This window comes from Streptomyces sp. NPDC054757 (assembly GCF_053612185.1).
Genome location: NZ_JBSHBW010000008.1, coordinates 172,255 through 229,538, shown reverse-complemented (window position 1 = coordinate 229,538; position 57,284 = coordinate 172,255). Strand labels below are relative to the sequence as shown.

47 protein-coding genes and 3 pseudogenes (2 of these 50 only partly in view) are annotated in these 57,284 nt (G+C 71.2%); 24 read left to right on the top strand and 26 right to left on the bottom strand.

What is annotated here, in order from left to right; genetic code table 11:
• From ACWGKJ_RS13535 to pssA, 6 genes are all read left to right on the top strand, one after another.
• Positions 1-1,204, top strand: partial view of a protein meaA gene (locus ACWGKJ_RS13535; RefSeq protein WP_385033099.1) — the 3' portion only. Its footprint begins 809 nt before the window's first position; only the last 1,204 of its 2,013 coding nucleotides appear in the window; its start codon lies beyond the left edge, outside the window; its stop codon occupies positions 1,202-1,204.
• Complete coding sequence (locus ACWGKJ_RS13530; RefSeq protein WP_385033102.1) at positions 1,201-2,175, top strand: HpcH/HpaI aldolase/citrate lyase family protein; 975 nt, start codon at positions 1,201-1,203, stop codon at positions 2,173-2,175. The genes ACWGKJ_RS13535 and ACWGKJ_RS13530 overlap by 4 nt, the downstream gene beginning before the upstream one ends.
• Positions 2,176-2,178: 3 nt before the next feature.
• A complete protein-coding gene (locus ACWGKJ_RS13525) occupies positions 2,179-2,682 on the top strand; it encodes a MaoC family dehydratase (RefSeq protein WP_385033105.1) in 504 nt (167 codons plus the stop codon).
• Between the two features lie 58 nt (positions 2,683-2,740).
• Complete coding sequence (locus ACWGKJ_RS13520) at positions 2,741-3,946, top strand: acyl-CoA dehydrogenase family protein (protein WP_385033108.1); 1,206 nt, start codon at positions 2,741-2,743, stop codon at positions 3,944-3,946.
• A gap of 169 nt (positions 3,947-4,115) precedes the next feature.
• Positions 4,116-4,763 (top strand): phosphatidylserine decarboxylase, encoded by a 648-nt coding sequence (locus ACWGKJ_RS13515; RefSeq protein WP_385033111.1) that lies wholly within the window; start codon positions 4,116-4,118, stop codon positions 4,761-4,763.
• Positions 4,750-5,604 carry a CDP-diacylglycerol--serine O-phosphatidyltransferase gene (gene pssA / locus ACWGKJ_RS13510; RefSeq protein WP_385033114.1) on the top strand — a complete coding sequence of 285 codons (855 nt, stop codon included), beginning with the start codon at positions 4,750-4,752 and terminating at the stop codon, positions 5,602-5,604. The genes ACWGKJ_RS13515 and pssA overlap by 14 nt, the downstream gene beginning before the upstream one ends.
• Positions 5,605-5,701: 97 nt before the next feature.
• Here pssA and ACWGKJ_RS13505 read toward each other — a convergent pair whose 3' ends face one another.
• From ACWGKJ_RS13505 to ACWGKJ_RS13485, 5 genes are all read right to left on the bottom strand, one after another.
• Positions 5,702-6,169 carry a MarR family winged helix-turn-helix transcriptional regulator gene (locus ACWGKJ_RS13505; protein WP_453315733.1) on the bottom strand — a complete coding sequence of 156 codons (468 nt, stop codon included), beginning with the start codon at positions 6,167-6,169 and terminating at the stop codon, positions 5,702-5,704.
• A gap of 158 nt (positions 6,170-6,327) precedes the next feature.
• Positions 6,328-7,488 carry a glycerate kinase gene (locus ACWGKJ_RS13500; protein ID WP_385030615.1) on the bottom strand — a complete coding sequence of 387 codons (1,161 nt, stop codon included), beginning with the start codon at positions 7,486-7,488 and terminating at the stop codon, positions 6,328-6,330.
• A gap of 83 nt (positions 7,489-7,571) precedes the next feature.
• Positions 7,572-8,120 (bottom strand): methylated-DNA--[protein]-cysteine S-methyltransferase, encoded by a 549-nt coding sequence (locus ACWGKJ_RS13495; protein ID WP_385030618.1) that lies wholly within the window; start codon positions 8,118-8,120, stop codon positions 7,572-7,574.
• A gap of 30 nt (positions 8,121-8,150) precedes the next feature.
• On the bottom strand, positions 8,151-9,620 hold the full coding sequence (locus ACWGKJ_RS13490; RefSeq protein ID WP_385030621.1) for an AlkA N-terminal domain-containing protein: 1,470 nt from the start codon (positions 9,618-9,620) through the stop codon (positions 8,151-8,153).
• Positions 9,621-9,860: 240 nt separating this feature from the next.
• A complete protein-coding gene (locus tag ACWGKJ_RS13485) occupies positions 9,861-11,276 on the bottom strand; it encodes a phytoene desaturase family protein (RefSeq protein ID WP_385030624.1) in 1,416 nt (471 codons plus the stop codon).
• Between the two features lie 96 nt (positions 11,277-11,372).
• On the opposite strand from ACWGKJ_RS13485, the gene ACWGKJ_RS13480 reads away from it, so the two are divergent.
• On the top strand, positions 11,373-12,176 hold the full coding sequence (locus ACWGKJ_RS13480; protein ID WP_385030686.1) for a nucleotidyltransferase domain-containing protein: 804 nt from the start codon (positions 11,373-11,375) through the stop codon (positions 12,174-12,176).
• Between the two features lie 157 nt (positions 12,177-12,333).
• On the opposite strand, the gene ACWGKJ_RS13475 is transcribed toward ACWGKJ_RS13480, so the two are convergent.
• From ACWGKJ_RS13475 to ACWGKJ_RS13465, 3 genes and pseudogenes are all read right to left on the bottom strand, one after another.
• The gene (locus tag ACWGKJ_RS13475; RefSeq protein WP_385030627.1) at positions 12,334-13,161 is read right to left on the bottom strand and encodes an inositol monophosphatase family protein; all 828 of its coding nucleotides are present in this window, start codon (positions 13,159-13,161) and stop codon (positions 12,334-12,336) included.
• A 41-nt stretch (positions 13,162-13,202) separates the two neighbouring features.
• Positions 13,203-15,014 carry a gamma-glutamyltransferase family protein gene (locus ACWGKJ_RS13470; RefSeq protein ID WP_385030629.1) on the bottom strand — a complete coding sequence of 604 codons (1,812 nt, stop codon included), beginning with the start codon at positions 15,012-15,014 and terminating at the stop codon, positions 13,203-13,205.
• A 571-nt stretch (positions 15,015-15,585) separates the two neighbouring features.
• Positions 15,586-15,849, bottom strand: a pseudogene (locus ACWGKJ_RS13465) (LysR family transcriptional regulator); the annotation flags it as partial.
• A gap of 93 nt (positions 15,850-15,942) precedes the next feature.
• On the opposite strand from ACWGKJ_RS13465, the gene ACWGKJ_RS13460 reads away from it, so the two are divergent.
• The 4 genes and pseudogenes from ACWGKJ_RS13460 to ACWGKJ_RS13445 form a co-directional block, all read left to right on the top strand.
• On the top strand, positions 15,943-16,260 hold the full coding sequence (locus tag ACWGKJ_RS13460) for a hypothetical protein (protein ID WP_385030632.1): 318 nt from the start codon (positions 15,943-15,945) through the stop codon (positions 16,258-16,260).
• On the top strand, positions 16,257-17,015 hold the full coding sequence (locus ACWGKJ_RS13455; protein ID WP_385030635.1) for an SDR family NAD(P)-dependent oxidoreductase: 759 nt from the start codon (positions 16,257-16,259) through the stop codon (positions 17,013-17,015). Before ACWGKJ_RS13460 ends, ACWGKJ_RS13455 begins: the two co-directional genes overlap by 4 nt.
• A gap of 92 nt (positions 17,016-17,107) precedes the next feature.
• A complete protein-coding gene (locus ACWGKJ_RS13450) occupies positions 17,108-18,112 on the top strand; it encodes an amidohydrolase family protein (protein WP_385030638.1) in 1,005 nt (334 codons plus the stop codon).
• A gap of 194 nt (positions 18,113-18,306) precedes the next feature.
• Positions 18,307-18,464, top strand: a pseudogene (locus ACWGKJ_RS13445) (IS5/IS1182 family transposase); the annotation flags it as partial.
• Positions 18,465-18,500: 36 nt separating this feature from the next.
• On the opposite strand, the gene ACWGKJ_RS13440 reads toward ACWGKJ_RS13445, so the two are convergent.
• Positions 18,501-18,962, bottom strand: coding sequence for a hypothetical protein (locus ACWGKJ_RS13440; protein WP_385030689.1), 462 nt, complete (start codon positions 18,960-18,962; stop codon positions 18,501-18,503).
• Between the two features lie 207 nt (positions 18,963-19,169).
• On the opposite strand from ACWGKJ_RS13440, the gene ACWGKJ_RS13435 reads away from it, so the two are divergent.
• The 4 genes from ACWGKJ_RS13435 (at position 19,170) to ACWGKJ_RS13420 (ending at position 22,448) form a co-directional block, all read left to right on the top strand.
• On the top strand, positions 19,170-19,829 hold the full coding sequence (locus tag ACWGKJ_RS13435; protein WP_385030641.1) for a DedA family protein: 660 nt from the start codon (positions 19,170-19,172) through the stop codon (positions 19,827-19,829).
• On the top strand, positions 19,826-20,431 hold the full coding sequence (locus ACWGKJ_RS13430) for a phosphatase PAP2 family protein (RefSeq protein ID WP_385030646.1): 606 nt from the start codon (positions 19,826-19,828) through the stop codon (positions 20,429-20,431). Before ACWGKJ_RS13435 ends, ACWGKJ_RS13430 begins: the two co-directional genes overlap by 4 nt.
• Positions 20,428-21,264 (top strand): phosphatase PAP2 family protein, encoded by an 837-nt coding sequence (locus ACWGKJ_RS13425; protein ID WP_385030649.1) that lies wholly within the window; start codon positions 20,428-20,430, stop codon positions 21,262-21,264. The genes ACWGKJ_RS13430 and ACWGKJ_RS13425 overlap by 4 nt, the downstream gene beginning before the upstream one ends.
• Positions 21,265-21,398: 134 nt before the next feature.
• Positions 21,399-22,448, top strand: a complete 1,050-nt coding sequence (locus ACWGKJ_RS13420; RefSeq protein ID WP_385030652.1) for a lipoyl protein ligase domain-containing protein — start codon at positions 21,399-21,401, stop codon at positions 22,446-22,448.
• Positions 22,449-22,526: 78 nt separating this feature from the next.
• Here ACWGKJ_RS13420 and ACWGKJ_RS13415 read toward each other — a convergent pair whose 3' ends face one another.
• On the bottom strand, positions 22,527-23,525 hold the full coding sequence (locus ACWGKJ_RS13415) for a TIGR03842 family LLM class F420-dependent oxidoreductase (RefSeq protein ID WP_385030655.1): 999 nt from the start codon (positions 23,523-23,525) through the stop codon (positions 22,527-22,529).
• A 311-nt stretch (positions 23,526-23,836) separates the two neighbouring features.
• Here ACWGKJ_RS13415 and ACWGKJ_RS13410 point away from each other — a divergent pair, with 311 nt between their 5' ends.
• Positions 23,837-24,421: a nuclear transport factor 2 family protein gene (locus tag ACWGKJ_RS13410; protein ID WP_385030659.1), complete on the top strand. Its 585-nt coding sequence runs from the start codon at positions 23,837-23,839 to the stop codon at positions 24,419-24,421.
• A gap of 9 nt (positions 24,422-24,430) precedes the next feature.
• On the opposite strand, the gene hydA is transcribed toward ACWGKJ_RS13410, so the two are convergent.
• The 6 genes from hydA to ggt form a co-directional block, all read right to left on the bottom strand.
• Positions 24,431-25,834, bottom strand: coding sequence for a dihydropyrimidinase (gene hydA, locus ACWGKJ_RS13405; protein ID WP_385030662.1), 1,404 nt, complete (start codon positions 25,832-25,834; stop codon positions 24,431-24,433).
• Positions 25,835-25,886: 52 nt separating this feature from the next.
• A complete protein-coding gene (locus ACWGKJ_RS13400; RefSeq protein WP_385030665.1) occupies positions 25,887-27,167 on the bottom strand; it encodes an aspartate aminotransferase family protein in 1,281 nt (426 codons plus the stop codon).
• The gene (locus ACWGKJ_RS13395; RefSeq protein ID WP_453315732.1) at positions 27,164-28,006 is read right to left on the bottom strand and encodes a nitrilase-related carbon-nitrogen hydrolase; all 843 of its coding nucleotides are present in this window, start codon (positions 28,004-28,006) and stop codon (positions 27,164-27,166) included. The genes ACWGKJ_RS13400 and ACWGKJ_RS13395 overlap by 4 nt, the downstream gene beginning before the upstream one ends.
• Before the next feature lie 246 nt (positions 28,007-28,252).
• Entirely contained in the window at positions 28,253-28,651 is a 399-nt protein-coding gene (locus tag ACWGKJ_RS13390; RefSeq protein ID WP_385030668.1) for a PPOX class F420-dependent oxidoreductase, read from the bottom strand.
• 30 nt (positions 28,652-28,681) lie between these two features.
• Positions 28,682-28,933 (bottom strand): helix-turn-helix domain-containing protein, encoded by a 252-nt coding sequence (locus tag ACWGKJ_RS13385; RefSeq protein WP_385030671.1) that lies wholly within the window; start codon positions 28,931-28,933, stop codon positions 28,682-28,684.
• A 66-nt stretch (positions 28,934-28,999) separates the two neighbouring features.
• Positions 29,000-30,826, bottom strand: a complete 1,827-nt coding sequence (ggt, locus tag ACWGKJ_RS13380) for a gamma-glutamyltransferase (RefSeq protein WP_385030674.1) — start codon at positions 30,824-30,826, stop codon at positions 29,000-29,002.
• A gap of 257 nt (positions 30,827-31,083) precedes the next feature.
• Here ggt and ACWGKJ_RS13375 point away from each other — a divergent pair, with 257 nt between their 5' ends.
• Entirely contained in the window at positions 31,084-33,387 is a 2,304-nt protein-coding gene (locus tag ACWGKJ_RS13375) for a beta-L-arabinofuranosidase domain-containing protein (RefSeq protein ID WP_385030677.1), read from the top strand.
• A gap of 66 nt (positions 33,388-33,453) precedes the next feature.
• On the opposite strand, the gene ACWGKJ_RS13370 is transcribed toward ACWGKJ_RS13375, so the two are convergent.
• Positions 33,454-34,077: a hypothetical protein gene (locus tag ACWGKJ_RS13370; protein ID WP_385030680.1), complete on the bottom strand. Its 624-nt coding sequence runs from the start codon at positions 34,075-34,077 to the stop codon at positions 33,454-33,456.
• A 141-nt stretch (positions 34,078-34,218) separates the two neighbouring features.
• Here ACWGKJ_RS13370 and ACWGKJ_RS13365 point away from each other — a divergent pair.
• Positions 34,219-34,492 (top strand): annotated as a pseudogene (locus ACWGKJ_RS13365) (acyl esterase); the annotation flags it as partial.
• A gap of 217 nt (positions 34,493-34,709) precedes the next feature.
• Here ACWGKJ_RS13365 and ACWGKJ_RS13360 read toward each other — a convergent pair.
• The 4 genes from ACWGKJ_RS13360 to pcaDC all read right to left on the bottom strand — a co-directional run bounded on the left by ACWGKJ_RS13360 (position 34,710) and on the right by pcaDC (position 37,976).
• The gene (locus ACWGKJ_RS13360) at positions 34,710-35,150 is read right to left on the bottom strand and encodes a DUF6278 family protein (RefSeq protein WP_385025980.1); all 441 of its coding nucleotides are present in this window, start codon (positions 35,148-35,150) and stop codon (positions 34,710-34,712) included.
• 62 nt (positions 35,151-35,212) lie between these two features.
• The gene (locus ACWGKJ_RS13355; protein ID WP_385025983.1) at positions 35,213-35,992 is read right to left on the bottom strand and encodes an exodeoxyribonuclease III; all 780 of its coding nucleotides are present in this window, start codon (positions 35,990-35,992) and stop codon (positions 35,213-35,215) included.
• 30 nt (positions 35,993-36,022) lie between these two features.
• Entirely contained in the window at positions 36,023-36,670 is a 648-nt protein-coding gene (locus ACWGKJ_RS13350) for an MBL fold metallo-hydrolase (RefSeq protein WP_385025986.1), read from the bottom strand.
• Between the two features lie 4 nt (positions 36,671-36,674).
• Entirely contained in the window at positions 36,675-37,976 is a 1,302-nt protein-coding gene (gene pcaDC / locus ACWGKJ_RS13345; RefSeq protein WP_385025989.1) for a bifunctional 3-oxoadipate enol-lactonase/4-carboxymuconolactone decarboxylase PcaDC, read from the bottom strand.
• A 441-nt stretch (positions 37,977-38,417) separates the two neighbouring features.
• Here pcaDC and ACWGKJ_RS13340 point away from each other — a divergent pair, with 441 nt between their 5' ends.
• Positions 38,418-39,323, top strand: a complete 906-nt coding sequence (locus tag ACWGKJ_RS13340) for an ABC transporter ATP-binding protein (protein ID WP_385025992.1) — start codon at positions 38,418-38,420, stop codon at positions 39,321-39,323.
• Between the two features lie 244 nt (positions 39,324-39,567).
• Here ACWGKJ_RS13340 and ACWGKJ_RS13335 read toward each other — a convergent pair whose 3' ends face one another.
• Positions 39,568-40,485, bottom strand: coding sequence for a transcriptional regulator (locus tag ACWGKJ_RS13335; RefSeq protein WP_385025995.1), 918 nt, complete (start codon positions 40,483-40,485; stop codon positions 39,568-39,570).
• Between the two features lie 1,008 nt (positions 40,486-41,493).
• Positions 41,494-41,817 carry a hypothetical protein gene (locus ACWGKJ_RS13330; protein WP_385026002.1) on the bottom strand — a complete coding sequence of 108 codons (324 nt, stop codon included), beginning with the start codon at positions 41,815-41,817 and terminating at the stop codon, positions 41,494-41,496.
• Positions 41,818-42,081: 264 nt separating this feature from the next.
• Here ACWGKJ_RS13330 and ACWGKJ_RS13325 point away from each other — a divergent pair, with 264 nt between their 5' ends.
• A complete protein-coding gene (locus tag ACWGKJ_RS13325; RefSeq protein ID WP_385026005.1) occupies positions 42,082-42,849 on the top strand; it encodes a thioesterase II family protein in 768 nt (255 codons plus the stop codon).
• 271 nt (positions 42,850-43,120) lie between these two features.
• Here ACWGKJ_RS13325 and ACWGKJ_RS13320 read toward each other — a convergent pair whose 3' ends face one another.
• A complete protein-coding gene (locus tag ACWGKJ_RS13320) occupies positions 43,121-43,588 on the bottom strand; it encodes a hypothetical protein (RefSeq protein ID WP_385026008.1) in 468 nt (155 codons plus the stop codon).
• A 199-nt stretch (positions 43,589-43,787) separates the two neighbouring features.
• Here ACWGKJ_RS13320 and ACWGKJ_RS13315 point away from each other — a divergent pair, with 199 nt between their 5' ends.
• The 4 genes from ACWGKJ_RS13315 (at position 43,788) to ACWGKJ_RS13300 (ending at position 47,506) form a co-directional block, all read left to right on the top strand.
• Positions 43,788-44,654 carry a metallophosphoesterase family protein gene (locus ACWGKJ_RS13315; RefSeq protein ID WP_385026011.1) on the top strand — a complete coding sequence of 289 codons (867 nt, stop codon included), beginning with the start codon at positions 43,788-43,790 and terminating at the stop codon, positions 44,652-44,654.
• Positions 44,647-45,327, top strand: a complete 681-nt coding sequence (locus ACWGKJ_RS13310) for a 4'-phosphopantetheinyl transferase family protein (protein ID WP_385026014.1) — start codon at positions 44,647-44,649, stop codon at positions 45,325-45,327. The genes ACWGKJ_RS13315 and ACWGKJ_RS13310 overlap by 8 nt, the downstream gene beginning before the upstream one ends.
• A gap of 206 nt (positions 45,328-45,533) precedes the next feature.
• The gene (locus ACWGKJ_RS13305) at positions 45,534-46,859 is read left to right on the top strand and encodes a sensor histidine kinase (RefSeq protein ID WP_385026017.1); all 1,326 of its coding nucleotides are present in this window, start codon (positions 45,534-45,536) and stop codon (positions 46,857-46,859) included.
• Positions 46,844-47,506, top strand: a complete 663-nt coding sequence (locus ACWGKJ_RS13300; RefSeq protein WP_385026020.1) for a response regulator transcription factor — start codon at positions 46,844-46,846, stop codon at positions 47,504-47,506. Before ACWGKJ_RS13305 ends, ACWGKJ_RS13300 begins: the two co-directional genes overlap by 16 nt.
• Before the next feature lie 80 nt (positions 47,507-47,586).
• On the opposite strand, the gene ACWGKJ_RS13295 is transcribed toward ACWGKJ_RS13300, so the two are convergent.
• Positions 47,587-51,003: a non-ribosomal peptide synthetase gene (locus ACWGKJ_RS13295; RefSeq protein WP_385026022.1), complete on the bottom strand. Its 3,417-nt coding sequence runs from the start codon at positions 51,001-51,003 to the stop codon at positions 47,587-47,589.
• Positions 51,000-57,284 carry the 3' portion of a type I polyketide synthase gene (locus tag ACWGKJ_RS13290; protein WP_453315731.1) on the bottom strand. The gene runs 4,824 nt beyond the window's last position, so 6,285 of the gene's 11,109 nt are visible here — the last part of the coding sequence; the start codon falls outside the window, past its right edge; it ends in the stop codon at positions 51,000-51,002. The genes ACWGKJ_RS13295 and ACWGKJ_RS13290 overlap by 4 nt, the downstream gene beginning before the upstream one ends.

Below are 57,284 nucleotides of genomic sequence, written 5' to 3'. Positions count from 1 at the left end.
GCAGCCGGAGAACAACGTCCAGCGCATCGTGCTGGAGATGCTGGCGGTCACCCTGTCCAAGGACGCACGGGCCCGCGCGGTGCAGCTGCCCGCCTGGAACGAGGCGCTGGGGCTGCCCAGGCCCTGGGACCAGCAGTGGTCGCTGCGGATCCAGCAGGTGCTCGCCCAGGAGAGCGATCTGCTGGAGTACGAGGACATCTTCGAGGGCTCGCACGTCATCGAGGCCAAGGTCGGCGAACTGGTCGAGGAGTCACTGGCGGAGATCGAGCGTATCCAGCAGATGGGCGGCGCGATGGCGGCCGTCGAGTCGGGCTACCTCAAGTCGGAGCTGGTCTCCTCGCACGCCGAGCGCCGCGCCAGGATCGAGGGCGGCGCGGAGAAGATCGTCGGCGTCAACTGCTACGAGTCGACCGAGCCCAACCCGCTCACCGCCGACCTGGACACGGCGATCATGACGGTCGACCCGGAGAACGAGGCGAGGGTCGTCGCCGCCCTGCACACCTGGCGCGACAACCGCGACGAGAGCGCCGCACAGGAGTCGCTCGCGGTCCTCAAGGCGACCGCCGCCGGGGACGGCAACCTCTTCGAGGCGACCGTCGGGTGCGCCCGTGCGGGCGTCACCACGGGCGAGTGGGCGTGGGCCCTGCGCGATGTGTTCGGCGAGTTCCGGGCCCCCACCGGAGTGGGCGGCGCGCCGGTCGCGGTGACGGCGGAAGAGGGCACCCCGCTCGCCGCCGTGCGGGCGGCCGTAACCCGTACGGCCCAGGACCTCGGCTCCGGGCGGCTGCGTCTGCTGGTCGGCAAACCGGGGCTCGACGGGCACTCCAACGGCGCCGAGCAGATCGCCGTGCGGGCCCGTGACGCCGGGTTCGAGGTGGTCTACCAGGGCATCAGACTGACCCCCGAGCAGATCGTCTCGGCGGCTCTGGCCGAGGACGTGCACTGCGTGGGCCTGTCGATCCTGTCGGGCTCGCACGCCGAGCTGGTGCCCGACGTGCTCGAACGGCTGCGCGAGGCGGGCGCCTCCGACATCCCCGTGATCGTCGGCGGGATCATCCCGAACGCCGACGGCACGGCCCTCAAGGAGGCCGGTGTGGCCGCCGTCTTCACCCCGAAGGACTTCGGGATCACGGAGATCATCGGACGTATCGTCGAAGTGATCCGGAAAGCGAACAAGCTCGACCCTCTGGAGGTCCCCGCATGACCGAGTCAACCGGCCCCGTGAACCGCCTGCGCCCAAGGCGTTCGTGTCTCGCCGTCCCCGGATCGAACCCGCGCTTCCTGGAGAAGGCCCAGGGCCTCCCGGCCGACCAGGTCTTCCTGGACCTGGAGGACGCCTGCGCGCCGCTGGCCAAGGAGGGCGCCCGGCACACCATCGTGGAGGCGCTCAACAAGGGCGACTGGACGGGCAAGACCCGGGTCGTACGGGTCAACGACTGGACCACCCACTGGACGTACCGCGACGTCGTGACCGTGGTCGAGGGCGCGGGCCACAACCTCGACTGCATCATGCTCCCCAAGGTGCAGGACGCCCAGCAGATCGCCGCCCTCGATCTGCTGCTGACCCAGATCGAGAAGACCATGGGGTTCGAAGTCGGCAAGATCGGCATCGAGGCGCAGATCGAGAACGCCAAGGGCCTGGTCAACGTCAACGAGATCGCGGCCGCCTCGCCCCGCAACGAGGCGATCATTTTCGGCCCCGCCGACTTCATGGCGTCGATCAACATGAAGACCCTGGTCGTCGGTGAGCAGCCGCCCGGCTACGGCGCGGACGCCTACCACTACATCCTGATGAAGATCCTGATGGCCGCCCGGACCTACGACCTCCAGGCGATCGACGGCCCGTACCTCCAGATCCGCAACGTGGACGGCTACCGCGAGGTCGCCAGGCGCGCGGCGGCCCTCGGCTTCGACGGCAAGTGGGTCCTGCACCCCGGCCAGGTCGAGGCGTCGAACGAGATCTTCTCGCCGTCCCAGGAGGACTACGACCACGCCGAGATGATCCTCGACGCCTACGAGTGGTGCACATCGGAGGCCGGCGGCAAGAAGGGCTCGGCGATGCTCGGCGACGAGATGATCGACGAGGCCAGCCGCAAGATGGCCCTGGTCATCTCCGGCAAGGGCCGCGCCGCCGGAATGCGCCGCACCACCGCCTTCGAAGCCCCGGAGGCCTGAACCATGCAGTTCGGACGCACCTACGAGGAGTTCGAGGTCGGCGCCGTCTACAAGCACTGGCCCGGCAAGACCGTCACCGAGTACGACGACCACCTCTTCTGTCTGCTCACCATGAACCACCACCCGCTCCACCTGGACAGCAACTACGCCGAGCAGACCACCGACTTCGGCAGGAACGTCGTCGTCGGCAACTACATCTACTCGCTGCTGCTCGGCATGTCGGTCCCCGACGTCTCCGGCAAGGCCATCGCCAATCTGGAGGTCGAGTCGCTCAAGCACATCGCCCCGACCTTCCACGGCGACACGCTCTACGGAGAGACGACGGTCCTGGACAAGACCCCGTCCAAGTCCAAGACCGACCGCGGAATCGTGTACGTCGAGACCAGGGGCTACAAGCAGGACTCCACCGTCGTCTGCGTCTTCCGCCGCAAGGTCATGGTTCCCACCGCGGCCTACATCGAGGAGCGCGGCGGAGAGCAGCCCGGCCGCCCGGTGCCTTCCTCCTAGCCGGACTCCCCACCAGGCGAACTCCCACCACCAGCGTGACGTCACAGGAGAAGCAGTCATGAGCCGACTCGCCCAGACCGCCGGTCTGACCGATGTGCAGCAGGAAATCCTGGCCACCGTCAGGGACTTCGTCGACAAGGAGATCCTGCCGGTCGCGACCGGACTCGAACATCGCGACGAGTACCCGTCGCAGATCGTCGAAGGGCTCAAGGAACTCGGCCTGTTCGGCCTGATGATCCCCGAGGAGTACGGCGGCCTGGGCGAGTCGCTGCTGACCTACGCGCTGTGTGTCGAGGAAATAGCGCGTGGCTGGATGAGCGTGTCGGGCATCATCAACACGCACTTCATCGTGGCGTACATGCTCAAGCAGCACGGCACCCAGGAGCAGAAGGAGACCTTCCTGCCGCGGATGGCGGCGGGCGAGGTCCGTGGCGCGTTCTCGATGTCCGAACCCGGTCTGGGCTCGGACGTGTCGGCGATCACGTCGAAGGGGATCAGGGACGGCGAGGAGTACGTCCTGGACGGCCAGAAGATGTGGCTGACCAACGGCGGCACGTCCTCGCTCGTCGCGGTCCTGTGCCGCAGTGACGAGGGTCACCCGGAGGGGACCGCCCCGCACCGGTCGATGACGACCTTCCTGGTCGAGAAGGAGCCGGGCTTCGGCGAGGTCCGGCCGGGACTGACCATCCCCGGCAAGATCGACAAGATGGGTTACAAGGGGGTCGACACCACCGAGCTGATCATGGATGGCCTACGAATTCCGGCCAATCGCGTACTTGGTGGCGTTACGGGCCGAGGGTTTTACCAAATGATGGACGGAGTCGAAGTCGGGCGGGTGAATGTCGCAGCGCGTGGCTGCGGCGTAGCACAGCGCGCCTTTGAACTGGGCATCGGCTATGCACAGCAACGTCACACATTCGGCAAACAGATCGCCCAGCATCAGGCGATTCAGTTCAAGCTGGCCGAAATGGCTACCAAGGTGGAAGCCGCCCATGCGATGATGGTGAATGCGGCACGCAAAAAGGACTCCGGGGAACGAAACGACCTCGAAGCGGGGATGGCCAAGTATCTGGCCTCCGAGTACTGCAAGGAGGTCGTGGAGGACGCCTTCCGTATTCACGGTGGATACGGGTTCTCCAAGGAGTACGAGATCGAGCGGCTCTACCGCGAGGCCCCCATGCTGCTGATCGGTGAAGGCACCGCCGAGATCCAGAAAATGATCATCGGTCGACGCCTCCTCGAAGAGTACCGATTCCAGGGCTGATTGTCCCTTTCGTGGCGATATATCAGCGAAGAAGATCACAGCCAGTCATCGTCTTCCGGCCGCCGACTCGGCTTCCTGGCTTGCCCAGTTGTGGTCCACAACCGATAGCATCGCCCGAAAGCCGCCGTCCCCCGTTCCCGCGCGGCATCATCCGCTACGAAGGTCATTCATGCCCCACAGCCAAACCTCTGCACCACGCGGTCGCGTCCGTCTTGCGCGCGGAGCATCGCCGTGGCTCCTGCCGACTGTCGCGACCGCGGCGCTCAGCCTGACCCGGGCCCGCCGGTCCGGCCGCTGGGCCGCCGTCGCCGTGCCCACCACCGCCCTCGCGGCGGGCATGCTGTGGTTCTTCCGCGACCCCGAGCGGGAGATCACACAGGGCCGGGTCATCTCGCCGGCCGACGGCGTAGTGCAGAGCATCATGCCGTGGAAGGACGGACGCACCCGCGTCGCCATCTTCATGAGCCCGCTGAACGTCCACGTGAACCGCGCACCGCTGGCGGGCACCGTGACGTCGGTCGAGCACATCCCCGGCGGCTTCGTTCCCGCGTTCAACAAGGAGAGCGAGAACAACGAGCGCGTTGTCTGGCACTTCGACACCGAGCTCGGCGACATCGAGATGGTGCAGATCGCCGGCGCCGTCGCCCGCCGGATCGTGCCGTATCTCCCCAAGGGCACGAAGGTGGAGCAGGGCGAGCGGATCGGCCTGATCCGTTTCGGTTCGCGCGTCGACATCTACCTTCCGGAAGGTATCGATGTCGCGGTCGAGGTCGGCCAGACCACCACCGCGGGGGTGACTCGAATTGACCGTGATTGATCCGGAGACACAGACCGGCTGGGTTCCCGAGGCAGAGGCCGAGGACGACGCCGAGGACATGCCGCTCTCCATGCGGCTGTCGATAGCGGACACGCTGACACTCGGCAACGCGACCTGCGGCTTCATGGCGGTGTACTTCACCACCACCGGAATCCTCATCCCGCACCTCCAGGGCAGCCAGGAGACCGGCATGGGGCGGCACTCCGCCGCGACCGCCGTGATCCTGATGCTGCTCGCCGCGATCTTCGACCTCTGCGACGGGCTCGTGGCGCGCAAGCTGCGCAGCTCGCCGATGGGCGCGGAGCTGGACAACCTCTCCGACCTGATCAGCTTCGGGCTCGCCCCGGCCTACTTCGTGCTCGTGTACGGGATGGTCGCGGACGACGCCCACCAGCGGGTCGCCGCGGTGGCGGCGATCGTGGTGCTGCTGGCGGTGGTGCTGAGACTCGCGCGGTTCTCCTGTGTGGCCCTGAAGGACGGCACCTTCCAGGGCATGCCGTCGCCCTTCGGGGCGCTGACGGTGGTCTCCATCGTGCTCCTGGAGCTGCCCTTCGTACCGACGCTGCTCGCGGTCATCGGGGTCGCCTGGCTGATGGTGAGCCGGGTCGAGTACCCCAAGCCGCGGGGTGTACTCGCGGTGGGAATGCTCAGCTGGATCGTGGGAGCCATGGGGCTGCTCGCCGCATGGGCGTTCGACGCCCCGGGCGGCCAGCTGCTCCTGCAGACCGGCTGCGCGCTCCAGGTGGTGCTGGGGGCGGTCATTCCGCTCTTCGCCACCGCGCGCCGGGTGAACACCTTCCGCGGCAACCGCCGAGAGGCGCGTACGGCGCAGCTGCCGTAGCTCCTGGACAACGCCGACAAAGCCGAAGGGCCCGAGTGCACATCGCACTCGGGCCCTTCGGCGTTCCTGTCCCGGCCCCCGACGTCAGGGCCGTCGGTCAGGTGGGTCCGGCCCCCGCCGGGGCCGTGAAGACCCGCTCCAGCAGGTCGGTGAGGGTGGCCCGGTCGGCCTCGGGCAGCGCTTCGAGAGCGGCGAGCGTCGTGTGCATCCCGGCCCGGATCGCGTCGACGGTGCGCTCGCCCTCCGGGGTCAGCAGGACGTTCTTGACCCGACGGTCGGTCGGGCTCGGCTCCCGGCGTACGAGTGCGCGCTTCTCCAGCCGGTCGATGATCCCGGTCATATTGGAGGCGTCGCAGGCCAGCGTGGTCGCCAGGCCGCGCATCGCGGACGGGCCCCGGCGCAGCACGCCGAGCGTCCTGCCCTGGCTGGCGGTGAGCCCCTCGGCGGCGGCCGCGGCCGTGAAGTCGCCGTAGTAGGCACCGAGCGAGACCGAGAGCAGCTCCATGAGCCGGCCGGTGCCGGGCCCTGGGGATACGCCGGGTCCGGGCCCGGGAGTTTCTGGCATGGGCGGATGCTACGCCAGAAAAGTTGACCATCTCAAATACTTCGACGGCGGCGTATGGCCGCATACAGCGGCGGGCGCCACCGTATGCGGCAGGCAGAACGGGCCGGGACGGATGGCGCCCCGCCCGGCCCGGTTTCACGCCCCGGAAGGATCTGCTGTCACCCGTGCACCAGGAAGTCCCGGGCGATGTTCTCGGCGGCCTGCTCAAGGAGCGGGCCCGCCTCGGCGATACAGCGCTCCACGTCCGGCTCCAGCTCCGTGAGGGCGTACGCACGGCGGATGCCCGCCCTGCCGAGGACCTCGGCCGGGAGTGTGAGGCGCCCGCAGACCGCGACGACCTCCTTGCCCGCCGCCCTCGCCGCCGCGGCGACACCGGCCGGTGCCTTGCCGTGCAGGGTCTGCTCGTCGAGCGAGCCCTCGCCGGTGACGACCAGCGTCGCCCTGGCCAGCGCGGGAGCGAAACCCAGTACGTCGAGCATCACGTCGATACCCGCGCGGAAGCTCGCCCCCAGGCCGACCAGCGCCCCGAAGCCGATTCCGCCGGCCGCGCCGGCCCCGGGCGCCAGAGCGGCCTCCGCGGCCTCGGGACCGATGGACTTCTCCAGTACGGAGGCGAAGTGCGCCAGCGCCGAGTCCAGCGTCGCGACCTGCTCGGGGGACGCGCCCTTCTGCGGCCCGTACACCGCGGGTGCGCCCTTGGGCCCGGTCAGCGGATTGTCCACGTCACTGGCGAGCACGATCTCCGTACCCGCGAGACGGGGGTCCAGACCGGACAGATCGGCGGTGACCAGTTCGCTCAGTCCCCCGCCGCCCGGCCCCACGGGCTGTCCCTCGGCGTCCAGGAAGCGGGCTCCGAGCGCGGCCAGCATGCCGGCACCGCCGTCGGTCGTGGCGCTGCCGCCCACCCCGAAGACGAGGGAGGCGGCCCCGGCGTCGAGCGCCGCGCGCAGCAGCTCCCCCGAGCCGTATGTCGTGGCGGTGAGCGGCGCGAACACGCCGGCGGGGAGGTGCTGGAGGCCGGATGCCTCGGCCATCTCCACCACGGCCACCCCGTCGCGCAGCGCGAACGCCGCGGTCACCGGCCCGCCGAGTGGCCCGGTGACCCGTACCTCGTGCCGTTCGAACCCGGCCGCGAGCGCGGCAGCGACGGTGCCGTCCCCGCCGTCGGCGACGGGCAGCGTCTCGACCTCCACACCGGGAACGATCCGCCGCAGACCGGCCGTCACCCGCTCGGCGACCTCCACGGCCGTGAGGGACCCCTTGAATTTGTCGGCCGCCACGAGCACCCGTGCGGCTTCAGTTACTGCTCCGTCCGTCACCTTGTTTATCCCTTGCTTTCGAACAGGCAGTCGCGCCGCTCCGACCCTATCCGCACCACCCGCCCGCTGCCCATGGGGACCGGTCAGAAGAGGGTGCACTCGCGCGGCTCGCCCGGCTCGGTGCCGCCGGTACTCCTGCCGGTGCCGCCGGACTCGAAGGCCAGCAGCCGCTGCTTGCGGCCGAGTCCGCCGCCGTACCCGGTGAGGCTGCCGGTCGAGCCGATGACCCGATGGCACGGGACGATGATCCCGACCGGGTTCTTGCCGTTCGCCAGACCCACGGCCCGTGAGGCGCCGGGGCTGCCGAGCCGGTCGGCGAGGTCCCCGTACGAGCGCGTCTCGCCGTACGGGATCTGCCGCAGCTGCTCCCAGACACCGCGCTGGAAGGGCGTGCCCGCCAGGTGCAGCTCCACCGTGAACTCGGTCAGCGCGCCGTCGAAGTACGCGGCCAGTTCCTCCCTCACCTGTCCGAAGGGGCGGGGGTCGGGCTCGCCGAAGGTCTCTTCGGGCGGCCGGTGGCGCTGCTCGGTCATGTACAGGCCGCTCAGCACGCCGTCGGTCGCCACGAGCGTGAGCGGGCCGTACGGGCTGTCGACCACGGTGTGCCGTTTCACGGCCGGGTTCGCTGACATGGGGTGCTCCTCTCGCCGGAACTTCCGGGTTCAGACGGGCAGTTGGTTGATGGGGTGGGAGTCGGTCGCCCACAGGTACTGCACGGCGTACGCCCGCCAGGGCCGCCAGGCCGCGGCCCTCGCGGTGAGCGCCGCCGGGGTCGAAGGCAGTCCCAGTCCTCCGGCCGCCCGCCGGACGCCGAGGTCGGTGGGGAGGAAGGCGTCCGGGTCGCCGAGGGCGCGCATCGCGATGACCTCGACCGTCCAGGGCCCGAAGCCGGGCAGGCCGAGGAGGCGGCCGCGGGTCTCGTCCCAGTCGGTGTCCACCCCGAGCGTCAGCGACCCGTCCGCGAGTGCGCCGACCAGGGTGGTCAGTGTGGTGCGCCTGCTGCGGGGAAGCGCGAGGGACTCCGGGTCGAGAGCGGCCAGGGCCTGCGGTGACGGGAAGAGATGGGTGAGACCGCCCCTGGCGTCCTCGACGGGCTCCCCGTGTGCGCGGACCAGCCGGGCGGCGTGGGTGCGGGCCGCCGCCGTCGAGACCTGCTGGCCGAGCACAGCCCGTACGGCGAACTCCACCGCGTCGACGGTACGGGGCACCCGCCGGCCGGGGGCCTTGTCGACCAGCGGCGCCAGCAGCGGGTCGTTGCGCAGCTCGCCGTCGACGGCGACCGGGTCGGCGTCGAGGTCGAGCAGCCAGCGGCAGCGGCTGATGGCATGGGTGAGGTCGCGCAGATCGGTGAGGGAGAGCAGACAGCCGATGTGGTCGGGGTGCGGGGTGAGTTCGGCGATGCCGTGCCCGTACGGGAGGGAGAGCGTCCTGCGGTACGCGCCGTCCCGCCACTCCTCGACGCCGGGAACCCCGGTCGCCGCGAGATGGCCGAAGAGGTTGTCGGGGTTGAGGGGCGCGCGGAACGGGAGCCGGAGCGGGATGGTGCCCGGGGCGTGCGGCTGCGCGCCGCGGGCGGCGCGGGTGCGCAGTTCGCCGGGGGCGAGCGCGAAGACCTCGCGGACCGTGTCGTTGAAGGTGCGGACGGAGGAGAACTCGGCGGCGAACGCCACGTCCGCCATGGGCAGTCCGGTGGTCTCGATGAGGATGCGCGCCGTCTGGGCGCGCTGTGCGCGGGCGAGGGCCAGCGGTCCGGCTCCCAGCTCGGCGAGGAGCTGGCGCTCGATCTGCCGGGTCGAGTATCCGAGCCGGCCGGCGAGACCGGGCACGCCTTCCCGGTCGACGACGCCGTCCCGGATGAGGCGCATCGCGCGGGCCACGGCGTCGGCTCGGGCGTTCCACTCCGGGGAGCCGGGGCTGGTGTCGGGGCGGCACCGTTTGCAGGCGCGGAAGCCGGCCTGCTGGCAGGCGGCGGCGCTCGGGTAGAAGGTCATGTTCTCGACCTTGGGCGGCACGACCGGACAGCTGGGGCGGCAGTAGATCCTGGTGGTCAGCACGGCCGTGAAGAACCAGCCGTCGAAGCGGGCGTCCTTCGACTGGACGGCCCTGACGCAGCGCTCGGTGTCGGTGTGCATGGCTCCAGCATCGGCCACCCGGCCTCCGGCGGCTGGCGAGAATCCGACATCTGCCTCCGCCGGGTGGCTGCCCCCGGGCCGCTGGCGGATCCCGGCCGGGCCTCGGCCGTCCGGCGCCCTGCCGCGCCGCTCAGGGGCGCAGCCCGTCCGGCCCGTCCGGCGCAGCCGCCCGGCCACGCCCATCGGGTACGGCCGAGCTCAACCGTCCGGCCGCCCGGCTCAGGTCCGGCGCCGCCCGGCTCAGCTCCGGCGCAGCCGCCGCCATACGGCCTTCGCCGCGTTGTGCCCCGACATGCCGTGGACGCCGGGGCCTGGCGGGGTCGCCGCCGAGCAGAGGTACACCGCGGGGTGCGAGGTCGTGTACGGGAAGAGGGAGAGCTTGGGCCGCAGGAGCAGTTGCAGCCCGGAGGCGGCGCCGCAGGCGATGTCGCCGCCCACATAGTTCGCGTTGCGCGCGAAGAGCTCGGGGGGTCCCGCGGTGGCGCGGGCGAGCACCCGGTCGCTGAATCCCGGGGCGAAGCGCTCGATCTGCCGCTCGACGGCCTCGGTGAGGTCGCCTTCCCAGCCGTGCGGCACATGTCCGTACGCCCAGAAGACCTGTTTGCCCTCGGGCGCCCTGGACGGGTCGACCAGGCTGGGCTGGGCGCTGATCAGGAAGGGGGTCTCGGGGGCGTGGCCGCCGGCCGCCTGGCGCAGCGCCGTGCCGATCTCCCGGCTGCTGGGGCCGATCTGCACGGTCCCGGCGGTGCGGGGGGCCTCCGCCGTCCAGGGCACCGGGCCGTCCAGCGCGTAATCGATCTTGAAGACGCTCGCCCCGTACCGGTATCCGTCGTAGGCCCGGCCGAGACCGGCGATGCGCGCGGCGGCGGTCGGTGAGGTGTCGAAGACGTACGCGCGGGCCGGCGGCAGGTCGTCGAGCCGCTTCACCTCGAAGCCGGTGTGCACGACGCCGCCCAGATCGCGCAGATATCCGGTCAGCGCGTCGGAGATGGACTGCGACCCGCCGCGCGGCAGCGGCCAGCCGCCCTCGTGCGCGGCGAGTGCGAACATCAGCCCGACCGCGCCGGTGGCCAGGCCGTCGAGCGGGGCGATGACATGGGCCACCAGACCGGCGAACAGCGCACGCGCGCGGTCGTCGCGGAAGCGCTTCATCAGCCAGGTGGACGGCGGGAGCCCGGTCAGCCCGAAGCGGGCGAGGGTCACCGGATCGCGCGGCAGCGCGGTGAGCGGCAGGGACATGAAGTCCCTGGCCAGCGTGGGCCAGCGGCCGAGGAAGGGAGCGACGAGCCTGCGGTACGCGCCCGCGTCACGCGGTCCGAAGGACGCGGCGGTCTCGGCGACCGAGCGGGACAGCACGGCGGCGGTGCCGTCGTCGAAGGGGTGCGCCATGGGCAGTTCGGGGTGCAGCCACTCCAGGCCGTACCGGTCGAGGGGCATGGTCTTGAAGACCGGTGAGCCGACACCCAGCGGGTGGACGGCGGAGCAGGGGTCGTGGCGGAAGCCGGGGAGGGTGAGCTCCTCGGTGCGCGCGCCCCCGCCGACGGTGCCCCGGGCCTCGAAGACCTCGACCGCGAATCCGCGGCGGGCCAGCTCCACGGCGGCGGTCAGCCCGTTGGGCCCCGCCCCCACGACGACAGCATCGAGCATCGACGGCACCTTCGGACTCCTTCGTCAGCCGACGGCCAGAGGGCCCAAGGATATTCCCGCGCACCGACAGCGCAGCCGGGGGTAGCGTCATGGCCGATGAATCCGATGAATCCGGTGATCGAGACCATGGCGGACCGGCTGCGGGGCGTTCGCGGCATCAGCGCGGTGGCCCTCGGCGGAAGCCGCGCGCGAGGCACCGAACGCCCCGGCTCCGACTGGGATCTCGGCCTCTACTACCGCGGCACCCCGGACACGGCGGCGCTCGCCGCGCTCGCCTCCGAGCTGGCGGACCGGCCCGTCGACGTGGCGGGCCCCGGCGGCTGGGGCCCCTGGGTCGACGGCGGTGCCTGGCTCACCGTCGGCGGTGTGGCGGTCGACTGGATCCTGCGCGACCTCGACCGGGTGGAGCGGGTCTGGTCGCAGTGCCGCGTAGGCCGCTACGAGGTGGGGGTGCAGCCGGGACATCCGCTCGGGTTCTGGTCCCCCGCCTACCCCGGCGAGGTGGCGCTCTGCCGCGTACTCGCCGATCCCTCGGGGGAGTTGACGGCGCTGCGCGAGGAGACGCGCCGCTATCCGGAGCCGCTCCGTGCGGCCCTGGCGGAGGCGGCCTGGGAGGCGGAGTTCTCGGTGGCCGCCGCCCGTAAGTCCGCGGGTGGCGGCGACACCTTGCATGTCTCGCTCTGCCTCTCCCGTGCCTTCGGCGTCCTGGCCCAGTCCCTGCACGCCCACCACCGTGTGTGGTGCGTCAACGAGAAGGGCGCGCTGGCGGCGGCCGCCGCGCTGCCGCGGGCGCCGGCCCGCTTCGCCGAGCGGGTGGCGTCGGCGCTGCGCGCACTCGACCCGGCGGCCGTGGAGGCGGCGTCCGCCCTGGTCGCGGAGGTACGCGCGGTGCTCGGCACCGGCGGCTGACAGTCCGGGCGGCGCGACGGAGGCCGGACCGGGCGCGGCGCGGCTCGCGGCTCGCGGCTCGCGGCTCGCGGCTCGCCGACGGTCCGGGCGGCGCGGCGACGGCGAACCCGACGTATTGCGTCAGCTCTCCCCCTCCGGGATGGGCGGCGGCCGGGTCTCAGGTCCCGGCCGCCAGCAGCTGCCGCACCCGGTGGGCGGTCGCGGCGTCACGGGCGGCCGTGAACGGGAGCGCGTTGCCGCCCGTCACCCGGAACGGCTCGCCCATGAGCGTCAGATGGGCACCGCCCGCCTCCTCCACGAGAAGCAGTCCTGCCGCGTGGTCCCAGGCCAGTTCCCAGCTGAACGCCACGGCGTCGAGCGCGCCCCTGGCGATGGCCAGGTACTCCAGGCCCGCCGAGCCGCACGGCCTGGTCCTGATGCCCTCGGTGCGAAGGGCGAGCAGCGCGTTCTTCTGCTCGGGTGTGGTGAAGTCCGGGTGCGATGTGGCCACCCGGAGCTCCGCGCCGGGCGCGGGCGAACCGGCCTTCAGCGGCTCCCCGTTGAGGCGGGCGCCACCGCCCCGTACGGCGACGGCCATCTCGTCCAGCGCCGCCGCGTACGTCCAGGAGGCGAGCACCTCGCCGTGGTGGGCGAGCGCCACCAGGGTGCAGAAGCCCGGCTCGCCGCGCACGAACTGGCGGGTGCCGTCGACCGGGTCGACGATCCAGACGGGCGCGTCGCCGCGTATCGCCGCGTACGAGGACGGGTCCGCGGCGACGGCCTCCTCACCGACCACCACCGAGCCGGGCAGCAGTGCGGTGAGGGCGGCCGTGAGGTGTTCCTCGGCGCCGCGGTCGGCCACCGTCACCAGGTCGTGCGGACCGCTCTTCTCCGCGATCTCGTGCGCGGCGAGCTGCCGGAAGCGCGGCAGGATCTCAGCGGCGGCCGCCTCGCGAACCACCGTGTCGACCTCGGTCAAATCCCTGGTCAGTAGCTGTTCGGTCATGCCCCCATCTCAGCACACGCCGGTGAAGGCACCGCACCGGTTCAGCGTCCGACCGCGTAACCCTGCATGCCGCGCGGGTTCGCCGCCGCGCTCAGCACCCCGGTCAGCGGGTCACGGGCGACCGCGCACAGCCTGCCCTCGGACCAGGCGCCGCCGACCGTGACGTCATGGCCGCGGCGGCGCAGCTCCGCGATGGTCTCCTCGCCGATCCGGGACTCGACGGTGACGCTGCCGGGCCGCATGGCGCGCGGGAAGAAGGAGCCGGGGAAGGAGTTGTTGTGCCAGTTCGGGGCGTCGATCGCGCCCTGGAGATCCAGACCGCCGCGGACCGGGGCGGTCAGCGCGACCGCCAGGAAGAAGTGCAGCTGCCACTGGTCCTGCTGGTCGCCGCCCGGCGTCCCGAAGGCGAGCACCGGCACTCCGTCGCGCAGGGCGAGCGAGGGGGTGAGGGTGGTGCGCGGACGGCGGCCAGGAGTGAGCGAGTTCGGCAGACCCTCGTCCAGCCAGGTCATCTGGAGCCGGGTACCGAGCGGGAAGCCCAACTCGGGCACCACCGGGTTGGACTGGAGCCAGCCGCCGCTCGGGGTCGCCGAGATCATGTTGCCCCAGCGGTCCACGATGTCGAGGTGGCAGGTGTCGCCGCGGGTGGCGCCGTCCCCGGCGACGGTCGGCTCGCCCGCTCCGGCCGCCGGGATGGCCAGGGCGTCGAACCCGGGCTCGCCCGCCGCCACTGCGGTGGCGTGCCCGCTGAGCCGGGGCGTGCGCCCTCCGGGGCTGCCGGGGCGCAGTTCGTGCGAGGCAGCGCCGGTGATCAGGGCGCGGCGCTCCGCGTTGTACGGAGCGGAGAGGAGCGTGTCGAGCGGCACCTCGTCGGCGTCCCCGTACCAGGCCTCCCGGTCGGCCATCGCCAGTTTGCAGCCCTCGATGAGCAGATGGACGTAGTCGGCGGAGCCGTACGGGGGCAGTTCCCCCGGCTGGTCGGGGAGGAGGGCGAGCTGCTGGAGGAAGGCCGGGCCCTGGCTCCAGCCCCCGGCCTTGCAGAGGGTCCAGCCGTTCCAGTCGTACGTGGCGGGCGCCTCGTACGACGCCGACCAGCCGGCCAGGTCGGCCGCGGTGAGGGTGCCGGTGTGCCGGGCGCCGCTGGTGTCCATGGTGGGGCGCTGCGACTGGCGCACCAGCGCCTCGGCGATGAAGCCCTCGCGCCAGACCGCGCGGGCGGCGTCGATCTGGCCGATCCGGTCCCGCGTCCCGGAGGTGGCCTCGGCTATCAGCCTGCGCCAGGTCGCGGCGAGCGCGGGGTTGCGGAACAGCTCGCCGGGTGCGGGTGACCTGCCGTCCGGGAGGTACACATCGGCGGACGTGGGCCACTCGGTCTCGAAGAGTTCCCGTACGGTCTCGACGGTCTGGCCGACGCGTTCGACGGGGGCGTGGCCGTCCTCGGCGTAACCGATGGCGTAGGTGAGTACGTCGGTGAGGGACTTGGTGCCGTGGTCGCGGAGGAGCAGCATCCAGGCGTCGAAGGCGCCGGGCACCGCGGCGGCCAGCGGCCCGGTGCCCGGGACCAGGTCGAGGCCGAGCGAACGGTAGTGCGCGACGGTCGCGCCCGCGGGGGCCGGGCCCTGACCGCAGAGCACCCGCACGTCGCCGCCGGCCGGGGCGATGACCGCGGGCACCTCCCCGGCCGGCCCGTTGAGGTGCGGCTCGACTACGTGCAGGACGAAAGCGGCGGCGACGGCGGCGTCGTAGGCGTTCCCCCCGTCCTCCAGCACGGCCATCGCGGACTGGGAGGCGAGCCAGTGGGTGGATGACACCATGCCGAAGGTGCCCTGGAGGGTGGGGCGGGTGGTGAACATACGGGCTCTCACCTCACTGTTTACGCGCGTCAGACGGTCGAATCTGCACTCAGGACCGGGCCTGGAGAGAATCCGGGGAGTGTGGATCGGCACTCTCCTCCGCCCGCTCCCCCAGCAGGCTATCGATCGCCCTGCGCCCCTTCTTCCCCGCCTCCGGCATGAAGTGCGCGTAGTGATCGAGCGTGATGGTCGGCGATGAATGCCCCAACCACTTGGCGAGGGTGACGACTGACTCGGGTCCGCTGCACGAACGGGTGACATCTGAACTGGCTTGCCCTGTGGGGCAGGTGGGAAGGATGTCGTTGTGCCCAAGCCTTATCCGGAGGAGTTCCGCCAGGACGTCGTGCGGATCGCGAGAACCGCGACCCGGGTGTGACGGTCGAGCAGGTGGCCTCCGACTTCGGAGTCCATCCAATGACGTGGTGGAAATGGATGCGCCGCGCGGACGTCGACGAGGGCGCCAAGCCCGGGGTGAGCAGTCAGGAAGGTGCGGAGCTGCGCCAGGCGCGTCGGCACGGCCGATCGGACGGCGTGGCGGATCTGCCGGGACAACCGCTGGTGGAGCGTGCTCGGCCCGGCGGGCCTTCTCGGCGGCCGCGTCGACCGCGTTGAGCGCGTGCCGGCCGTGGTGCAGGAGGGCTTCACCGGCGGGGGTGAGACGGACGCTCCGGCTGGATCGCTCCAGCGGTTTCACGCCGAGGCGGGCCTCCAGGCGCCGCACCGCTTTGGACAGGGCCGGCTGCGCGATGGCCAGGCGGGCGGCCGCGTGGCCGAAGTGCGGTTCTTCGGCGACGGCGACGAAGTACTCCAGCTCGCGCGTTTCCAGATCGGGCATACCCCCAAGCCTGTCTCGACTCATTCCTCCGAGGCATCAATCGAGAACGAGCAGGTCTTGGACGTTCCCGGAAAGTGCCTGTTCACTGGTGTCATGATTCACCACACGATGATCGTTTCGTTCGACAACCCGATTCCCTCCAGTGAGCTGGGCCAGTACCTGAAGGAGTTCGAGGAGCTCGTGATGGGCTCCGGTCTGGTCGAATCGGTCGCGGCCCGGCACCACATCCGCGTCCCGGGTGACGACCATGCTCCGGTGGCGGTGGCCTCCGCGATCGTGCAGCTGCGCCTGGCCGACCTCGACGCCCTGAACGCCACCTTCACGATGCCCGGGGCCCTCGACCTCATCAAGCGCTGGCAGGCCCGTCACCCGTACAAGGCGATCTGGGTCAACCACGAGCCGCTGGCATGAGCAGCTACACGGGCACAGCCGGTCTGGTGACCGGCGCCGGCAGCGGAATCGGGCGCGCCGCCGCGCTCGATTTCGCCCGGCGTGGTGCCGCGGTCGCCGTCCTGGACCTGGACGAGGACCGTGCCCGCGAGACCGTGGAGCTGATCGCCCAGGAGGGCGGCCGGGCCGAGGCCGTCGCCGTCGACATCGGCGACGAGGCGTCCGTCCGGCAGGCGGTGGCCCGGGTCGTGGACGCGTTCGGCGGGCTCGACTTCGCGGTCAACAGCGCCGGAGTCCCCTCGCACAACCGGGTCCTGACCGACATGACGCTCCAGGAGTGGGAGCACGTGCTGCGGGTCAACGTGATCGGCACCTGGCTGTGCATGAAGTACGAACTGCCCGCCTTGCAGCAACGCGGCGGCGGGGCAATCGTCAACGTCGCCTCCAACGGCGGCCTGTACGCCATCCCGGCGGCGCCGGCGTACGTGGCCGGCAAGCACGGTGTGGTCGGCCTGTCCAAGGTGGCCGCCGTCGACTACGGCCCGGACAACATCCGGGTCAACGCACTGTGCCCCGCACTGACGAAGACGGCCATGTTCGACGACGTCGTCGCACGGGTCGGCACGCAGATGGTCGCTCAGCAGGAGGCCGTCACCCCGCTGCGCAGGCTGGCGGAGTCCGAGGAAGTCGCCGCCGCCGCGGTGTGGCTGTGCTCACCGGAGGCCACCTACGTCACCGGCACCGCCCTGTCGGTCGACGGCGGCCGCCGAGCCTGAAAGGCCGGCAGGCGGCGGTGGACGGGGGCCGAACGCCGGTCCACCGCCGCCTGCCATCCGGGGGCACCGGCAACGAGAGGGAGAGAGCCGAGATGACTGACCACCGCGTCATCGCCGTAGAAGAGCACTTCACCACCCGCGCGTACCTCGAACGGGCCCACGGCCTGGACTTCGCTCCCGGCGACCGCACCGAGGTCGAGCTCACCCGCGCCGTCGAAAGCCTTGAACCCACCCGTTCCCGGCTCCTCGACCTCGACACGCGCCTGGCCGCCATGGACGCGGCCGGACAGGACATGGCGCTGCTGAGCCTGAACCCGCCCGGTGTCCAGCCGTACGCACCGGCCGACGCGGCCGGCCTGGCCCGCGACTTCAACGACGAACTCGCCCAGATCGTCAGGGACCGGCCCAGCCGTTTCGGCGGGCTGGCCACCGTCGCGCCGCAGGCCCCCGAAGAAGCCGCGGCGGAGATCGAGCGGGCCATGGGCCCGCTCGGCCTGCACGGCATCATGATCAACTCGCACACCCGCGGCCACTACCTGGACGAGCCGCAGTTCGCCCCGCTGCTCGCCGCGGCCGAGGCCCACCACGCCCCGGTCTACCTGCACCCCCGGGTACCGAGCATGCTCGACCAGTACTCCCGTTACGGCATGTCCGGCGCCATCTGGGGCTACGCGGCCGAAGCCTCGCTGCATGCCATGCGGCTCATCCTCAGCGGCACCCTCGACCGCCACCCCGGCCTGAGCATCATCCTGGGCCACCTCGGCGAAGGCATCCCCTACTACCTCAAGCGCATCGACAACCGCCACGCCTTCGCCGCACGCACCCAGGGCGCCGCAACGACGATGCCCCACCTGGAGCTGACGCCCAGCGACTACTTCCGCCGCAACTTCACCATCACCACCAGCGGAATCGACGACCCCGACGCCCTCGACCTCGCCCTGCGCGCCGTCGGCGACTCCAACATCATGTTCGCGATCGACGCCCCCTACGAAGACACCGCGCAATCGGTCGCCTTCCTCAGGACGGCTCCCCTCACCGACACCCAACGAGCCAACATCAGCCACAACAACGCCGAGCGTGTCTTCGGCCTGACATAAGGCAGGGCAGAAAGCCCACCGACGGGACCCCGACCACGACCGGATCGGTGACGGGGGCAGACACGGCCCCGGAGCGACCGTGGATCACGGGAGTGCTCCGGAGGAGCCGACGGATGCGCGAAGAAGCGTTCTCCCCGCCGACGCGGGGGTGCTCCGGTGATCAAGCGCTCTGGTGCGTTGCGGATCAGGTCAGAGGTCCGAGCCCCGTGGACCGGGCAAGCCGGGTTCCAGGATGCACGTCCTGTCCGACGCGAACGGACTGCCCCTCCTTGCCGACCTCTCCGCGGCGAACACCCACGACAACCTCGCGCTGAAGCCTGAGGAGGCGGGCCCCGCCTCGCCCTTCGGACCCGGTGATCTCGCCCGCCGGGCCCGGCAGCCCCACCCCTCAGGGCCGGTGGCCACCGTGGCCGGGCCCGTGCTCCGGGCGGTGCGGGGGGCGTCTGCGGCGGCCCTGGTGCGGGTGGATCCGGTGGTGCGGGCGGTGGACCGGCTGGGCCGGTCTGCGTCCGGCCCGGGTCTGCCGTACGGCGGACCGGCGCCCCTGCCCGCCGCCTCCCGCCCCGGGCGCGGCCTCACCACCACCGCCACCACCACGGCCGGGCCCCTGGGCTCTCTCGGCCCGCTCGGCGGCCTGCGTCTGCTGACGCAGCCTGCGTCCCTGGGCCGCGAAGACCGCGGCGATGACGATCCACAGCACGGTGGCGATCCAGGCGTACGGCTTCGGCGCCCAGGCCAGCCAGATGAACGCCCAGACGAAGAACACCGCCGCCAGCGCGAAGTACCGGGTCGCCGTGGTGCGGGCGAGCCACCGCGAAGCGGCTGCGGCCGGCCGTTCATTGCGCTCCATGGACGGAACCTAACCCGTGTTGGCGCCCCACCGCCCTCCGACGGCATGGAACGCTCCCCGGCCCGCTATCGTCTACGGTTACGTAGACCGTCTACTGAACTGTAGTCGTTTCGGCGTGGTCCACTTCCCTGGCCAGGACCGCACCGGCCCTCCGGTGCGGCGGTCCGGCCCAGGGCACCCGCTCGTCCTACCGGAAAGGCCGGGACCTTGCTCACAGCTTCGACACTCGCGGTGAACATCCTCGACGCGCAGTCCGTGCTGACCGCCTTCGGCGTGGCCGGGATCGCCGTGGTGATGTTCGCCGAGACCGGCCTGCTGGTCGGCTTCTTCCTGCCCGGCGACACCCTGCTGTTCACGGCGGGGCTGCTCTGTACGGGCAGTTCGACCGGCAGTCTGAGGCTGTCGCTGCCCCTGGTGCTGCTCGCGTCGGCCGCCGGGGCCCTCGCCGGGGCGCAGTGCGGCTATCTGATCGGCCGCAAGGCCGGAGGCGCCCTGCTCGCCCGCAGCCGCTCGGAGCATCTGCACAAGGGGGCGGCCCGCGCCGAGGAACTGCTCGGCAAGTACGGTCACGCGAAGGCCATCGTGCTCGCCCGCTTCGTCCCGGTGGTGCGCACGGTGCTCAACCCGATGGCGGGGGCACTCTCCGTACCGGTCAGGACGTTCACGCTCTGGCAGGTGGTCGGCGGGCTGGTCTGGAGCCAGGGCCTGGTACTGGCCGGGTACGCGCTGGGGTCGTCCATCCCGAACGTGGACCACTATCTGCTTCCGATCATCGCGGTGATCGTCGTCGTGTCTCTGCTGCCCCTCGCCCTGGAGCTGCGACGCTCCCGCAGGAACCAACCGCGTACCGACGGAGTCAGTGAATGAACCTCGCCTACGACGGATCGCCGGTCGACGGCGGTCTCTACACGGACACGGTGGATCTGGCCCGTCGCGCCCCCGGATGGCTGGACTCGGCCGTCTCCGTCTGGTCCGGATACGGGCTCGCGCTCTTCGCCGTACTGATCGCCGCCGGGTGGTGGCGGGCCCGTCGGCAGGGGGCCACGGCCGGGCTGATGGGGCTGGCCGTGCCGGTGATCGTGGTGCTGGCCTACTGCGTCAACGACGCCGTCAAGCTGGTCGTACGGGAGGACCGGCCGTGCCAGAGCCTGCGGGTGACGACGCTGGAGGCGTGTCCGGCACCAGGCGACTGGGCGTTCCCGAGCAACCACGCGGCCCTCGCCTTCGCCGCGGCGGTGGCGCTGCTCTTCGTCTCCCGGCGGCTGGGCGCGGCCGCCCTGGTCTGCGCGGTCGCGATGGCTGCATCCCGGGTCTGGGTGGGCGCCCACTATCCGCACGATGTCGCCGCCGGTGCGCTGGTGGGCACACTGGTCGCGCTGGTGCTGGCGACGGCGCTGCGGCGACGGCCCGAGGCCCTGGCGAGGCGCCTCACGGACACCAGGCTGCGCCCGCTGCTGGTCTCGTCGTGAACCGGCGGGGCGCCGCCGACCTGGCCGTGTCGGGGGCCGTGGGCTCACTCGCGGGGTTCGTCCTGCTGACGCTGGTGGTGGTGGGACACCACGGCGCCCCGCTGCTGACGGACGGCTGGCTGCTCTCCTGGTCGGTGCACCACCGGCCACCGGTCGCGGTCGCCGCGGCGCGCGGCGTCACCGACACGGGCTCGGGGCTCGTCCCATATCTCCTGACGGTACTGGCGGGGGTGATCGCCGGACGCGGCCCGCGGCAGCGGGTGACCGCCGCGGTCGCCTGCCTGGCCTGCCTGGTCGTGGCGCAGCTGGTGCGGTACGGGGTGATGTCGCTGGTCGCGCGGGAACGTCCGCCGGCCGGCGACTGGGCCGCACAGGCATCGGGGTGGTCGTTCCCTTCCGGGCACACCACCACGTCGGCGGTGACCGCGGGGCTGCTGATCGCCGCGGTGCTGCTGCGTGTCCGGCACGGCAGAAGAACGATCGCGGCCGGGATCGGCTGCTGGGCGGTGCTCGTCGGGCTCAGCCGGGTGTACCTCGGTGTCCACTGGTCCACGGATGTGGCCGGCGGCTGGCTGCTCGCCCTCTGCTGGCTCTGCCTCTGCTTCCGGCTGGCGGTCCGCCACTGCCCGGCCGTCCCGCACGAAGCGAACGACCCGCACACGCCACACGTGCCGCATGAGCCGCGCAAGCCGCACGAGCCCCACGAGCCGCACGACAGTGCCGTACCGCTCGGAAAGCAGCCGCCCGAGTCCCGTCCACGGGAGCCGCGTCCACGGGACGGCGCCGACGGGCACGCCGGTGCGCCGGGCGGCTCGTACGGGGAGACGCACTGACGCCGACCAGAGCCACCCCACCCCGCCCGGCCCGGCCCGGTCGCGGAATGACCGCGCCGGATCCGGCGTTGTCGCAGGCCGGGGCCGTACGCGGGTGGCCGCGCGGATGGTCCGGCTGATCTGGAGGCAAGGCTGTGCACGGTGAGTACAAGATCCCTGGCGGCAAGCTCGTCGTCGTCGACCTGGACGTCGAGGGCGGCGCACTGCGCAACGTCCGGGTGTCCGGGGACTTCTTCCTGGAACCCGACGAGGCGATCCTGGACATCGACGCCGCGCTGGAAGGCGCACCGGCCCACACCGACGCCGCCGGGCTCGCCGCCCGCATCAGCGCCGCGCTGCCCCCGGCGGCCGTGCTGCTCGGCCTCTCCCCCGAGGGCGTCGCCGTGGCCGTGCGCAGGGCCCTGACCCGGGCCACCGAGTGGAGTGCCCACCGCTGGCAGCTGATCCACGACCGCCCGCAGTCCCCCGCCCTGCACATGGCGCTCGACGAGGTCCTCACCGCCGAGGTCGCGGCGGGCCGGCGCCCGCCCACACTGAGGGTCTGGGAGTGGGCCGCCCCCGCGGTGATCATCGGCAGCTTCCAGTCCCTGCGCAACGAGGTCGACCCGGAGGGCGCCGAGCGCCACGGTGTGACGGTCGTCCGCCGGATCTCGGGCGGCGGGGCCATGTTCGTCGAGCCCCGGAGCACCATCACGTACTCGCTCTCGGTCCCGGAGTCGCTGGTCTCCGGCCTCTCGTACGCCGACAGTTACGCGTATCTGGACGACTGGGTGCTCGGCGCGCTGGCCGACATGGGCATCAAGGCGTGGTACCAGCCGCTCAACGACATCGCCACCGAGGCCGGCAAGATCGCCGGCGCGGCCCAGAAGCGCATCGCGAACGGCGGGGTGCTGCACCACGTGACGATGGCGTACGACATCGACGCCGACAAGATGACCGATGTGCTGCGCATCGGGCGGGAGAAGCTGTCCGGCAAGGGAATCGGCAGCGCCAAGAAGCGCGTCGACCCGCTGGCCCGGCAGACCGGTCTGCCGCGCGACGAGGTCATCCAGCGGATGATCGCTTCCTTCCGCGACCGCTACGGCCTCGCCGACGGCCGTGTGACGGAGGAGGAGATGGGCCGGGCACGGGAGTTGGCGGCGGCCAAGTTCTCCTCCGCGGAGTGGACGGCGCGGGTGCCGTGACGGCCGGCGGGCCCACGTCCGCTCCCCTTCCACTCCTCCCTTCTGCTCCTCCGCACCACCTCCGTTTCCGCCGCCGGGTCAGGCGAGGGCCGGGATGATCTCTTCGCCGTACGCGTCGATGACGCTCTCGCGGGCATCGTGCATCGCGTACACCGCGAACTGATCCACGCCCAGGTCCCGCAGTGCCCGCAGCTTCTCGATGTGCGCCTCAGCGGGGCCGAGCAGACAGAAGCGGTCCACGATCCCGTCGGGGACGAACGCGGCGTCCGGGTTGCCGCTGCGGCCGTGGTGGCTGTAGTCGTACCCCTCACGCCCCTCGATGTACGCGGTGAGCTCGTCGGGCACCTGCGCGGAGTGCGTCCCGTAGCGGGCCACCAGATCGGCGACGTGGTTGCCCACCATGCCGCCAAACCAGCGGCACTGCTCGCGGGCGTGGGCCAGGTCGTCGCCGACGTACGCGGGCGCCGCCACGCAGATCTTCACGGCGTCCGGGTCCCGGCCCGCGTCGGACGCGGCCGTCCGGACCGCCTCGACCATCGACGCGGTGAGGAAGGGATCGGCGAGCTGGAGGATGAACCCGTCGGCCCGCTGCCCGGCCAGCGCGAGCGCCTTGGGACCGTACGCGCCCATCCAGACCGGGAGCTTCCCGTCCACGACCCAGGGCAGCCGCAGCGGCCGGCCGTCCACGTCGGCCTCGCGTCCCTCGGCCAGATCGCGGATCACCCCGATCGCTTCGCCCAGCGTGGCCAGCGTGTTGGGCTTGCGCCCCGCGACCCGCATCGCCGAGTCACCGCGCCCGATGCCGCAGACCGTGCGGTTGCCGTACATCTCGTTGAGCGTGGCGAAGGTGGAGGCGGTGACCTCCCAGGTCCGGGTGGACGGGTTGGTGACCATGGGCCCCACGGTCAGGCTCGTGGTGTGCTCCAGGATGCGGCTGTAGATGACGAACGGCTCCTGCCAGAGGACAGCCGAGTCGAAGGTCCAGCCGTAGCGGAAGCCGTTGCGCTCCGCGCGCCGCATCAGTCCGACGACGGCGGAGGCGGGCGGATCGGTCTGCAGGACGAGTCCGAAGTCCAAGGCGTTGCTCCTCATGGGTGCGGATTCCGGGGGGGGGCTCGGAACGCGGGGTCTCGGCGACCCGGGATCCCGGCGGCGCGGGTCCGGTGCGGCGGTGTCCGGAGGTGCGGCCGCCAGGCGCCGCGGGGTCAGGCGGAAGCGGTACGGCCCTGTGGCCACCCCGGCCCCTTGGGAGGACGGCCGTCACGGGTGTCCTCCCAAAGGTTCGGGTGGAAAGACCGTCAGATCGCGGGTGTAGCGTCACATCGGTGGACAGCACTGTCTCCTCTGCGCGGGTCTCCCCCTCGTGCACACCGTAGAAGGAGAAGGACATGACCGTGGGCACGCGTGTCGAGGACCGTTCGGCCATCGCCGATCTGATGACCGGGTGGATGCACCGCGATCTGGGCGAGTGGGAGCAGTTGCGTGAGCTCTTCCACCCCGACGGCACCATCGAGATCACCTGGTTCGAGGGACGGGCCGACGACTTCGTGGATGCCTCCGCCCGGATGGGCAGTTCCAGTCTCCGGAGCAAGCACCTGATCACGCGCCCGTCAATCACCTTCAACGGCGACCGGGCCCTGGTCGAGACCAACGCGATGCTCATCGCCGAGAACGTCGCACTCGATCTGGGCTGCACCGCCCACAACCGCTTCTGGGACCGGGTCGAGCGGCGCGACGGCGACTGGCGCATCGTGCACAGGGCGAGCGTGTACGACATGTGCTCCTTCGACTTCCTCGCGAAGCTCCAGGACATCGACGAGAGCGCGGTCCGCGGCTACCCGCGGGCCTACGCGGCCCTCGCCTATCTCCTGGAGAAGTCCGGATTCCCGGTCGCCCGCACATTCCCGACCAGGGGCAGCGAGCTGGAGGCCGAGTTGAAGGCGGCGGGCCGGGCCTGGCTCAGTGAGGGCTGAGTCCCGCGCTCAGTGTGCGTACTCGCCGAGACCGCGCGGCACATAGGACCCGTGCCCCGCGTGGCCGACGTAGTCCCGGCCGTCGATCACCGGAACACCGCGGGAGAGCACCGTCTCCACCCGGCCCGTCACCCGCTTGCCCTCGTACGCCGAGTAGTCGACGTTCATATGGTGCGTGGCGGCGGACATCACCTGCTCGGCGGCGGGGTCGTACACCACGATGTCCGCGTCGGCGCCCGGGGTGATCGTGCCCTTCTGCGGATACAGGCCGAACATCCGGGCCGGCGCCGCGCAGGCGATCTCGATCCAGCGGCGGCGGCTGATGTGCCCGTCGATCACGGCCTGGTGGAGCAGGTCCATCCGGTTCTCCACCCCCGGCATGCCGTTGGGGATCTTCGAGAAGTCGCCCCTGCCCATGTCCTTCTGGCCCTTGAAACAGAACGGGCAGTGGTCCGTGGAGACCACCTGCAGATCGTTCGAGCGCAGCCCGCGCCAGAGCGCCGCCTGGTGCTCCACGGGGCGCAGCGGAGTGGAGCAGACGTACTTGGCGCCCTCGAAGCCGGGCTCCGCCAGGTTGTCGGTCGACAGGAAGAGGTACTGCGGGCAGGTCTCGCCATAGACAGGAAGGCCCTCGTCGCGGGCTCGCGCCAGTTCGGCCACGGCCTGCTGTGCCGACACATGCACCACATAGAGGGGGGCGCCCGCCACCTGGCTCAGCTTGATCACCCGGTGCGTCGCCTCCGCCTCCAGGAGTGCGTGCCGGACTTCGCCGTGGTAGCGCGGGTCCCGCTCACCGCGGGCCAGCGCCTGCTCCACCAGGACGTCGATCGCCAGGCCGTTCTCCGCGTGCGTCATCACCAGGGCGCCGTTGGACCCGGCGCGCTGCATGGCCCGGAGGATCTGGCCGTCGTCGGAGAGGAACACCCCCGGGTACGCGGTGAAGAGCTTGAAGGAGCTGACACCGCCCGCGACGAGCCGGTCCATCTCCTTGAGCGAGGACTCGTTCACATCGGACATGATCATGTGGAAGGCGTAGTCGACCGCGCACTTCCCGTCCGCCTTGGCGTGCCAGGTGTCGAGTCCCTCACCGAGTGATCCGCCCTTGGACTGGATGGCGAAGTCGATGATGGTCGTCGTGCCGCCCCAGGCCGCTGCCCTGGTCCCGGTCTCGAAGGTGTCGGACGCGAAGGTGCCGCCGAAGGGCATCTCCATATGGGTATGGGCGTCGACCCCGCCGGGCACCACGTACTTGCCGGTGGCGTCGATCGTACGGTCGGCGGTCCATGCCTCGGCGGCGGCGGAGCCGTGCGCGGCGAGCGCGGCGATCCGGCCGTCCTCGATGAGGACGTCGGCGTGGGTCTCCTCCGCGGCGGTGATGACGAGACCGCCGCGGACCAGGGTGCGGGTGCTCATGGTGCGGTGCTTCCTCTCTCGTACAGCGCTGTGTGCGGCGGGAAGCCGCCGACTACCCTGCGCGCAGGGCCTCTTCGAGGATGGCGGCGCCCTCTTCGGCCTCCGCGACATTGAGCGAGAGCGGAGGTGCGATACGCAGCACGCTGGTGTCGTGCCCGCCGCCCTTGCCGATCAGCAGGCCGCCTTCCCTGGCCGCCTCCAGAACGGCTGCCGCGGCCTCCGGATTCGCCTCGTCGGTGCCGGGCTTCACCAGCTCGACGCCGATCATCAGGCCGCGGCCGCGCACCTCGCGTACGAGCGGGGACTGCGCACCGACGGCCCGCAGCCGTTCGAGCAGCAGACCGCCGATCCGGCGGGCGTTGCCCTGGAGGTCGTGTTCCAGGAGGTAGGTGAGGTTGGCGAGGCCCGCGGCCATGGTGACCGGGGAACCGCCGAAGGTCGAGATGGAGTTGGCGTCCAGACAGTTCATGACATCGGCGCGGGCGACGACACCGCCGATGGACATGCCGTTGCCGATGCCCTTGGCGAAGGTGAGGATGTCCGGCGGACCGTTCTCGGCGTGCGCCTGCCAGCCCCAGAAGTGCTCGCCGGTACGCCCCCAGCCGGTCTGGACCTCGTCCGCGATCCAGAGGATCCCGTGCCGGTCGAGCACCTCGCGGAAGGCGGCGAAGAGTCCGTCGGGCGGCGCGGTGAAACCGCCGACGCCCTGGATGGGTTCGGCGATCAGCGCCGCCGGGTCATGGGCGTGGCCGAGCAGGTCCTCCAGGTCGGCCACGCACGCCTCGGTGAACGCGGCGTCGCTGAGGTGCGCGTACGGGCCCCGGCTGCGGACCCCGCCGTGCACGTACAGCGTCTGGAGCGGGGAGAGACCCGTCGGTGACCAGCCGCGGTTGCCGGTGATGCCGACGGTCGTGAAGGAGCGGCCGTGGTAGCTGTTGCGCATCGCCAGGATCTGGTTGGACCCGCGGTACGCGGTGGCGAGGAGCAGCGCGGTGTCGTTCGCCTCGGTGCCCGATGTGGTGAAGAAGACCCGGGCGTCCGGGATCCCGGACAGTGTCGCGATCCGCTCGGCCAGCTCCACCATCGGCCGGTTGAGGTAGAGCGTCGACGAGTGCACGATCCGGCCGGCCTGCTCGCTGATCGCCTTGGTCACCTCGGGCAGCGCGTGGGCGGTCATGGTGGTGAGGATGCCGCCGAAGAAGTCGAGATAGCGGTTGCCGTCCGCGTCCCAGACGTGCCGGCCCTCGCCGTGGGTGATCTCGATAGGCTGCCGGTAGTAGGTGGCGAGCCAGTCGGGGAGTACGGCCTGATGCCGCTGGTACAGGTCGCTCACGGCTGCACCAGCCCCTCGTACGCGTCGGGCCTGCGGTCCCGGTAGAACGCCCACTGCTGGCGCACCTCGTCGATGAGGTCCAGGTCGAGGTCGCGGACGAGGAGTTCCTCGCTCTTGTCGTCCGCGACCTCGCCGACGAACTGGCCGCGCGGGTCGACGAAGTAGCTGGTGCCGTAGAAGTCGTTGTCGCCGTACTCCTCCTGGCCGACCCGGTTGATGGCGGCGATGAAGTACTCGTTGGCGACAGCCGCCGCGGGCTGCTCCAGCTGCCAGAGGTAGGCGGAGAGTCCCCGCGAGGTGGCGGAGGGGTTGTAGACGATCTGCGCCCCGTTCAGGCCGAGTTGGCGCCACCCCTCGGGGAAGTGGCGGTCGTAGCAGATGTACACGCCGACCTTGCCGACCGCGGTGTCGAAGACCGGCCAGCCCGCGTTCCCCGGTTTGAAGTAGTACTTCTCCCAGAAGCCCTTGACCTGCGGGATGTGGTGTTTGCGGTACTTGCCGAGGTAGCTGCCGTCGGCGTCGATGACGGCGGCCGTGTTGAAGTAGAAGCCGGACTGCTCCTCCTCGAAGACCGGGACCACGATCACCATGCCGGTCTCGCGGGCGAGTTCCCGCATCCGCGTGACGGTCGGCCCGTCGGGCACGGGCTCCGCCCAGCGGTAGTGCTCGGCCTCCTGCACCTGGCAGAAGTACGGGGCGTTGAAGACTTCCTGGAATCCGATGATCCGCGCGCCCTGACGGGCGGCCTCGCGGGCATGCTCCTCATGCTTGGCGATCATGGACTCGGTGTCGCCGGTCCAGGTGGCCTGGACCAGTGCGGCGCGTACGACGTGGGACATGAGCAGCTCCTTCAACAGGGCGCCACGAAGCTCTACGCACGTAGACAGGTTGCGTAGGAGGAGAACGTAAGCCCCGTCCCAGACTGGGGCAAGACCATCGCCGTCAACCGGCAGAGTCGATCATGTTTCGTCTCCGCATGATCAGTTCACCCTCCGGCCGCGATCAGATTGCGCGCCCGGCGCCTCCGGCGCGCCCCGCACCGGACGGTCGCCCCGCACCGGTACGCCCGTCCCCCCTGGGCCGCTTCAGCCGAACGTCACGGCGATCCCGGTGTGCGGCCGCTTGCCGAGCCGGACGATGGCGCCCGGCACATCGACGAGCACGAACTGCCAGGTGTACTTGGCCCTCAGCAGCCGCCGCACCCGCCGGGTATCCGCTTCTCCGAGCAGCCGCGCCACCCCCTCGGCGGACGGCGCGCCCTCCGCGACCCTGCCCCGTACATCACAGACGGCCACCCGCACCCGGCTGTCCCGGCGCAGCCGCTTGACCTTCCAGGAGTCGGTACGGGTCCAGACGAAGAGCTCGCCGCTGTCCATCGCGGCCCAGACGGGCGTGGCGACGGGCGTGCCGTCCCTGCGGAAGGTGGTCAGACTGACGTACTTGCTGCGGGCGAGTGCGTCGGAGGTCGTGGCGTCGGGTGTCATACCCGGAGCGTAGGGCCGCGGGCCCCCGGTTCATACGGCCACCGGTGAGCAGCGCGCCGCGACCTCGTCCATGGAGAGCCCGAGCACCGCCGCGAGCGCCGCGACCGTGAAGAAGGCGGGGGTCGGGGCCCGGCCGGTCTCGATCTTCCGGAGCGTCTCGGCCGAGATGCCCGCGGCGGCGGCGATCTCGTTCATGGTGCGCGCGCCGCGCGCCTCGCGGAGCAGACGGCCGAACCGTTCGCCGCGTGCGCGCTCTTCGGGGGTGAGAGGGGTACGGACCATGCCGTCATTGTAATACCACTATGACCGGTATAGTAATGTGCCCGAACGTCGGCCCGCCCCGCTCCCTCAGGGCCGGCCGTCCGGGCGGACCACCATCGCGGAACCGCCGCCCCTGCGGACCGGTTCCGCCGCCGCCAGCCAGCGGCCGTCCGGCAGCCGCTGCACCCCGGTCGCCGCACCGATCTCCGGGTTGAGGGTGAACTTGTGCCCGAGCGCCTCCAGTTGGCCGCGCAGTGGACTGTTGTAGAGCGCCGGTTCGAGCTCCGTCGTGGCGGCGTTGCGCTGGCTGGCCCTGGGCGCGGCGATGGCGTCCACCAGGGGCAGACCGCGGTCGAGATGGCCGATGAGCGTCTGGAGCACGGTGGTGATGATGGTCGCGCCGCCCGGCGACCCGACGGCCAGCACCGGCTTCCCGCCCCGCAGGACGATCGTCGGCGAGATCGAGGAACGCGGCCGCTTCCCGGGCCCCGGCAGGTTGGGATCGTGGACGGCCGGGTCGGCAGGGGCGAAGGAGAAGTCCGTCAGCTCGTTGTTGAGCAGGAATCCGCGGCCGGGCACGGCCATGGCGCTGCCGCCGGTCTGCTCGATGGTCAGCGTGTACGCCACCACGTTGCCCCACTTGTCGGCCACCGTCAGATGGGTGGTGTTCTCACCCTCGTAGGTGGTGGGGGCCGCGCCGCCGCTGTTCCCGCACCGCCGCGGGTGGCGCGGGTCGCCCGGGGCCAGCGGGCTGGTCAGGACCGCGTCGTCCTTGATGAGGCAGGCGCGGGAGTCCGCGAAGCGCTGGGAGAGCAGGTCCTTGGTGGGTACGGACTCGAAGGCCGGGTCGCCGACCCAGCGGCCCCGGTCGGCGAAGGCGATCCGGCTCGCCTCGATGTAGTGGTGCAGATACTGCACCTGGGACGCCTTCGAGAGGTCGGTGCGCTCCAGGATGTTGAGCGCCTCGCCGACCGTCGTACCACCGGACGAGGACGGCGCCATGCCGTACACGTCGAGTCCGCGGTACGAGGTCTCGGTGGGGGCGCGGTGCAGAGGTGCGTACGCCCGCAGGTCCCGCGCCGTCAGGTCCCCGGGGCGGGCGTTACGGGTCGAGCCGGGGGCCAGGTCCGGCTTGCGGACCGTCCGTACGATGTCCCGGCCGAGGCTGCCGCGGTAGAGCTCGCCGACGCCCTTGCGGCCCAACTCCTCGTAGGTGCGGGCCAGATCGGGGTTCTTCAGCGTGGAGCCCACGGCGGGCGGCCGGCCGCCGGGCAGGAAGAGCTTCGCCGTCGCGGGGAAGTCCGCGAAGCGTGCCTGGTTGTCCTGCGTCTGGCTGTGGAAAGTCGGGTCGACGGTGAACCCGTCCCTGGCGATCCGCTCGGCCGGTTTCAGTACCGTGCCCAGCGACTTGCGGCCCCAGGAGGTGAGCGCGGAGTCCCAGGTGGCGGCGGTGCCCGGGGTGCCCACGCTCAGACCGCTGGTCACCGCGTCCGCGAAGGGCAGCGGTTTGCCGTTCTCGAGGAAGAGCGAGGAGTCGGCGGAGCGCGGGGCGGTCTCACGGCCGTCGATGGTCCGCACCCGGTGGGTCTTCGCGTCGTAGTAGACGAAGTAGCCGCCCCCGCCGATACCGGCCGAGTACGGCTCGGTCACCCCGAGTGCGGCGGCCGTCGCCACCGCGGCGTCCACCGCATTGCCGCCCTCGCGGAGCACCTCAATGCCCGCGGCCGACGCGTCCTGGTCGACGCTCGACACCGCGCCGCCGTAACCGACCGCGACCGGGGTCTTCGCCACCGCGCTCCCCCGCTGCTGCCCCTGCGCCGCTCCGGCGGCGGAGGGCGGCGCGGTCGCCCCCACCGACAGCAGGGCGGCGGCGACAGCCAGATACGACAGCTTCCGTACGGTGACACGGCGCATCCATGACCTCCAGCGGAGAGACGTACGGCGCAGCGTAGCCCGCCCGCCGCGCATGCGTCATGGACACGAACTTCTGCCGTTGGCCTGGACATGACCATTTCCGCGTGCTGTCATTCCGGATGGCACCGCCCCTTCCGGCGTGGGTAATTTCCAACGTTGGAAAGGATTTTCCCTGTCAGGGCCAGTCAGGGCCGAGGCTGTCGGCGACACTCTGCCGCCGCGCCGCGCCGCGCCCTCAGTCACCAGGAGCCGCCCCCATGCCCCTGAACCGTCGTCAATTCGCGCTCTCCGCCCTCGCCGCGGGCACCATGGGTCTCCAACTGCGTCTGGCCGGGGGCGCCCAGGCCGCCCCCACACCGGCCGCCGCCCGTGTCGCCCCCGCCCGTGGCGGTCACTACGCGCCCAGCGCCGCACCCCTGGCACCGACCGCCTTTCTGCGGCTGCCGCCCGGCGCCGTCACCGCGCACGGCTGGCTCGACGGCCAGCTCCGGCTGCAGCTCGCGGGTCTGTGCGGCCGGTATGCCGACATCTCGCACTTCCTGGACATGGACAACACCGGCTGGGTGCACCCCGACCGGGTCGGCTGGGAGGAGGTGCCCTACTGGCTGCGCGGCTATGTCGACCTCGCCGTACTGACCCAGGACGCCACCGCGCTCGCCGCCGTACGCCGCTGGATCGACGCCATCGTCGCCACCCGGCAGCCCGACGGCTTCTTCGGCCCGGCGGCTCTGCGCACCTCGCTCGGCGGCGGCCCCGACTTCTGGCCGTTCCTGCCGCTGACCTGGGCCCTGCGCAACTGGCAGGAGTACAGCGGCGACACCCGGATCATCCCGCTGCTGTCCGCCTTCTTCCGTTACATGAACGCCCAGGGTCCGGGCGCCTTCAACCAGAGCTGGGTGTCGGTGCGCTGGGGTGACGGCCTGGACAGCGTCTTCTGGCTCTACAACCGCACCGGCGAGAGCTTTCTGCTCGACCTCGCCGACAAGATCCACACGAACGGCGCCGACTGGGTCGACAACCTCCCGACGCTGCACAACGTCAACATCGCCCAGGGCTTCAGAGAACCGGCACAGTACGCGCTGCGCTCGCCCTCCACCGCGCTCACCCGGGCCGCCTACCAGAACTACACCTCCGTGATGTCCGCCTACGGCCAGTTCCCCGGCGGCGGCTTCGCGGGCGACGAGAACGCCAGGCCAGGCTTCGGCGACCCCAGGCAGGGCTTCGAGACCTGCGGCATCGTCGAGTTCATGGCCAGCCACCAGCTGCTGGCCCGGATCACCGGCGACCCGGTGTGGGCCGACCGCTGTGAGGAACTGGCCTTCAACTCGCTGCCCGCCGCACTGGACCCGGCGGGCAAGGGCGTGCATTACATCACCAGTGCCAACTCCGTCGACCTGGACAACACCCCCAAGACCCAGGGCCAGTTCCAGAACGGCTTCGCCATGCAGTCCTACCAGCCGGGCGTCGACCAGTACCGTTGCTGCCCGCACAACTACGGCATGGGCTGGCCGTACTTCACCGAGGAGCTGTGGCTCGCCACCCCGGACAACGGACTGGCCGCCGCCATGTACGCGCCCAGCAGCGTCACCGCCAAGGTCGCCGACGGCACCGCGGTCACGGTCACCGAGACCACCGACTATCCCTTCGCGGACACGGTCACCCTCAGGATCACCGCCCCGCGCGCGCTGGCCTTCCCGCTCTATCTGCGCGTCCCCGGCTGGTGCGCGGCCCCGCGGATCAGCGTCAACGGCCGGCCGGTCAGCGCCCCCGCGGGCCCCGCCTTCACCAGGATCAGCCGTACCTGGAAGAGCGGTGACACCGTCACCCTCCAGCTCCCCCAGTCGACCACCGTACGCACCTGGCCCGACAGCCACGGCGCCGTCTCCGTCGACCACGGCCCGCTCACCTACGCGCTGGACATCGGCGAGGACTACGTCCAGTACGGCGGCAGCACCGAATTCCCCGAGTACGAGGTGCACGCCACCACACCCTGGAACTACGGGCTCGCGCTGGACTCCGGGTCCCCGTCCCTCAGCAGGGCCGGCGGCTCACTGGCCGCCAACCCCTTCACCCATGACGGCGCCCCACTGCGCATCACCGCGCCCGCCCGCCGGATCGCCGAGTGGAAAACCGACGGGCAGCAGGTCGTCAACGTGCTGCAGACCAGCCCGGCCCGCAGCACCGCCGCCGTCGAGACCGTCACGCTGATCCCGATGGGCGCCGCCCGGCTGCGTATCTCCGCCTTCCCCACGGCCGCGCCCGACGGTCACCCCTGGACGCCGGCCGGCGACTTCCTGAAGGTCCGCAACAAGAACTCGGGCAAGGTCCTCGGCGTCGATCTGATGTCCACGGCCAACAGCGCACCGGTCGTCCAGTACGACGACAACGGCACCGCCGACCACCTCTGGCAACTGACCGACAACGGCGACGGCTGGTACCGCATCCGCAACAAGAACTCCGGCAAAGTCCTCGGCGTCGACCAGATGTCCACCGCCAACAGCGCACCCGTCGTCCAGTACGACGACAACGGCACCGCCGACCACCTCTGGCAACTGGGCTGACCGGCCCCCGGCAACGGGACCGACCGTGCGGCCCACGGCACCCGGCCGCCGTGGGCCGCGCGGATGTCACCTGGGCGGAACGGCCCCCGGCCCGGTCCTTCCGTACCCCGTACCGGGCGCATCGCCCCCGGGGCGGCGGCCCGGCGCGTACTCGCCGATCAGCGCCACCAGCCCGGCCGGGTCCACATCGAAGACCTGCGCCTCGATGCAGAGCCCCTGCGCCCGTTCACCGCGGCCGAGCGCCGGGGCGAGCCTGCGGTACATCGACCGCGGCCGGCAGAACCGGGGCAGCGCCTCGGTCCCCGGCGCGAAGTCCACGACGACATGGGTACCGGTCCTGCCGCCCTCGGCCGCCTCGGTGACCGCGACACCCGATACGGCGGGCCATGGCACGGTGCGGGCGGGCCAGAGGGGCAGGCGCACGGTCAGCCCGCCGTCGCCCGGGGCCAGCCGCAGCGGTCGCACCAGATATCCGACGAAGGTGACGGTGAAGAAGGCGAGGAGCAGTCCGGCGATGACCATCAGGGTGCCGCCGACCGCCCCGTACTCCCCGGAGACGACCGGCGGGATGGCCACCACCCAGGCGACGAGCACCACCACCGCCGCCACCGGGACCCACTGCAGCTTCCCCCTGAGCCGCAAGGTCGTGTCCGCTCGTCCCTGGTCCGCGCCGTTCTCCGCATTCGTCACACCGTGAGCTTGAAACGTCGGACGCGTTCGCGCCAGGGTTTCGCTGAATTCCGGTCAACTACTCTCCGGTGGCGGCACGGCAGCAGGGCCTCGCGGGGGCATGGCCGCCCTCGCCACCGGCAGTACGAGGCCGGGCGGCCCCTCGTCGCATACCTCTGCGACAAGGGGCCGCCCGGCCTCGGCAAGCTGGTCGGAGACGCGCCCTACACCTTTCCACGGGAGCCACCCGGCAGGGCGGTTCCCGCCGGGATCCATGCCGCACGGCGTACGACGTGCCGACGGGCCGTTGTCCGGCCCTGGCGACCGACACCGTCGACCGCCTGAACGTCGGGCACAACCCGACCGGCGCACAGCTGACCTTCTCCTCACGCGGGTCCGACCGTCGTATCTGTCGGCCCCGCTGCGCGAGAAGTGATCACCGGCTGCTGCCGGGCGGGCTTGGTGCCCTACGTGCTACTGCGCTCCCGGCAGCAGCGTTCCTGGTTCGGCCGGACCCGGCCGTCTGCGGACGGTCGATTACGCAAACTATCCACCCCGCCAAGGGACTTCACACCCGACACGCGCTAAGTAGCCATAAACCGTATTTGTATTGAAAAGCGGTGAAGTGCACTAAAGCGCTGCAATTCGGGCACTCAGGCCTCTGCGGCTTCCGAGTAGACCTGCGAGAGTTCAGGTGCGCCCGCGACCGCCCAGTCGAGTCCGGCCTCGACCACATTGACCTCGCGCCCCGATGCGAGCCGGACCACCGGTGTGCCGCCCGGCAGGACGTCCCAGACCGCGCCCTCGACGGTCCTGACGATGAGGGTCCCGAGGTAGAGACCCGCGTCGTTGCCCAGCCAGGGCAGCTCTTCGGGATCGTCGCGCCAGTTCGGCGGAAGCTGGTCGAGCGCGGCCAACGAAGCCGGTGAGTCATCGAGTTGCAACCCCTCCTGGCCGGCTCTGGCGCGCAGCAGCTCACACTCGGAGAGCAGCTCGCCCACCCCCTGCGGGTCGTTGCGCACCGCCGTCGCGAGTGTCTCCGCGTACTCCGTGCCGTGCCGCCTGCGCCAGTTGTCAAGGAAAGGGATATTCACGCCGCTCAGCCTCGCATTCCGCCGGACAGTCGTACCAACAGGCGCGCGGACCCCCGGGGCCCTCAGACGTCGAGATCGACGACGACCGGGGCGTGGTCCGACGCGCCCTTCCCCTTACGCGCCTCACGGTCCACATAACTGTCCTTGACGGCGGCGGCGAAGGGTTCGTTGCCGTACACCAGGTCGATGCGCATGCCCCTGTTCTTCGGGAACGCGAGCTGGCGGTAGTCCCAGAAAGTGTACGCACGGTCATACTTGAGCGGGCGGGGCACCACATCGCTCAGCCCCTCCTCGCGGAGCGCGGCGAGCGCGGCGCGCTCGGCCGGGGTGACATGGGTGGCCCCCTCGAACAGCGACGGGTCCCAGACGTCCTCGTCCACCGGGGCGACATTGAAGTCCCCCAGGACGGCGAAGGGCCGCGCGCCCGCTGCGTCCGTGGCGACCGCCGCCTTCAGCGCGGCCAGCCACTGGAGCTTGTAGCCGTAGTGCGCGTGGTCGACCTCGCGGCCGTTCGGCACGTACACCGACCAGACGCGGGCCGGGCCGCAGGTCGCGGAGATGGCTCTCGGCTCCTGCGTGCCCTCGTACTCCGGGCCGCCGGGCAGGCCCATGACCACGTCCTCCAGGCCCAGCCGGGAGATCAGCGCCACGCCGTTCCACCGGCCGGTGGCGTGGACCGCCGACTCGTACCCCAGCTCACGCAGCTCGTCCGTGGGGAACTGCTCGGCGGTGCACTTGGTCTCCTGGACGCACAGCACATCCGTGCCGCTGCTCTCCAGCCAGTCCAGCACCCTCGGAAGACGGGCGGTGATCGAATTGACGTTCCAGGTGGCGATGCGCATGGGACCCAACCTAACCGGTGGCACCGACAGTCAGAGCTCCGTGGCGTCGCCCGGCATCAGCCGGGTGTGCTCGGCGCCCCCGAGGTTGCCGACATGTGTGTCGTACACACCGCGCGCCAGATCCTTGAGCAGCGCGTCGTGGACGTCGATGGCCTGCCGGGGCCGCACCTCGCGGACGTAGTCGATCACCTCGGAGATCTTGTTCCACGGCGCGTGCACCGGAAGCATCAGGGTCTCGACCGGCTGGTCGGGCACGGTGAAGGCGTCGCCCGGGTGGAAGACCGAACCGTCGACCAGGAAGCCGATGTTGGTGATCCGGGGCAGATCCGGGTGGATCACCGCGTGCAGCTCGCCGTGCACCTGGACGCCGAAGCCCGCGGCCTCGAAGGTGTCCCCGTGGCCGACGGTGTGCACCCGGCCGGGGAATCCGGCGGAGAGCTGCTCGGCGACGCTGCGCAGGGTCCAGATCTGGGCGGTCGGATTCGCCTCCATCCCGGCACGCAGCCGGTTCTCGTCGAAGTGGTCCGGGTGCTCGTGCGTCACGAGAATGGCGTCGGCGCCGAGCGCCGCGTCCTCCTCGCTGAACCCTCCCGGGTCGATGACGAGCGTCTGTCCGTCCTTCTCCAGCCGGATGCAGGCGTGGGTCTTCTTCGTCAGTTTGATCGTCATACCCACCATCCTGCTACGCCTCGGGAGTGGTCTCCTGCTGAATGACGGTGCGGGCCACTTCGAAGGCCGAGTTCGCGGCGGGAACACCGCAGTAGACGGCGGTCTGGAGCAGTACTTCCTTGATCTCCGCCGGGGTGAGCCCGTTGCGCAGGGCCGCGCGGACATGCGAGGCGAGCTCCTGCGGATGCCCGCCCGCGACCAGCGCCGTCAGGGTCACCACACTGCGGGTGCGGCGGTCGAGCCCGTCCCGGGTCCAGACCTCGCCCCAGGCGTAGCGGGTGATCAGCTCCTGGAAGTCCCCGGTGAACGCGTCGGCCGCGGCCTCCACCCGGTCCACATGGGCGTCGCCCAGCACCTCACGGCGTACCTTCATGCCCGCGTCGTACGGATCGGGGCGCCCGGCGGGCACGGCGTCCGGCTGCAACGCCGCGGGGGCGATCTCGGCGATCGGGGCCACCGGGACGGACAGGCCCGCCGTGTGCGGCGGCACCGGGATCGACGTCGAGGTGGTCGACGTGGTCGAGGTGGCGTTCTCCTGCCACGCGGTGGAGAAGTGCCGTACCAGCAGGTCGGTGACGGCCGCCGGCTGCTCGACCGGTGCCAGATGGGAGGCGGCCGGGACCATCGCGAGCCGGGCGTCCGGTATCCCCGCCACCAGGGTGCGGGCGTCCGCGGGTCCGGTCACCCGGTCCTCGGCGCCGACGACGACCAGCGTGGGCACACCGATCCGGCCGAGTTCGGCGCGGATGTCGAAGGCGGCGAGGGCCTCGCAGGCCGCGATGTAGCAGCCCGGGTCCGTGGTGCGGACCATCTGGACGGCCCACTCCACGATGGCCGGCTGCGCGGTGGCGAAGCCGTGCGTGAACCAGCGCTCGGGCGCGCTGCGCGCCATCGGGTCCAGCCCGTTGGTACGGACGATCACTCCCCGCTGACGGAACTCGTCGGCCGTGCCGAACCGGGGCGATGCCGCGACCAGCGCGAGCGAGGCGACCCGCTCCGGGTGGCGCAGCGCCAGCTCCATACCGATCGCGCCGCCGATGGAGCACCCCGCGTACCCGAACCGCTGCACACCGAGTTCGTCGAGCGTCGCGAGCAGCCGCTCGGCGATCCCGGCGACCGAGGGCACGGGGTGGGCGGGCGCGCCACCGTGTCCGGGCAGGTCGAAGCGGAGGACGCGCCAGGTCCTGGCCAGGTCCGGCGTCTGCCGGTCCCACATGTGCCACGTCGTCCCCAGTGAGGGGCCCAGGATCAGCACAGGGGCGTCCTGGGGGCCGTCAAAGCGGTACTGGAGGGTCTTCGGCGTCGTCTCACTCACCGTCTCACGCTCTCATACCCCACCGCCGCCTTCGTGCCTGCGTCCCCACCGGCGCCGGGGAGTGCCGCACAGACCGAGGGGGCAGGCCACCGGCGCGCGGTCGCGGTGCGCACCTGTCACGGGAATCCTCATTCGCCTCGGGCGTCGTATTCCGGACGTCTTCCCGCCCGGAGCCGGGACGGCGCCGGTCCGTCAACTCGCTTAATATTTCGAACCTTCGGCGATATCCTTTCGCTGATCGAATATCTGAACGCCCAGGACCAGCAATTGAGTGTGGCTGGACCCACTGCATACGGGGCGTAGCGGGATGGCAGACGCGAGCGGACAGACCGTAGGTTTCCCGTGTCGGCCGACGCTGCCCTACCTCAGGCCGACGATATGGACGAGCCGCACGAGCGCCGCCGATGCGGCATTCAATGAGGGCCGCGAAGGGGAAACTTCATGTCCGCAGTGATTGAGGTGCAGCATCTACGCAAGTCCTACGGCGACCTCGTAGCAGTCGATGACGTGTCCTTCACCGTCGAGGAAGGCGAGGTCTTCGGGATTCTCGGCCCGAGCGGCTCGGGGAAGAGCACGATCGTGGAATGCATCAAGGGGCTGCGGAACCGGGACGGCGGCGAGATCAACGTACTCGGACTCGACCCCCGCCGGGACCGGGCCGGGGTGACCCAGGAGCTGGATGCCCAGCTGAGGGCGGGGTGCGCGCCCGAGAGGATGCACCTCGCCGAGGCGCTGTCCCTTTACAGCTCCTTCTACCGTGACCCGGCGGACTGGCGGCGTCTCATGGCCTCGCTGGGCCTGGCCCCCGATGCCGAGCCGAACGACGCGTCCGGCGGGGAGATGGAGCTCTCCGCCGCGCTGTCCGCGATCGGCAATCCGCAGGTGGCCATCTTCGACGAGCTGACCACCGAGCTGGACCCGCAGTCCCGGCAGGACACCTGGGAGCTGATCGAGAGCGTCCGGGCCACCGGGCTCACCATCCTCCTGGTCACCCGGTTCCCCGAGGAGGCCGTGCGGCTGTGCGACCGGATCGCGCTGATAGAACGGGGCCGCATCAAGGTGGACGGCACTCCGGCGGGGCTTGCCGAGCGCATGAGGGCCGAGCAGCGCATCCGGTTCCGCCCGTCGGCTCCGTTCGACGAGACCCGGCTCGGGTACCTCGCCGAGGTCAGCGGGGTGGTGCGGAGGGGTGAGGAGATCGTGGTCACCGGCACCAGCGAGGCGCTCGGCCGGATCGTCTCGCTGCTGGCGGACGAGGGGATCGTGGCCGAGCAGCTGCGGGTGACACAGGCCACGCTGGAGGACGCGTTCGCCGCGCCGGACAACGGGCGGCCGGTCAGCCCGTAGCGTCGGAGTGCTCCCCGCGAAGGGCGGGGTGCTCCGTGCCGGTGGCGGGGTGCTCCCCGGGGAGGCGGGCGTCCGAGTGTGGCGTCTGTGTCGCCGACGTCAGTGCGACAGGCACCGCGCCCGTGCGGAACGCGGAGGGACGGGGCCGCCCGAGCCGTGACGGCGCGGCCGGTCCCGCCCTTTCGTCTTCGTCCGCGTGCTGATGACGGTCAAACCACAGCGATATCAGCCTGGTTAGGCGACTTCAGTCCGAACTCCCGGTTCTGGCACGTCTGTTCAGCTCCTGGGCGAATCCGGCCCAGATCTGCGAGTTGCGCCGGGACAGCTCTATGATCAGCTCGATGCAGTGCGAAGGCACCGAGGCGCAGATGTCGTTCATCTCGTTGGCTCCCAGTACGTTCTCCCGGAACATCCGCAGCAGCCGTCGGCCCAGCTCACTCTGGCGCAACGACGGGTCCCGCATGAGTTTTTCGAGTGTGGCCGCGGTCGGCGGACCAGCTGTCACCGGATCCGGTTCCGCCAGCACGGCCTTGACGGTTCCCGGCTCGGCTCTGCCCCGGCTCCGCTGGCTGGGGACGGGCTGGTCACCGCGCTCCAGGCGTCTGCGCACGTCCAGGGCCGTGGCCGGCGACACCCCTGCCGAACGGGCCACCTGGCGCAGCGAGGCGTCGGGGTTGTCCTTGATCAGCTCCGCCACCCGCAGCCGGCCCTGTGCCCCGTCCAGCGGCCTGACCTTGCCGTCCCGTCCGATGCGGAAGTCCGACTGCGGCACGGAGTCGGATGAACGCCGCAGCTCCGCAACTGTCCTGGCACCCAGCCCGGTCGACTTGGCGATGGCCCGATCGGCCATGTTGGGATGCGACTTGAGGATGCGCAGCGCCGCTGCCATGCGGTCGGCCTGCGACAGGGGAAGACCATGTTCGACGTTTGCCTCGACCCCTTTGAGGAAAGCCTCTTCCGGGCTCCCGTCGAAGAACCTGACATCGATGTCTTTCTGGCCCTTGAGGGAGGCGGCCATCAGACGGTGGATGCCGTCGATGACGCACATGGTCCTTCGGTCGAGCAGTATGGGAGGCAACGGGCCGTCTATCGAGGCCAGTTGGAGAACATGCCCCTTGTCCTCGCCCTGTAAGCGTGGCGAGTCACCGAGCAGGATCTGCATGATCGGAACCGAAACGACTTCCGGCTCGCCATCTCCCCGGTCGGCAACTCTGGCCGCTGTTCCGTCTGTCACTGCGAGACTCACCACTGCTCCCCTGACAACTCCAGCTCGGCATATGCCAGCACAAGCCAACAGACGCCGGTGCACGACTCCTGAGACACACCAAGGTCAGCGGTATGTCTGAAACGTCATCCCAGCCCTCCCCCGATTCCACGGTCACTCACGCCGCGTTCGCCAGGTACATCTGGCACGGGGATGCGTACCCCGGACGCCAATGAGGATGCAGAACCGTCAACTCGACAAACTCTTCGACATTTGCAATCAGGTGCTCGGCGTCAAACGCTCGGTAGGCGCGGATGACGCCGCCAGAAAAGGTCGTGACACTACGATGAACACCGCATGACGGTTTTCGCCGCGGTGCGGCAATAACGTCTGCACGCCCAACCGGACGCCGCGACTCTATCCCGTTCAACCCGCGTAGTGCAGACCTTGAACAAGCACCGGCAGAACCCGAAGCGATTCGGAGCATCCTCCATCCGCCTCACCCCGGCACGCGTCATCGGCCGTCCGCCCGGCTCCCTCTGCGTAACGGGAATCCCTCGCGCACCCACCACCGCCCCGACATGCGCAAACCCCGCCGGCGACCGACGCCGGGCCGTGGGCGCTGGGGCGTTTGCGTATGACTGGATCCAATCGTTCAACTGATTCCGGTGTTCAACCGGGCCCTTACCCGCCCGGGCTCCGCGCAAGTGCGCTCAACCGCGCGTCGCGCATCAGCTGAACAGACGGCCGGGGCGCCGAAGCGGAAGCACACGGCCGGGGCCGACGATCTCCGGGACACAAAAACGCAGCGAAGCCCGGATCGGGCCGATTTAGGAACTTCGACCTGAAAACCAGAGCTTCGCTGCATTCGGGGCTGTTGCTTCAGTGGCTGGTCTGCGCCCCACGGCCTGGACGGCAACTCGATGCCCACAGCCGCCTCTTGAGTCCGCGGCTTTTGCGATTCCGTTACTTGCCGACAGCCTCCTTGACCACCTCGCCGACCACCACGTCCCCGCCGTCGCCGGTGGGGGTCTGCGGAACGGCCGGCACGGTGAGTCCGGGCACGGTGAGGTCCGGGACCTTTTTCACCGTCTCCAGGGCGGATTCGATCGCCTCGGTCAGCGAGGGCGAAACCGTGTCGTCGAAGTCCACCTTTGTCACGGCGACATCGGCGTCAGTAGGAAGCGCGTCGGTCGCGAAAGTCGCGCCGGAGAAACCCGACTCCTTCAGGAATACCCCCTCCTCGTCCGTGATCTCACGACTCAGGACCAGGGAGAATTTGTGCCCCATATGGATAACCTTTCAATGAAGCCACGTAATTCGGAACGGTAACCGGGGTCATCGGGACGACACAACGGACGGCCACGTTCCCTCCTTTATACAAATACCATCAGGGAACGTTCGACCTCACCGTTCAACCATGCGGCCCGCCTCTTGTTCGGGTAACTTCGGCGACGGATGCATGAACGTGAGCGGATACCTTGCAGGGTTTCCGGCAACTGGATACGTTCTGCTCCTGCTTGACGATTCAGTGTGACTACCTTCAGGAGCGGCATGTCCCACCCTTCGCCCGGAGACGAACTGTGGTGCAGGCGTTTTCACCCTGCCCAGAAGCCGGCCGCCCGGCTGGTGTGCCTTCCGCACGCGGGTGGGTCGGCGCCTTTCTTTCTGCCGGTGGCGGCAGCGCTGAGTCCGGACGTCGATGTCGTCGCGATCCAGTACCCCGGTCGGCAGGACCGCCGGGCGGAGGCGCCCATCGACGACCTGCCGGTGCTCGTCGACCGCATCTACGAGGTGCTGCGACGCCAGCCCGAACTCCCGCTGACTCTCTTCGGCCACAGCATGGGCGCCGTCATCGGCTTCGAACTCGCCCGCCGCTTCGAGGCCGACGGACAGCGTCCGGTGCGGCTGCTGGCCTCCGGCAGGCGCGCGCCCGGCACGCACCGGGAGGAGACCACCTTCGACAGCGATGAAGCGATCATGGCGGAGGTCCGCAAGCTGAGCGGCACCGCTGCCTCCCTGCTGGACGACGAGGAGATGATGCGGGCCGCGCTGCCCGCGCTCCGCGCCGACTACCGGGCGATCGAGGCGTACCGGTGCGGGCCCGACGTCGCCGTGGACACGCCGATCACCGTGCTGACCGGGGACAGCGACCCCAAGACCACGCTGGACGAGGCGAAGGCCTGGGACCGGCACACCGGGGGCGGCTGCGATCTGCGGGTGTTCACCGGCGGGCACTTCTTCATCAGCGACCGCAGTGCAGAGGTCATGCGGGTCATCGAGGACCACTTCCGGCAGGAAGGCATACGCAGCGCCGGCTGACCGGCTACCCGCAGCGCGGCGCCGGCCGCCCGGTGACGCACTCCGCCGCACCGAAGGCCCCTCAACAACCGTCGCTCAGCGGGTTGTCGAGGGGCCTTCGTGGTGCGCGGTCCGTCGCCGCGACTACGGGCAAGGCCGGGTGCTACGGGGGATGCACCCGGCCTTGGTCTGGGTGCGGACGTACTGCCGTCCGCGTGCCCGTTCGGGCCTCGGCCTGTCCTCGGCCGGCCGCCCCGGCAGTACCACCGCCGGATCCTCGGCGGACGGCCCGTCAGGCGGTCTTCTGCTGCTTCTTCTTCTTGGCGGGCTTCGGGAAGAGGACGCTCACCGTGGACGCGCGGATGATGACCGCCGCCCCGACCAGCGCCAGGGCCGACAGGCCCTGGATCACGGCGTACCAGACCGGGCAGAGGCCGGGGATCAGGTCGACGACGACGATCGCGATCGGCAGGATCACGGTCACCGTGGCCAGGCGGTCGTAGTTCCGCGCGTCTCCCTGAGCGGAGCGGGTGGCCAGCCGGTAGAGCAGCGGGGCGACGATAAGCAGGATGGCGGCCCGGACCCACATGAACGAGCTGGTGTCGTGGCCGGTGATCGCCAGCCCGGCGACCGTCCCCAGGCAGACGAGGCTGATCACGCCGTAGAGGGCGATGTACTTCTTCGCGTTGTTGAAGGCTTCCTGGACCCGGGGGTCTTCGACGTTCGCCGGGGCTGCCGTGGTACCGCTGATGTCCGCCATGTCTTCTCCTCCGTCTGAGCGTGGCACCGACGTTACGGAGCGGACGACGGGAGCGGTATGGGTCTGGACATACGTGTGGGTGGGGCCAGACCCACGCCCGGGCCGGTGCCAGGCGACCGTCCGAGTTGTTCAACTGCCCTTGTCCGCGTGCGCCCGCATGTGCTCTGGTTGTCCTCTACCGGACGAGGAGTGGCGAGACGTGACATCGGCGACCGGCGGTGGCGGACAACTGCTGGCCATCAGCGACCTTCACATCGGCTACCAGGAGAACCGCGCTCTCCTGGAGAGTATGCAGCCCGGATCCGAGAACGACTGGCTGCTGGTCGCCGGGGACGTGGCCGAGCTCGTGGACGACATCCGCTGGGCCCTCAAGACGCTCGCGAGCCGGTTCCGCAAGGTCGTCTGGGCGCCGGGCAACCACGAGCTGTGGACCCATCCACAGGACACCCTCGACCTGCGCGGCACCGCGCGCTACGCGCATCTGGTCGAGATGTGCCGGGAGTTGGGCGTGGTCACCCCCGAGGACCCCTACCCCGTCTGGGAGGGCCCGGGCGGTCCGGTGGCGGTGGCTCCGCTGTTCCTGCTCTACGACTACAGCTTCCTGCCGCCGGGCCACACCACCAAGGAGCAGGGGCTGGCCTACGCGCACAGCACCGGCGTGGTGTGCACGGACGAGTACCTGCTGCACCCCGACCCCTATCCGAGCCGTGAGGCGTGGTGCCGGGCCAGGGTCGCCGAGACCGAGCGCCGGCTCGCCACGGAGATACCCGACGATCTGCCCACCGTCCTTCTCAACCACTACCCGCTCGACCGGCACCCGATGAACGTGCTGTGGTATCCGGAGCTGGCCATGTGGTGCGGGACCGGGCTGACCGCCGACTGGCACCGCCGGTTCCGGGTGGCCGCCATGGTCTACGGACACCTGCACATCCCGCGGACCACCCACCACGAGGGCGTCCGCTTCGAGGAGGTCTCGGTGGGCTACCCCCGCGAATGGCGCAAGCGTTCCGGCGGCCCCCGGGGACCGCACCGCATCCTGCCGGTGGAGGAGGGTTCCGGTGCTTGAGGAGGTGCTCCCCGATTCGGTGGTGGTCGTGGAAGCCCTCAGCGACGACGAGGCCGGCCAGTTCCCGCTCTACCCGGAGGAAGCGGCGCTCGTCGCGAAGGCGGTGGACAAGCGCCGCCACGAGTTCACCACCGTACGCACCTGCGCCCGACGCGCCATGGAGAAGCTGGGCGTGCCACCGCAGCCGGTGCTGACCGGCGAGCGGGGTGCCCCGCGCTGGCCGGAGGGCCTGCGGGGCAGCATGACGCACTGCGACGGCTACCGGGCCGCCGCCCTGGTCCGCTCCGCCGACCTGGCCTCCCTGGGGATCGACGCGGAACCGCACGCCCCGCTCCCCCACGGAGTGCTGGACACCGTCTCCCTGCCCGCCGAGCGGGAGCGACTGGCCGGGCTGGCGGCCCGGCGCCCCGGCGTCCACTGGGACCGGCTGCTGTTCAGCGCGAAGGAGTCGGTCTACAAGGCGTGGTTCCCGCTGACCGGCAAGTGGCTGGGCTTCGAGGAGGCGGACATCCACGTGTGGGACGCCACGGGCGGAGCGACGCAGGGCCGTTTCCGCGCCGATCTGCTCGTTCAGGGGCCGCTGGTGGGCAGCGGGCGGCCGCAGCACTTCGAGGGACGGTGGCTCGTGGGCCAGGGCCTGGTCGCCACCGCGGTGACGGTCCCGCATCCCTGATTCCCGCGCGCCCGGTCGTCCGCGCGCCCGGTCCCCGTACCCGGGCCGGTGCCTTGCGGCGGCGCGCCCGGAGTGGGGTTAGGCCCACGGGCGACGGGGGCGTAGCAGGATACCGGGCGCGGTCCGGTCTCTGTACCTTCGGCGGTATCGGTCAGGAGCTGGCTCCCGGCTGACACAATGATCGCCGTGGGGAAAGGAACGAGCGGATGAGGATACCTCCGGGAGGCGGTCCGCTGCGCTGGTGCGCCGAGTCCGGGCTCGGGCTGTACCGGTCCGCGGTGCTGGTGGTACTCACCTGTGTGATGCCGGTGATCGCCGTGCCCGTCGGGCTCGGCGGCTCCGAGCTGGCCTACTCCTGGACCGCCGGGCTGGAGAAACCCCTGGCCGTCAGCGTGCTGGCGACGTTCGGGGAGACCCTGGTGGTGATCCTCTGGGTTGTCGTCGCACTGTGGATCGTGCACCCGCTGACCAGCCGGGTGCTCGCCAGGGCCGCGCGCCGGTGCGCGGCGGACTGGCTGGAGCTGCGCCCCGAGGTGACCTACCGCACCGTGCCGCCGGTGACGCGCATGGCCACCGGGTTCTGGTGGGACGGCCACGAGTACCACAAGACCGAGCGGGAGGCCCGCCGCCGTGCCAAGGTGCACGCCCGGTTCCACGACCCTCAGCTGCACTGGGACGGCCTGTGGGCGGTGGTCGCGTCGGTCACCGTGCTGCCTGTCTCGGCGCTGCCACTGGTCGCCCTCGCCTTCGGCATCTCCATGGTGCTGACCCCGGCCCTCGTCGGGTACGGCATCGCCGTGATCGCGGCGAGTCTGATCGGCGCTCCCTTCGCATGGCGGATCCTCCGCCCGGTCGGGGCCCGGTTCCTCGGCCCGGTTCCCAGTACCCGTCAGGGCCGCCGTGTGGAGGAGCTGGAGGCCATCCGCGCAGACCTGACACAGACTCAGGCCGCGGAGCTGGAACGTATCGAGCGCGGTCTGCACGACGGGGCGCAGGCGCGGCTGGTCGCGATGGGCATGTCGATGGGCGCCGCCGAGCAGCTCGTCGACACCAAGCCCGAGACCGCGAAGGCGATCCTCGCCGAGGCCCGCGCGACCTCCGCCACCGCACTCGACGAACTGCGCACCCTGGTACGGGGGATCAACCCCCCGGTGCTCGCCGAACGCGGACTGGTCGACGCCGTCCAGGCCCTCGCACTCGACTCGTCGGTGGCCGTCGACGTGCGCGCCCAGGTGCCCTGCCGGCCGGAGCGGCCCCTGGAGTCGGCCGTCTACTTCGCCGTCGCCGAGCTGCTGGCGAACGTGGCCAAGCACGCAGGGGCGGAGCGTGTGACGGTGGAACTCAGCTATGCCACACGGACGCTCACCGCGACCGTGAAGGACGACGGGGTCGGCGGGGCCGATGCCTCGTGCGGCTCCGGACTCAGCGGCATCCAGCGCCGCATGAACTCGTTCGGCGGGCGTCTGGAGATCGACAGCCCGGCCGGAGGCCCTACTCGTATCACTGTGGCGGTGCCGTGCGAATTGTCGTAGCCGAAGACCTCTTCCTGCTCCGGAACGGGATGGTGCATCTCGTCGAGGCGTACGGGCACACCGTGGTCGCCGCCGTCGACTCCGGGCCCGCCACGCTGGAGGCGCTGCTCGAACACCGGCCGGATGTGGCGATCGTGGACGTCCGGCTGCCGCCCACCTTCTCCGACGAGGGGCTGCAGGCGGCGCTCGCCGCGCGCCGGGCCGTGCCAGGACTGCCGGTGCTGATCCTCTCGCAGCACGTCGAGCAGTTGTACGCACGGGAGCTGCTGGCCGACGGGCACGGCGGTATCGGCTACCAGCTCAAGGACCGGGTGCTGGACGCCGACCAGTTCCTGGACGCGCTCAGCCGGGTGGCGAGCGGCGGCACCGCCCTGGACCCCACGGTCGTCTCCAAGCTGCTGGCCCGGCCGACCCGGGCCGATCCGCTTGCGACGCTCACCGAGCGGGAGCGCTCGGCGCTGGCGCTGATGGCCGAGGGGCTGTCCAACGCGGCCATCGCGGGGCGGCTGTTCCTCAGCGAGGGCGCCATCAGCAAGTACACGACCACGATATTCGCCAAGCTCGGTCTCAGCACCGACGACGACACCAACCGCAGGGTTCGTGCCGTCCTCGCCTACCTCGACGCCGAGAACCGCAGCGAGCGGTGACCCCGGCGGTGCCGTCGCCCGCCGGGCGGAGGTGTGGGTGAACGGCCGGTGACCCGGCCGTTCGCACAGAGCGCGGGACCTCAGCCCGCAGCTGTTCCCGCTTCGGCTTCCTGTTCTGCTTCCCTGACCCGGGCGGACAGCTCCCGGGGGGTGGGCCGCTCGAAGACCTCGGAGAGGCTGAGCGAGTGGCCACTGATGTTCTGGAACTCCTGAAGTGCCACGGCGGCCAGCATGGAGTTCCCGCCGCCGGCGAAGAAGTCGGTGTCGGCGTCGGCGTCCTCGCGCCGCAGGATGTTCCGCCACACCGTCACCAGCTGGGCGGTCAGCGTGTCCGGTGGCCCGTCTCCCGGCAGGCCTGGTGCGTTCCGGCCGCCGGGACCTGACGGGTCCTCGGCCGCGCGGCTCGTGCGGCGGGCGGTGACGATCCGCTCCAGCTCCCGGTGGTCCACCTTGCCGCTGCCGTTGACCGGCAGGGAATCGACCGTGACGAGGTCACCGGGGAGCATCGACCGGGACAGCCGCGCGCGTGCGTACTCGCGGACGCTCGCGGTGTCGACCGTACCGTCGGCCGGCGCCAGACAGCCGATGAGCACACCGTCGCCGCTCGGGTCGCCGACCAGGATCACCGCGGCGGCGCCGACCTGGGGGTGCGTGAGGAGGGTCGCCTCGATCTCGCCCAACTCGATTCGGTTGCCGCGGAGTTTGACCTGCCGGTCGCTCCGGCCGAAGAGGTCGATCAGACCGTCCGTACGCCAGCAGGCGACATCGCCCGTGCGGTAGAAGCGGCCGTGCTCGGGGTGGATGCCGAAGCGCTCCGCGTCCAGCTCCGGCCGGCCGTGGTAGCCCAGCGCGACACCCGTACCGGAGATGCACAGCTCCCCGCGGACACCCACCGGCAGGTCACGGCCGTACGAATCGACCACGTGGGTACGGGTGTTGAGGATCGGCCGCCCCACGTCGAGCCGGGCGCCCGGGTCCTCCGCGATCACGCGGGAGGTGGACCAGATGGTCGTCTCGGTGGGGCCGTAGACGTGGTGCAGCTCGCAGCCGGCCGCCAGCAGCTGCCGGGCCAGCGCCAGCGGCACCGGCTCACCCCCGACCAGGACGCTGCGGCCGCGCAGACACTCCGCCGCCCGGTCGATGACCAGCCGCCAGGTCGTCGGCGTCGCCTGGACGAACCGCGCGTCGTACCGGTCCAGCAGCGCGCGCAGCACCCGGCCGTCGCTCCTGGCCGGGTCCGGGGCGGCCACCACCCGGCCGCCGGAGATCAGCGGCACGAACAGCTCAAGCCCGGAGATGTCGAAGGCGAACGTCGTCGTCCACAGCATGGTGTCGCCGGGTGACGCGGCCAGCTGCGCGACGAAGTGCACGGCCAGATTGACCAGGGCCGCGTGGCCGACCAGGGTTCCCTTCGGGCGCCCGGTCGATCCCGAGGTGTACATCAGGTAGGCGCAGGCGGCCGGGTCGACCGGTGCGGCGGGGGCGTCGGCGGCCGGTTGCGGCGGGGCCTCGCAGACCGGTGGCGCGAGCAGTACGGCGGGGCCGTCCTGGCCGCCGATGGCGGCCGTCTCCTCATTCGCCACCAGCACCTTCGCGCCCGAGTCGGAGAGCTGATAGCGGAGCCGGTCCTCGGGGTGGGCGGCGTCCAGCGGCATGTACGCCGCGCCCCCCAGCCAGGTCCCCAGCACCGCAGCCACCAGTTCGGCCCCGCGCGGCAGGGCGATCGCCACGACGTCCCCGGGCCCCAGGCCCGCCTCCCGGACGCAAGCGCCCATGGCGTGTGCGGCGTTCCACAACTGCCGGTAGCTGACGGCGTGTTCCCCGTCCACGACGGCGACCGCCGCGGGTGTCCGCCGCACCTGCTGCTCGACGGCCGCCAGGACCGTGGCGGGGTCGACGGGGCCGGCCGTGTCGTTGGCCGCGCCGATGATCTCGTGGTCCCGCCCGCTCCACCAGCGCACGTCCCCGACTGCCCGGTCCGGGTCTGCCAGGAACGAGGCCAGCACCGCTTCGTAGCGGGCCAGCAGCAGTTCGGCCTGGGCCGCGTCGAAGAGTTCGGTGCGGTAGCACAGGCGCAGCGCGACGGCGCCGTCCGTACCCCGGCCCTGAATGGCCGTCAGTTGGAGATCGAACCGTGCGGCGCCGCTCGTCGTGTCGAAGGGCGTGGCGTCGAGGCCGCCGAGGGAGAAGGTCGGCGGGCCGCCGGGTGTGCGGTACTCGAAGGCGTGCCGGAAGGGCAGCGAGCGACGCGCGGAGCCCCCTGCGGGCATCAGTGCGGGGTGCGCGTCCACGGCCACATCGGCGTGCGCCGTACCCGCGGTGAGCCGCTCGGCGCTGCGCAGCACCAGATCGCGAATGCTCTCCTTACGGTCCGTCCGCAGCCGCAGCGGCACATGGCTGGTGTGCCGGCCGATCGCCCCGGCGGCGTACTGCGGCCGGCGATCGACAGGGAAGCCGACCAGCAGGTCGGGACCGGCGCCGTGGGTCTCCAGCAGCACGTAGTAGGCGGCCAGCAGGACCGCGGACTCCGGTACGCCCATGTCCCGCGCGCACCGTTGGAGTGCCTCCGTGGTGCGCGGCGGAAGGGTGCGGTCGAGCCGGTCGGCGGCCAGGGTCGGCCGGTCGGGCTCGGGCGCGGTGCAGGACAGCTCCAGGTCACCGGTGCTCACGCCCGCCAGTTCCGCGCGCCAGAACGCGAGGCTCCCGGCGCTCGCCACCGGTCCGCTCCGGCCGGGCACCGGTTCGCGGTCCGCACCCGGTGCCGCAGCCGTCGCCCGCTCTCCCTCGTCCCGGCCCTCCTGCTCGTACGCGAGGGCCAGTTCGGCCAGGAGCAGCGGCCCCGAGACCTCGTCGAGTACGAGGTGATGCGCTGTCACGCAGACCAGGTCACTGCCCGCGGAACCGCCGGATGACCGGTCCGTAGTCGACGCGCCGCCGGACGACCGGTCCGTACCCGACGCGCCGACTGACGATCCGTGCGTATCAGAGGCAGCACCGGACGACCCGTGCGTACCCGAGGCTTCGCCCGATGATCCCTCCGTACCCGAGGCGCATTCCGTACCCGGGGAGCGGAACAGGCCCACCCGCACCATCGGGCCGCCGTCCAGGGCGAACGGGGCGGCGGCGACCGGTGCGAGGTCCGCCTGGGACGGCTCGCCGGACAGTTGCGCCTCCCTCACCGGGATCGTGAGATCACCGGCGTCGGCCACCCACTTGACCAGCCGGGCGCCCTCGCTGCGGTAGACGGTGCGCAGCGCCTCGTGCCGCCGCACCAGCACGGCCAGCGCCGCGCGGAGCCGCGTCGCGTCCACCCGGCCGTCGACGGCGAACGCCGCGGACAGGTTGTTCACCGGGGTGTCCGGCACCATCGACTCCAGCAGCCACAGCGCCTCTTCCCCGGGGGAGACGGCCGCCTCTCCCCGGGAGGTCCGGTCGCCGGCGGCTCCGGTCCGGCCGGCCCCCTCCGCAGGTATGTGCTCTTCCGCGGAGTTCCTCACGCCGCTCCTCCTCCGGTGCCCGGCTGGATCCCCAGCTCCTTGTCGATGAGGTCGAACATCTCGTCATCCGTGGCCTCGATGATGTCCTCGTCGGAGGACGCGCTGTCCGCCTCCGCTCCGCGGAACTCCTCCATGATGTTCTCGAAGCGGCTCATGATCTCCGCCTTCCTGCCGCCCCGCCGTGCGATCCCGGAGAGCAGCGACTTGAGGCGGTCGAGCTCGCCGAGCACCGGCGCGTAGTCGATCTCCTGCTCGGCGATCCGCACCAGGAGGTAGCCGGCCAGCTCCGCCGGGGTGGGGTAGTCGAACACCACCGCTGCGGGCAGCCGCAGCCCGAGCGCGCCGCTCATCCGGTTGCGGAACTCCACCGCGGTCAGTGAGTCGAAGCCGAGCTGGCGGAAGTAGCGGGCGGACTCGATGGATTCCGGGCCCGGCCGTCCGAGTACGAGGGCAGCCTGCGTCAGGACCAGATTCAGCACCGCGCCCCGGAGCTGCTCGGGCGGGAGCGCCGCCAGCTGGTTCAGCAGGTTCCGGCCGGCGCCCGGGCCGGGCCCGCCGGCGGTGCGCCGGCCGGGACGGACCAGGCCGGCCACCAGGGCCGGTACGGCACTGCCTGCGCTGCGCAGCGCGGGCAGGTCGAGGCGGGTGGTGACCAGCAGCGGCTCCGTCCTGCCGAGGGCGATGTCGAGCAGTGCGAGCCCGTCGGCATCGGACAGCGGACGCAGTCCCTGGCGCGTCATCCGCTGCCGGTCCGCTGCGGTGAGCTGGCCGGCCATGCCGGACTCCCAGGGCCCCCATGCCAGCGACACGGCGGGCAGACCGCGGTGGTGCCGGTGGGCGGCCAGCGCGTCCAGGAAGGTGTTGCCCGCCGCGTAGTTGGCCTGCCCCGGTGTGCCCAGAACACCGGCGACCGAGGAGAAGAGGACGAAGGTGTCCAGGTCGAGGTGGCGGGTCAGCTCGTGCAGATGCCAGGCGGCGTCCGCCTTCGGCCGCATGACCTGCTCGACGCGCTCCGGGGTGAGCGAACCGAGCACGCCGTCGTCCAGCACTCCCGCGGTGTGCACCACCCCGGTCAGCGGCGACGCCACCGGCACCCCGGCAATCACTGCGGCCAGCTGCTTCCGGTCGGCGGCGTCGCACGCCAGCACCTGGACGGAGCTTCCCGACCCGGCCAGTTCGGCGGCGAGTCGGGGCATCCCCGGGGCGTCCGGGCCCCGCCGCGAGGCGAGCAGCAGCCGCCCGGCCCGGCCGGTCCGCGCCAGGTGCCGTGCGACCAGGCCGCCGAGCGCACCCGAGGCACCTGTCACCAGCACCGTGCTGGTGCCGTGGGCGGCGGGCGGGCGGGCGGCGGACAGCGGCGTGGACACGGCCCGCCCGGCCGTTCCGGCCCGCCCGTGCGCCGACTTTTCCCGTACCGGGGTGTCGGGGGCGCCCGGTTCGGCGACCGCCGGTCGCCCGTCCTGGCCGTCCTGCGCCGCCTTCGTATCCCCGGCTGCCCGTGCCAGCCTCGGCACCCGCACCTCGCCGTCCCGCACCGCGAACTGCGGCTCGCCCAGCGCCGTTCCGGCCACCACCAGGGGCCCGGAGCCCGCGAGGTGCTCCACGTCCGCCAGTACGATCCGTTCCGGGTGCTCGGCAGCCGCCGTACGCACCAGACCGGTGACGCCCGCGTACTCCATCCGTACATCCGCGCCGGAGCCGACGTCCACGCTGCGCTCCGTCACCACCACCAGCTGCGCACCGTCCAGCTCATCCACGGACAGCCACTCGTGGACGGCCTCCAGTACCCGCACCGCGGCCTCGCGTGCCGCCTCGGGAACGGAACCGGCTGCGGAATCCGCGGCCGGACCGGTGCCGGGGACGCAGCAGAGCACCACCGCGCCGGGCACCGGTGCGCCCGCCCGCACCGCGCCGCTCATCTCCGCGACATCCACGTATGCCTGTGCACCGGGCACGTCAAGCCCGCCGTCGTCACCGAGCACCGCCCAGCGGCGGTCCGGCTCTCCTGAGGCGGCCATCGCGTGCCCCGTGCCCCACTCGACCCGGAAGAGCCCGTCCCGGCCCGCTCCGGTGGCCTGTTCCAGGGCCCCGGGAGCGAGCGGTGCGAGAACCACCGAACTGGCGGAGGCGATCGGCAGGCCCGCAGGGTCGGCCAGCTCCACCGACGTGCCCTCGCCGGATGCCGACGGCGCCACTCGCACCCGCGCCACCGTCGCGCCGGACGCGTACAGCCGCACACGGCTCCAGGCACAGGGCAACCACGGTCCCTCGGCGTCCGTCCGTCGCTGCTGCCCGGCCTGGTCCAGTCCGGCCAGGTGGAGCGCGGCGTCCAGCAGTGCGGGATGCACACCGAATCCGGACACCTCGGTGTCCTCGGCCAGCGCGGCCTCCGCAAACACCTCGTCACCGCGCCGCCAGGCAGCGCGCACGCTCTGGAACACGGGCCCGTACGTGAGTCCGGCAGCCGCCAACTCCTCGTACAGTCCGTCCACATCGACCGGGACGGCGCCCGCCGGTGGCCAGTGCGTACTCCAGGCCGCTGTGTCCGCAGCGGCGTCGTCGGTGCCGGCCGGGGCCACGGTGCCCGAGGCGTGCCGCACCCACTCCCCTTCCGGCAGCCGTGCGAACACCGCGATCTCCCGGTGCCCGGCGGCATCGGCCCTGCCGACGGTCACCTGTACCCGTACGGCGCCGCGCCCGGGGAGCACCAGCGGTGAATCGACGAGCAGTTCTTCGACGCGTTCGCAGCCGACCTCGTCGGCCGCCCGTACGGCCATGTCGACCAGCGCCGAGGCGGGAACCACTGCCCGCTCGGCCACCAGCGACTGGCCCAGCCAGGGCTGCGCGGACAGGGACAGCTGCCCGGTCAGCACCACCTCGCCGGATGCCGGCAGCTCGACGGTCGCGCCCAGCAGCGTATGCCCGGGGGGCTCAAGGCCAAGGTCCTCAGCACGGCTCGCGGACGTCATGTTCAGCCAGTAGCGCTGCCGTTGGAAGGCGTAGGTGGGTAGGCCGATACGGTGTGCACCCGTGCCCGTATAGAGCTTCTCCCAGTCCACTGGTACTCCGCGTACGAACGCCTTCGCCAGCGCGGTCAGCAGCGCCCTGGGCTCATCACGGCCCCGGCGCAACACCGGCAACCACACCTCGGCCGAGGTCTCGCCCTCGGTGCGGGTCTGCGGTCCCATGCCGGAGAGGACACCATCCGGCCCGATTTCAACGAAGGTGCGCACCCCGGTCTCACGCATCGCGTCGACGGCGTCGGCGAACCGGACCGCTTCACGCACATGCCGTACCCAGTAGGAGGGGTCAGTGACCTCGTCCGACACAGAACGACCCGTCAACGCCGACACCATCGCCAACCGCGGCTTCTGATAGGCGACTTCAGCGACCGTCTCGGCGAACTCCTCCAGCATCGGCTCCATCAACGGCGAATGGAACGCATGCGACACCCGCAGACGACGCGTCCGCGCACCAGCCAGCGCCAACACCTCCGCAGCCGCCAACACCTCACCCTCGACACCGGAAAGCACCACCGCACGCGGCCCGTTGACCGCAGCCACATCCACACCCGGACGGGCCACAATCACCTCACGGACCCGCTCCTCGGAAGCCTCCACCGCCACCATCGCCCCGCCAGTGGGCAGGCCCTGCATCAAACGACCACGAGCAGCGACTACTGCGCAGGCATCCTCCAACGACCACACCCCGGCTACGTGAGCAGCGGCCAGCTCACCAATGGAATGCCCCGCCACCACCTGCGGGGCAATACCCCACGACTCCAGCAACCGGAAAAGCGCCACCTCGATCGCGAACAGAGCAGGCTGCGCCCACACCGTCGCATCAACACTCCCCCCACCAGGCCAGGACACCTCACCCTCACCGCGCACCACCGCAGCGAGCGAACCCTCAACATGCCCCGACAGACCCGCACACACCTCATCAAACGCCGCCGCAAACACCGGGAAGGCTTCATACAGCTGCCGGCCCATACCGACACGCTGAGCGCCCTGCCCCGTAAAGACAAAGCCGAGCTTGCCCGCAGCCCCCGCGACTCCGCTCACCAGGCCGGGAAGTTCCCGGCCCTCCGCCAACCCATTCAGCCCGGCCATCAGTTCATCCCGATCCGAGCCGAGGACCACCGCCCGGTGCTCCAGCACCGCACGCGAAGACGCCAACGACCAGCCCACATCCACCGGCCGCACACCCGCATCCCGCTCCACAAACTCCGCGAGCCGGCCGGCCTGCCCCGCCAGACCCGCCACCGAACGACCCGAAACCACCCACGGCACCACCGGCAACACCACACCACCGGCCTCGCTCAGAGGAGCGTCCCAGGAAGCAGCAGACTGCTCAACGGCCGGAGCCTCTTCGATGATCACGTGCGCGTTGGTGCCGGAGAACCCGAAGGACGACACCCCGGCACGACGCGGACGCCCACCCGTCTCGGGCCACGGCACCGGCTCAGTAACCAGCCGCACCGCCCCCGCATCCCAGTCCACATGCGAGGACGGCTCATCGGCGTGCAGGGTCTTCGGTACCTGCCCGTGCTGGAGGGCCAGCACCATCTTGATCATTCCGGCCACGCCCGCAGCGGCCTGCGCGTGGCCGATGTTCGACTTCACCGAACCCAGCCAGAGCGGCCGGTCCTCCGGACGGCCCCGTCCGTAGGTCGCCAGCAGGGCCTGCGCCTCGATCGGGTCGCCCAGCCGTGTTCCCGTGCCGTGGCCCTCCACCACGTCCACACCGTCCGTGCTGACACCTGCACTGGCCAGTGCCGCCCGGATGACGCGCTGCTGAGAGGGGCCGTTGGGTGCGGTGAGGCCGTTGGACGCACCGTCCTGATTGACGGCCGAACCACGCACCACCGCGAGCACCTTGTGACCGTTCCGCCGGGCATCCGAGAGCCGCTCCACGACCAGGACACCGACACCCTCACCCCAGCCGGTACCGTCCGCGCCCTCCGCATACGCCTTGCAGCGACCGTCCGACGCGAGCCCACGCTGCCGCGAGAAGTCGATGAACGTGACCGGGGTGGACATCACGTTGACGCCGCTGACCAGTGCCAGCGTGCTCTCACCTGAACGCAGCGACTGGCTTGCCAGGTGGAGTGCCACCAGCGAGGAGGAGCACGCCGTGTCCACCGTCACCGCCGGGCCCTCAAGACCCAGCGCATAGGCCACCCGGCCCGATGCGACCGACCCGGTGGCGCCGAGGCCGACGTACCCCTCGGCCTCCTCCGGCAGTCCGGTGGCCGAGAGGTAGTCATGGTGGAACATGCCCGTGAACACACCCGTCGCGGTGGCGTGCAGGTCGGTCGGGGCGATCCCGGCGTCCTCCAGCGCCTCCCAGGAGGTCTCAAGCAGCAGCCGCTGCTGCGGGTCCATCACCAGAGCCTCACGCGGGCTGACCCCGAAGAACTCCGCGTCGAACGTAGCCGCGTCGTAGAGGAATCCGCCCTCCCCCACCAGGCTCTTGCCCGCCGCGTCCGGGTCGGGGTCGACCACGTCGGCCGGCCAGCCGCGGTCCAGGGGGAAGGGGCCCACGCCGTCCTCTCCGGCGGCCAGCATCCTCCAGAACTCGGCGGGGGACGAGGCGCCGCCCGGAAAGCGGCACGCCATCCCGACGATCGCCACCGGGTCGTCGTCCCCCGGACGGCCTTCCGCAGCCACACCGGCCGCTCCCGGGCGCGTGGCGTCCGCGGACAGCGCGTTCCCCTCACCGACCAGTTCGGTCAGGGCGAATCCCGCCAGCGCGGCGGGGGTCGGGTAGTCGAACACCGCGGTGGCCGGCAGCCGCAGCCCGGTCGCCTTGCTGAGCCGGTTGCGCAGCTCCACGGCGGTCAGGGAGTCGAAGCCGATGTCGCGGAACGGACGGTCCGCGTCGAGACTGCCGGGCCCGGCCATGCCCAGCACCAGGGCGGCCTGGGTGATGACGAGGTCCTGGAGCAGCGCCTGCCCTTCGGCCCTGCCCAGGCCTGCCAGGCGTGCGGCCAGGACGTTCCGGTCCTCGGCGGCCGGCTGTCCGGCCGTACGGCGGGCGGGCTGCGAACCCGCGCGGCTCCCCCGTACGAGCCCGGAGAGCAGCGGCGGGACTTCGCCGGTACGGTGCAGCGCGGCCGGGTCCAGCTCGGCAGCCACCAGCAGCGACTCGGACCGGCCAACGGCCGCGTCCAGCACCGCGAGCCCGCGCGTGTCGGACAGCGGCCTGAGTCCCTGGCGGGCCATCCGCTGCAGGTCGGCCTCGGCCAGTTCGCCGACCATGCCCTGGTCCCAGGGCCC

Bases quoted from the DNA above. Each gene is read 5' to 3' on its own strand.
- ACWGKJ_RS13530 (WP_385033102.1), top strand. From the start codon at position 1,201: ATGACCGAGTCAACCGGCCCCGTGAACCGCCTGCGCCCAAGGCGTTCG.
- ACWGKJ_RS13525 (WP_385033105.1), top strand. From the start codon at position 2,179: ATGCAGTTCGGACGCACCTACGAGGAGTTCGAGGTCGGCGCCGTCTAC.
- ACWGKJ_RS13520 (WP_385033108.1), top strand. From the start codon at position 2,741: ATGAGCCGACTCGCCCAGACCGCCGGTCTGACCGATGTGCAGCAGGAA.
- ACWGKJ_RS13515 (WP_385033111.1), top strand. From the start codon at position 4,116: ATGCCCCACAGCCAAACCTCTGCACCACGCGGTCGCGTCCGTCTTGCG.
- ACWGKJ_RS13505 (WP_453315733.1), bottom strand. From the start codon at position 6,169: ATGCCAGAAACTCCCGGGCCCGGACCCGGCGTATCCCCAGGGCCCGGC.
- ACWGKJ_RS13495 (WP_385030618.1), bottom strand. From the start codon at position 8,120: ATGTCAGCGAACCCGGCCGTGAAACGGCACACCGTGGTCGACAGCCCG.
- ACWGKJ_RS13490 (WP_385030621.1), bottom strand. From the start codon at position 9,620: ATGCACACCGACACCGAGCGCTGCGTCAGGGCCGTCCAGTCGAAGGAC.
- ACWGKJ_RS13480 (WP_385030686.1), top strand. From the start codon at position 11,373: ATGAATCCGGTGATCGAGACCATGGCGGACCGGCTGCGGGGCGTTCGC.
- ACWGKJ_RS13475 (WP_385030627.1), bottom strand. From the start codon at position 13,161: ATGACCGAACAGCTACTGACCAGGGATTTGACCGAGGTCGACACGGTG.
- ACWGKJ_RS13470 (WP_385030629.1), bottom strand. From the start codon at position 15,014: ATGTTCACCACCCGCCCCACCCTCCAGGGCACCTTCGGCATGGTGTCA.
- ACWGKJ_RS13460 (WP_385030632.1), top strand. From the start codon at position 15,943: ATGATTCACCACACGATGATCGTTTCGTTCGACAACCCGATTCCCTCC.
- ACWGKJ_RS13455 (WP_385030635.1), top strand. From the start codon at position 16,257: ATGAGCAGCTACACGGGCACAGCCGGTCTGGTGACCGGCGCCGGCAGC.
- ACWGKJ_RS13450 (WP_385030638.1), top strand. From the start codon at position 17,108: ATGACTGACCACCGCGTCATCGCCGTAGAAGAGCACTTCACCACCCGC.
- ACWGKJ_RS13440 (WP_385030689.1), bottom strand. From the start codon at position 18,962: ATGGAGCGCAATGAACGGCCGGCCGCAGCCGCTTCGCGGTGGCTCGCC.
- ACWGKJ_RS13430 (WP_385030646.1), top strand. From the start codon at position 19,826: ATGAACCTCGCCTACGACGGATCGCCGGTCGACGGCGGTCTCTACACG.
- ACWGKJ_RS13410 (WP_385030659.1), top strand. From the start codon at position 23,837: ATGACCGTGGGCACGCGTGTCGAGGACCGTTCGGCCATCGCCGATCTG.
- hydA (WP_385030662.1), bottom strand. From the start codon at position 25,834: ATGAGCACCCGCACCCTGGTCCGCGGCGGTCTCGTCATCACCGCCGCG.
- ACWGKJ_RS13395 (WP_453315732.1), bottom strand. From the start codon at position 28,006: ATGTCCCACGTCGTACGCGCCGCACTGGTCCAGGCCACCTGGACCGGC.
- ACWGKJ_RS13390 (WP_385030668.1), bottom strand. From the start codon at position 28,651: ATGACACCCGACGCCACGACCTCCGACGCACTCGCCCGCAGCAAGTAC.
- ACWGKJ_RS13385 (WP_385030671.1), bottom strand. From the start codon at position 28,933: ATGGTCCGTACCCCTCTCACCCCCGAAGAGCGCGCACGCGGCGAACGG.
- ggt (WP_385030674.1), bottom strand. From the start codon at position 30,826: ATGCGCCGTGTCACCGTACGGAAGCTGTCGTATCTGGCTGTCGCCGCC.
- ACWGKJ_RS13375 (WP_385030677.1), top strand. From the start codon at position 31,084: ATGCCCCTGAACCGTCGTCAATTCGCGCTCTCCGCCCTCGCCGCGGGC.
- ACWGKJ_RS13355 (WP_385025983.1), bottom strand. From the start codon at position 35,992: ATGCGCATCGCCACCTGGAACGTCAATTCGATCACCGCCCGTCTTCCG.
- ACWGKJ_RS13350 (WP_385025986.1), bottom strand. From the start codon at position 36,670: ATGGTGGGTATGACGATCAAACTGACGAAGAAGACCCACGCCTGCATC.
- ACWGKJ_RS13340 (WP_385025992.1), top strand. From the start codon at position 38,418: ATGTCCGCAGTGATTGAGGTGCAGCATCTACGCAAGTCCTACGGCGAC.
- ACWGKJ_RS13335 (WP_385025995.1), bottom strand. From the start codon at position 40,485: ATGCAGATCCTGCTCGGTGACTCGCCACGCTTACAGGGCGAGGACAAG.
- ACWGKJ_RS13330 (WP_385026002.1), bottom strand. From the start codon at position 41,817: ATGGGGCACAAATTCTCCCTGGTCCTGAGTCGTGAGATCACGGACGAG.
- ACWGKJ_RS13325 (WP_385026005.1), top strand. From the start codon at position 42,082: ATGTCCCACCCTTCGCCCGGAGACGAACTGTGGTGCAGGCGTTTTCAC.
- ACWGKJ_RS13320 (WP_385026008.1), bottom strand. From the start codon at position 43,588: ATGGCGGACATCAGCGGTACCACGGCAGCCCCGGCGAACGTCGAAGAC.
- ACWGKJ_RS13305 (WP_385026017.1), top strand. From the start codon at position 45,534: ATGAGGATACCTCCGGGAGGCGGTCCGCTGCGCTGGTGCGCCGAGTCC.